Raw genomic sequence first — 54,892 nt, 5'->3', positions numbered from 1 at the left:
TCTGTCGGGTTGCTTCATTTATGTATTAATCAAGCGCCGACCGCTTCGCAGCGATGTTAAAATCCTGCTCTATGGCGGGCTGGCTGCTACCGTCCTTTTCTGTCTTATAATGGCGACTATCGCAGTGCCGCCAGCTTAAAGCAGACTGCCGCAAACCCACCCCTTTTCGTCATCCCAGCGAGGGCTGGGATCTCGGGAGATAGCGCGCGACATGGCCTGAGACCCCAGCCTGCGCTGGGGTGACGATGGGGGGCCTTGGCGTGAGGAGGGGCGGACTTCCGCAAACCAACCCCATCCCTGCCGCTCAAGTCTCGGCGATAACCCTCGCCTCCCGCACCACCAGCACCGGCACTCCATCCCGTACCGGAAAAGCCAGCCCCGCTGCCTCGGAAACCAGTTCGCCCCGTTCCGCATCCCAGCGCAGCGGCGTGCGCGTCACCGGACATGCCAGCTTGGCAAGCAGCGCCGGATCGAGCCCCTGCGTCATTGCATCGTCGCTCCGCCGTCGCGCTCGATCCGGCCGACAATCTGCATCAACTGGATGATCCGGTCGGCTCGCTCGCTCAGATTGTCCGCCTCCAGCAGGGTCTGCTTGGCCGCCGGATCGAACGGCGCGATCTGCGCGATCCCGTTCACCAGCGCCATGTCATCGAGCCGCGACACCGCCGTCCAGTCCACCACATAGCCCAATGCTTCGGCAAAGCGCCGCGATTCCTGCTCCAGCGCCGCCCGCTCGACCGCGGAAAGGATTTCATCCTCCCCGATCGGCTCTACATCCGCCTCGATCTGGCGAAAGGCGGTGGGCACGTCCAGTTCGCGCACCACGCGGAACCGCGCCAGCCCCTTGAGCAGGATGTTATACCGCCCGCCCTCCAGCGCCTCGATATGGGTGATATGGCCCAGACACCCCATATCGAACAGCGGGGGCTTGATGCTTTCTTCACGCGGCTGGATCATGCCGATGCGCCGGTCGCGGGCCATGGCGTCATGGATCATCGCCTGATAGCGCGGTTCGAAAATATGCAGCGGCAATTCCATGCCCGGCAACAGCAGCGCGCCGGTCAAAGGAAAGATCGAGACGCGCGCCATCGCCGCCCCCCGCGATCAGGAAAAGAGAATCTGGGACAGCTTGCGCCGCTGCGCCGCGACCCACGGATCTTCCAGCCCCGTCGCCTCGAACAGTTTCAGCAATTGCGCCCGCGCCGCACCGTCGTTCCACGCCCGGTCGCGCCGCACCAGTTCCAGCAGTTCTTCCGCCGCCCGGTCACGCTCGCCATTGGCCATCAACCCGCCCGCCAGTTCGAAACGCGCGTCATGATCGTCGGGATTGGCGGCCACTTTTGCCTCGATGCCGGAAAGGTCCGATACGGGCTTGGCATCGCGCTTCAGGGCGATGGCCGCACGGGCGCGCTCCACCGCTTGATCCTTCGCCAGCTCGGCGGGCAGCGCCGCGAGCACGGCCTCCGCCTCGTCCAACTGCCCCAGTGCCACCAGCGCCCGCGCCTGCCCCGAAGCCGCTTCGGCATTGTCCGGCACCATTTCGGCAATCTGCTGAAACACGGACAAGGCGCGCTCCGCCTCGCCGCCCGCCAGCACGTCCTCGCCCATGGCGATCAGCGGTGCGATTTCCTGCAACTGCGCCTTCTCATCGGATTCGATGGGAAGCTGAGCAAGAAGCTGGTCGAGATATTGCTTGAGCTGTCCCTCCGTACGCGCCTGACTGAGATCGGCGACCGGCTGGCCCTGGAACACGGCATAGACGGTCGGGATCGACTGGACCCGGAACTGGGCGGCGATGAACTTGTCCTCATCGACGTTGATCTTGACCAGCTTCACGCCCTTGGCCGCATAATCGGCGCAGACCTTCTCGATCACGGGGGCAAGCTGCTTGCAGGGGCCGCACCATTCGGCCCAGAAATCGACGATCACCAGACTGGTGCGCGACGGATCCACCACGTCGCGGCGGAAAGTTTCCACCGATGCCTTGTCGGCCTCGCTCAGTCCAAGGGTCGCCACGTCATAATCTCCTGCTGCCGATGCGGTTGCTGACCGCTTCCATACAGCGCCTTATGTGGGTCGTCACCCCATAGGAACAAGGGAGATAAGCGAGACCTAGAAAGTGTAGCCGACGCCGATCGCGCCGATCCACTGGTTCTTCGAACCGGCTATGGCGACGATGGGCGAATCCGCATAATCGCCCAGAATGCGCGAGTAGCTGCCCGCCGCGAAGATCGCCCAGCCATGGCGCAGGTCGCCCGACAGCGACTTGCCGCCCGCCAGGCTGAAATTGACTTTCTTGAAGCCCGCGCCATTGCCTGCGCGACTATAGACCGGCAGACCCGAGGCGACCGATCCCGCCGCATCGACGTCATAATAATAGCGGCCATATTTCTTGCCGACATAATCGGCCGACACACCCAGCCCGACAAAGGCGGTCTGCGACAGCGGCGTCATATATTCCACGGCCGGCGTGACCACATAGCTGCCATGCGCGCCCGCGACATCCTTGGTCACCGCCACGCGCGCCGACAGATTGTCATAGGCGCTGGTGATGACCCCGGTCTTGCCGATGCCGACGAAGCCGCCGACCTCCACCGCCACGTCGCGCTTGCCCAGCAGCCGGACGGCATCATCCTTGATATTTTTCAGGCTCGACCGGTCGAAGCGGGCCGCCACCACCGGTCCCAGTTCGAAGTCCACGCCCTGGGGATCGGTATTGGGAATGGCGTCGACATACAGCGCCGCTCCGCGCGTCCAGAACGCGAAATCCTTCACCTTGCCGCGAAATTGCGGGACAGGCAGGACGCGATAATCGTCCGACCCTTCGTAGCTTGGCACGGCGGCCACACCCACGCCCACTGTCAAGTTGCTGCGATCTTCCTGCTGCGCGAACGCCGAAGACGCAAGGGAAAGAGCCGTGGCGGCAAGCCCGGCAAACAGATAATGGCGATGACGCATGGCAACCCTGTATGTCGAACAATCTCGAACACCAGAATGTTTCGACAGGGTTACTTGTTCCCGAACAGCGATGTCAGGAGAAATATTGGGCGGTCATGCCGCCGGCCAGGGATCAGGTGCGCGGTCTTGCCTGCCGATAGCTGCCGAGCATCCGCACCCATTTGGTGTGGAACTCCAGTTCCGCCAGCGCCCGGTCGACCGCCGGATCGCCCGGCATTCCCTCTATGTCGCAATAGAATTCGGTCGCGGCAAAGCTGGCGCCCCGCTGATAGCTTTCCAGCTTGGTCATGTTGACGCCGTTGGTCGCAAAGCCGCCCATCGCCTTGTACAGCGCGGCGGGGATATTCTTCACCTCGAACAGGAAAGTGGTCATGACCGGCCCGACGCCCGCAACCGGCACCTTCGGTTCGCGGGCCAGCACCAGGAAGCGCGTCATATTGTCGTCGCTGTCCTCGATATTCTCCGCCACCAGCCGCAGGCCGTACAGTTCCGCCGCCAAATAGGGCGCAATCGCCCCCTCGCCCGCCACCTTCGTCTCCGCCACCAGCGCCGCCGCGCCCGCCGTATCGGCATAGCTGACCGGCTGAATGCCGCGCTCACGCAGATAATGACGGCATTGGCCCAGCGCCTGCGGATGGCTGACCGCGCTTTTCACGGCGGCAGTGTCGGGCGCCATCAGGCAATGCCGGATGCGCAGGAAATATTCGTCGATGATGTGCAGCCCGGATTCGGGCAGCAGGAAATGCATGTCGGCGACCCGCCCGTGCAGGCTGTTCTCGATCGGGATGATCGCCCGCGCGGCTTCGCCATTGCGCACCGCATCGATCGCATCCTCGAACGCGAAACAGGGCAAAGGCTGGCAATCCGGCGCATATCCCAGCGCGGCGAGATGCGAATTGGCGCCCGGCGCGCCCTGAAAGGCGACGGCGCGGGCCGGATCTGCGGCGGCCTTCGCGGCCATTTCCGCGACCAGGACGCGGGCGGGGGCGGGATAGTTTTCCATGGATGAAAAGCGCGCTTATTCACTCCATCGCGCCCGCGCAAGCATCGATGGACATCCAACCCCGCGAAAAGCAGGCCACTTCCCGTCATTCCAACGCTTGCGCGTTCGCGTTTGCGCCATTATGGCATCCGACCGAGAGGGGCCGCGAACACAAGCGCCCAGAACAGATCCAGGGGAATCCGAGCGAATGGGCGATCGTTTCAATACCGCTGCTGGTTGGGCTTTGTTCGCGGGTATCGTCGCGCTGGGTGGCGCGATCGTCAGCTCCAAATTCTTCCACGAAGAACGGCCCGAGAAGATGGGCTATGCCATTGAAGGCGTCGAAGCGGAAGGCGCCGGCGGCGCGGCGGCCGGACCCGGCCTCAACACCCTGCTCGCCAGCGCGGACGTCGCGGCGGGCGAGAAGGTGTTCGCCAAGTGCGCCGCCTGCCACACCGTCAATCAAGGCGGCGCCAACGGCATCGGCCCCAATCTCTACGCCACGGTCGGCGAAGGCGTCGGCCAGGGCAAGGGCGGCTTCGCCTTCTCCGACGCGCTCAAGAGCAAGGGCGGCAACTGGACCTTCGAGGCGCTGGATCACTGGCTGACCTCGCCGCGTGAATTCGCGCCCGGCACCAAGATGACCTTTGCGGGCCTCGGCAATCCGGCGGATCGCGCGAACCTGATCGCCTGGCTGAACACGCAGGGCTCGAACCTGCCGCTGCCCGCCGCCGACGCGGCCCCGGCCGCAGGCGGCGACAATGCCGCAGCGGCCAACGCCTCCGCCAACGCGGCAGAGGCCCCCGCGACGAACGCCGCCACCGGCAAATAAGCCCTGCCCTGAGAGGTCAGGAGACTTTATCCCCTCCCTTCCACGGGAGGGGTCAGGATGGGGCTGGCCGTGCGCCCCGCCCCCGACCCCGCCCGCCCCCAGACCCTGCCCAACCCCCAGACCCTGAAGGCGAAGGGAGGATGCCAAAGGTCCTTTCCGGCCGCAAACCGCCGACGCGCCCGTTTTACTCGGCACTCTTCCCACCCTTCTGAAATCCCGTTAAGTCCCGGCTATGGCTTCCAATCCCGCGCCGATTGCCCGTTCCCTTTTCGTCTTTTCGATCTTCTATGGCGGCATGGTCTGCATTGCGGGCGTGCTGGGCAACAAGCAGGTGACGCTGGGGCCGCTCTCCGCCATCGGGCCGATGTTCGGCTTGGGGCCGCTGGCGGTGGAGGCGGGCATCTTCGCCTTCCTGCTGTTGGTGACGATTTCCAGCGCCGTTGCCGAACTGCACGGGCGCTCCATCGCCACCCGGCTGGTGCAGGTGGGTTTCCTGCCGCTGATCGCCTCGATCCTGCTGTCGATCGTCGTGCTGTCCGTTCCCGCGGCGCATGACATGGACCCGGCGCGACGCTTTCGCGCTGATGATGGGGGGCACGCCACGCATCTGGCTGGGCGGGATCATCGCCTATGGCATTTCGCAGACGCTGAACGTGACCCTGTTCGCGATGCTCAAGGGGCGGGAGGGACGCCGCCTGCTCTGGCTGCGCGCGGCGGTCGCCAGCATGTTGTCGCAGGTCGCGGACACGCTTCTCTTTGTTTCCATTGCCTTTTACGGCATATTCCCGATCGGCGGACTGCTGTTGGGGCAGATGCTGGCCAAGGTCGCGCTGTCGGCCATATTCGTGCCGCCGGTCCTCTATGCGCTGGTGGCGCTGGGGCGGCGGTTGGATCGTTAGCTTGCGGTAGCGCATCTTTGGCCTTATGCGCCCGCGCATGAACAGCAAGCACGCCCCGGATCCGGCCCTTCTCGCCAAGGCTGAAACCCTCGTCGAAGCGCTGCCCTATATGCAGCGATATGCGGGCAAGACCTTCGTGGTGAAATATGGCGGCCATGCCATGGGCGATCCCGAGGCGGCACGCGATTTCGCGGAAGATGTGGTGCTGATGAAAGCGGTCGGCATCAATGTCGTCGTCGTCCATGGCGGTGGGCCGCAGATCGGCGCGATGCTGAAGAAGCTGGGCGTCGAATCGCAGTTCATCGGCGGCCTGCGCGTCACCGACAAGGAAACCGCGCAGATCGCCGAAATGGTGCTGGCCGGCTCCATCAACAAGGAAATCGTCGGCTGGATCGCGGGCGCGGGCGGCCGCGCGGTCGGCATTTCGGGCAAGGACGGTGGCCTGGTCCTGTGCGAAAAGGTGCTGGGCAAGCGCGAGGCAGACCCCAATTCGGGGATTGAGCGCAATGTCGATCTGGGTTTCGTCGGCGATCCGGTGAAGGTCGACCGCAGCATCCTCGACACGCTGTCGCGCGACGGCATCATTCCGGTGGTCGCGCCAGTGGGGATCGGCGCGGACGGCCACACCTATAATGTCAATGCCGACACCATGGCGGGCGCGATCGCGGCGGAACTCGGGGCGTCGCGCTTCTTCCTGCTGACGGATGTCGCGGGCGTGCTGGACAAGCAGGGGCAGTTGCTGACCGACCTCGACCCCGAAGCGATCAAGGGGCTGGAAGTCGATGGCACGATCAGCGGCGGCATGATCCCGAAGCTGGAAACCTGCGTGCGTGCGGTGGAAGGCGGGGTGGACGCCGCCGTCATCCTCGACGGGCGGGTGCCGCATGCGATGCTGCTGGAAATCTTCACCGACCGGGGTGCGGGTACTTTAGTGCGCCGGTGATCAGCCCATTTTGAGCAGGACTGCCGGATCGGCCCAGTGGAAACGCTGTTCCGGCAATGTCCTGCCGTCGGGGCCGGGCTTGGCGGTATTTTCGACGACCAGCCCGCCGCGATGGGCATAGAAACCGCGCGCGGCGTGATTGTCGGCATAGCACCAGAGATAGAGACCGGCTTGCGGGAAGTGTTGGAGTGCCCAACGCGCCGCTTCGGCCAGCAAGGCGCTGCCCAACCCCTTACCCCTGGCAGCGGGCAGGGCGTGGAGATTGTCGACCAAGGTTCCCCAGCGGGGATGGTCGGCGCCGATCAGGCAGGTGAAGCCGATCGGCCAAGCGCCCTCTTCCGCGATGATGATCCGTTGCGTGGGGGACGGCGCGGTCAGGCGCTGCGTCCAGTGGGCCAGCCGTTCCGCCTCTATGCCGCCGGCGAGATAGGCGGGGTCCATGAAATGGGCATAGGCGCTGCGCCAGCTTTCCACATGACAGGCGGCGATCAGCGGAGCGTCTCCAGGGGTGGCGTCGCGAAAGTTCATGGAGGCAGGCTATAGCGGCGGAGGCGGGAGAATCCATGCTCTTGGCCGAACAAGCCCTGCATTTGGTGGAATAATCCGGTTGGCCGCTTGTCCAGCGCCACTCCTCTCGGCTAGAGCAAATCCCAATCAATTCGGAGACTGCATGGCCTACGCCCTCTATCAGATCATCGTCATCCTGCTCGATGTGCTGTGGTGGATCATCATCATCCAGGCCGTCATGAGCTGGCTGATCGCCTTCAATGTCGTCAATCTTTCCAATGATTTCGTGCGCACCGTGATGGTCGCGCTGGATCGGATGACGGCGCCGATCTACAATCCGATCCGCCGGATATTGCCCGATCTGGGCGCGCTCGACCTGTCGCCGATGGTTGTGCTGCTGGGCATCCTCATCATCCGTCAGGCCATATTGCCGCCGCTGTTCGGGCTGGTGTGACGGTCTGGAGCCGGGACGGAGACGATCTGCTGCTGTCCGTCCGGCTGACGCCGGGCGCGACGAAGGAAGAGGTCGGCGGCGTCTGGACGGACGAAAAGGGTGCCATATGGCTGAGCGCGCGGGTGCGCGCCGTGCCGGAAAAGGGCAAGGCCAATGCGGCGCTGATCGCGCTGCTGGGCAAATGGCTGGATTGGCCGCGCAGCGCGATTTCGCTGGAATCGGGCGACACCAACCGGTTAAAACGACTGCGGATCAAGGGCGGGGGTGAAGCGTTGGCACTGGAGCATTTCCAAGTCAGATGGGATCATCTGGCGACTCGGGACATGCGGTAACGCCAAAGTGCCCGGCTTTCCGCCATTATCAAGGAACAGGGTGAAGCATCATGACCATCGGCAAGATCATTGACGGCAAGGCGTATGCCGAGACGCTCCGCGGCAAGGTCGCGGACGGCGTCACCGCCTTCATCGAAAAGACCGGGCGCAAGCCGGGGCTGGCCGTGGTGCTGGTGGGCGAGGACCCCGCGAGTTCGGTCTATGTCCGCAACAAGGGCAAGATGACCGTGGCCGTGGGCATGGAAAGCATGGAGTTCAAACTGCCCGCGGGAATCGGGGAGGAGGAACTGCTCGATCTGGTCGAGGAACTGAATGCGGATGAACGGGTGGACGGGATTCTCGTCCAGTTGCCGCTGCCTGCCCATATCAATGAGGCTTCGGTGATCGGCGCCATCAGTCCCGCCAAGGATGTCGACGGTTTCCATGTCGTCAATTCCGGCCTGCTGGCGACGGGTCAAGAGGCGCTGGTGCCCTGCACGCCGCTGGGCTGCATCATGCTGCTGAAGGATGAGCTGGGCGACCTGTCCGGCATGGAGGCCGTTGTCGTGGGCCGTTCCAACATCGTGGGCAAGCCGATGGCGCAATTGCTGCTGGCGGAGAACTGCACCGTCACCCTCGCGCACAGCCGCACGCGGGACCTGGCCTCCGTCGTGCATCGCGCCGACATCGTGGTCGCGGCGGTGGGCCGGGCCGAGATGGTGAAGGGCGAATGGATCAAGCCCGGCGCCACGGTGATCGATGTCGGCATCAACCGGGTCACCGATACCGAGGACGGCAAGAGCCGGATCGTCGGCGACGTCGCAACGGCGGAGGCCCTGGCCCATGTCCGCGCCATCACCCCGGTTCCGGGCGGGGTCGGGCCGATGACCATTGCCGTGCTGCTGCGCAACACGCTGGTGGCGGCGCGCGCCCGGGCGGGACTGGCAAAGCCGGAGGGGGTGTGAAGGCGCGCGCGGCGTTTCTTGTCCTGACCTTGCTGGCATTGGCGGGCGCGCGCCCGCCCATGCGCTATCAGCCCGACCCCAGCTCCGTCCTTGCTGCCGAAATGGCCTTCAACCGGCTGGCACAGGATAAGGGGCAATGGACCGCCTTCCGCGAAACGGCGGCGGAAGACGCAGTGATGTTCGTGCCGCAACGCGTGCTGGCGAAACAATGGCTGAAGGGCCGCGCCGATCCGCCGGCCGCCGTGACATGGACGCCTTCCACCATCTATGCGTCCTGCGACGGCAATCTGGCGGCCAGCACCGGCAACTGGAAGCGGCCGGATGGATCTGTCGGCTATTTCACCACCATCTGGCGGCGCGACAAGAAGGGCGCCTGGAAATGGATCATGGACCATGGCGACACGCTCGCCGCCGCCCGTGAAGCACCGGAATATCTGATCGGCAAAGTCGCGACCTGCAAGCGCGCCCATGGCGGCGAGGCGCCCCGCCCGGCCGGCAAGCCAGGAAAGGAGGCCATGCCCCCCGCGCCGAAGGACGACAGCCTGACCTGGACCGCCGACATAGCGACCGATGGCAGCCGCCGCGTGACCGTGCGCATGTGGAACGGCAGCGATTATGAAACCGTGATCGACGACAGGGTGGCGGCGGGCGCATGATGGAATTGTTCATATCGGCCTTCGTCACCTTGTTCGTGGTGATCGATCCGCCGGGCTGCGCGCCGATCTATGCCAGCCTGACAACGGGCGCGAGCCAGGCGCAGCGGCGCAGCATGGCGATCCGCGCCGTGGGCATCGCGGCGGCCATCCTCCTGCTGTTCGCCCTTTGGGGCAAGCAGTTGCTGGGCGTGCTCGGGATCGAACTGGACAGCTTCCGCATCGCGGGCGGGATCATGCTGTTCATGATCGCCATGGACATGGTGTTCGAAAAACGCACCCAGCGGCGCGAAGACCGGGCGCAGAAGATCGCGGAAACGCCCGAGGTCGAGGATGTGTCGGTCTTTCCCATGGCGATGCCGATGATCGCCGGGCCGGGATCGATCGCCACGGTCATGCTGCTGATGTCGCGGGCCGAAGGGCTGGGCGAGCGCATGGTGGTGATCGGCGCGGTGGTCGTGACGCTGGCGCTGATGCTGGGATCGCTCCTGGCGGCGGGACCGATCATGGCGTTGCTCGGCGCCAAGATCGAGGCAGTGATTACCCGCTTGCTGGGGGTGTTGCTGGCGGCGCTGGCCGCGCAGTTCGTGATCGACGGGCTGAAGGCCAGTTTCTGAACGAAACGGCGCGCCCGTTGGGAGCGCGCCGTTCCTGCAAGGGTCAGCTGCGAACGTCGGCTTCCGTCACCGGCGCGATCTTGATTTCGACCCGGCGGTTGGACGCCTTGCCTTCCGCCGTGGCGTTGGAGGCAATCGGCTGGGTTTCACCGAAGCCGCGCGTGGCGATACGCGCCGACTGGACGCCGTGGGTCGTCAGATAATCGCCCACCGCCCGGGCACGCCGTTCGGAAAGCGCCTGGTTATAGGCATCCGTGCCGTCGCTGTCGGTATGGCCATATACGTCGATATAGGTTTTGGGATATTGCGCCAGCACCGATGAGACATCGTTCAGCGTCGGCTGAAATTGCGTCTGCACGGCGGAACTGTCGGTGGCGAAGGTGATGCCCGACGGCATGCGCAGCACCAGATTGTCGCCGTCGCGGATCACGTCCACGCCGCTGCCCGCGGTTTCTTCCCGCAATTTCCGTTCCTGCGCGTCCATATAGGCGCCGATGCCCGCGCCCGCGACCGCTCCGATGCCCGCGCCCAATATCTTTTCGGTGCGATCATGCCGCCCGCCGACAAGATCGCCGAGCAGATAACCGCCCAGCGCGCCGCCAATACCACCGATGGCGGCCTTCGAAATGGTGCGGTTACCGGTATTGGGGTCAGTCGTGCAGGCCGTGGTAGCCAGCATGGCGGCCAGACCCGCCGCGCCGATGATGCGATGAAAATTCCGCATGAATTTCAGTTCCCTTTTTCTCGTGCACCCGAACGGGACGGATGCACCCCTAATGGTCGAGACGCGCAATTTGTTCCACCAGCGAACTGAACCGGGGCTGATGGAACGGTTGTGAAATTGTAAGAATCAAGGTTATAGATGGCCGCTGACCACCATGGCCAATATCCCCCCGCACGCTCCCACGCCCTTTCCCTGGGTCGACCTCGTCATCATCCTGGCGCTTGTCGCGCTGAATGGCGTCTTCGCCATGTCGGAGCTGGCGATCGTCTCCGCCCGCAAGCCGCGCCTCCAGGCGATGGAGAAAGCGGGACGGCGCGGTGCGCGCTCTGCGCTGGCGGCAGCGAGCGATCCGGGCAAGTTCCTTTCTACCGTGCAGATCGGCATCACCCTGATCGGCATCGTCGCGGGCGCCTATTCGGGGGCCAGTCTGGGCGGGCCGACCGGCGAGCGGCTGGCGATGCTGGGCCTGTCGCCCAGCGTCGCGCAACATGCCGGCTTTGCGCTGGTGATCGGGCTTACCACCTATGCTTCGCTGATTGTCGGTGAGCTGGTGCCCAAACAGTTCGCCCTGCGCGCACCAGAACCGATTGCCGTGCTGGTGGCGGGACCGATGCTGTGGCTGGCGAAGGTGACCGCGCCCATTGTCTGGGTCTTGGACGGGTCGAGCGCGCTGATCTTCCGCCTGATGGGCCTGACCCGCGAATCCGAGAGTCAGGTGACGGCGGAGGAACTGCACCTGATCGTGGCCGAGGCGAGCAGGTCCGGCGTGATCGAGGAAAGCGAGCGCGCGATCATTTCGGGCGTTGTCCGTCTGGCCGACCGCCCGGTACGCGAAGTCATGACCCAGCGGATGGACGTCGACTGGATCGACATCCATGCCGATGAGGAAGCGATCCGCGCCAAGCTGCTCGATACGCCGCACACCCGGCTGCCGGTGGGCCGGGGGACGGTGGAGGACATTATCGGCGTCGTGCAGGCGCGCGACATCATGACCGCGCTGTTCCGCGGCGAAGGGCTCGATCTGGAAGTGCTGATGCGCAAGGTCGAGGTCGTGCCCGATCAGGTCGACGCGATGGACGCGCTGGAAGTGCTGCGCCGTGCCGAGGTGCCGATGGTCATGGTCCATGACGAATATGGCCATTTCGAAGGCATTGCGACGCCCGCCGACCTGCTGTCCGCCATTGCCGGTCATTTCGTGTCGGACCTCGACAGCGAGGACGAACCGGATCTGGTCGAGCGGGAGGATGGCAGCCTGCTGGTGTCGGGCCAGATGCCGGTCGACCTGCTGGCGGAGCGCATCGGCATCGACCTGCCCGAGGATCGCGATTATGCGACCGTGGCGGGCCACGCCCTCTGGCTGATGAAGCGCTTGCCCGAAGTGGGCGACTATATCGAGGATCAGGGCTGGCGGTTCGAGATTGTCGATATGGACGGCCGCAAGATCGACAAGCTGCTGGTCGCGGCGCGCTGACCGTCATGGCCGGCGCGGCGCTGGATGCGGTCGAAGGGCTGGTCAGGCAGGCGCTGGCAGGATGCGACGGGCTGTTGGCGATCGGGCTGTGCGGGGCGCAGGGCAGCGGCAAATCGACGCTGGCGGCCGGGCTGCGGCAACGGCTGGCGCGCGACGGGGTGCCGGTGGCGATCCTGTCCCTCGACGATCTCTATCTGACGCGGGCGGAGCGGGAGGCGCTGGGCCGCTCGATCCATCCGCTGCTGCGCACGCGCGGGGTGCCGGGGACGCATGACGTGGCGCTGGGGCTGCGGGTGATCGACGCGCTGGAACGGGGCGAGGCGGCCTTATTGCCCCGCTTCGACAAGGCGGCGGACGACCGCCTGCCCGAGAATTGGTGGGATCGGGCGGCGGCGGGGACGCGGCTGCTGTTGCTGGAGGGCTGGTGCGTCGGGGCACGGCCGCAGGCGGAGGCGGCGCTGATGCAGCCGGTCAATGCGCTGGAACGGGAGGAGGATGCGCAAGGCGTCTGGCGCGCTTTCGTCAATCGGGCGCTGGCCGGGGACTATCAGGCGCTGTTCGGGCGGCTCGACCGGCTGGCGATGCTGGCGGCACCGGGCTTCGAGCTTGTCGGGCGCTGGCGGACGCAGCAGGAACGGGAACTGCGCCGCCATGCGGGAGGCGGCATGTCGGATGCCGAAGTGGCGCGCTTCATCCAGCATTATGAACGGCTGACCCGCCACATGCTGGATGAAATGCCGGGCCGGGCGGATCTGGTGATCGCGCTGGACGAAGAGCGGCGGGTGTTAGGCGTTCGGAGCAAATAGGGCGTCTTTCGACCTTTTCTGGACGTTGGCGGCGGATCAACAGCTTCCCAATAGCGGCCATGCTGAAATCTGATAAAATGGCGGCATGCTGCGTCCACCATTCGCTACCACAGCTATCTCATTTGGTCTTGCGGCATGCGGAACCCCACAAGCCGTTACGCAAACTGAAATTAAAGAATACATGGGATTAGAAATCTGTCGCACCGCAGAGGTGCACGATCTGACTACTCCCGAAGAGCGCAATACGACGCCCGGATTTTCTTATCATATCAAATTGCAGTTCGATCCGGAGTGCGCTGATCAGTTCAAGCGCCAACTACAGCGCATTTCACCAGTCGAGTGCGCTATGGAACGTGTGCAGGTGACAGGCTGCTGGATACAAGACGCCAAACCACAAAGCGGAAAGCATACCTCGGTCGCGGTCCACCCCCTTGGGGCAACCTCTTTCGATGTCCGCTTTTCTTCTTAGGAAGAATGAAGCTGACAGTCCCCAATCCACCCCTTTTCGTCATCCCAGCGAAGGCTGGGATCTCGGGAGATAGCGCGCGACATGGCCTGAGACCCCAGCCTGCGCTGGGGTGACGATGGGGGGTCTTGGCGTGACGGAGGGTCGGGCGTCAGCCATCCACCCATCCTCACCAGGCGAGCCGGTACTTCACACCCATGGCCTGCGCCAGTTGCCGCTGCCGTCGCTCGACCGCTTCGCCGAACAGATCGACGTCCGCCCCGCGCAACCGCAGTTCGAGGACATCGCCCTCCATCTCCAGCCGCGACGCCAGCAGCGGCCCTTCGACACCGCCCGACAGTCGCTGCCCCAGGCGGATCGCCAGCCCCCAGAGCATCGCCCGCTTCAGCGCCTCGGGCGGGGCCAGCCGCTCTATGCCCGCCGGCGTCGACACCCCGCCGCCGAAATTGCTGTGCAGCGCCTGCGCCAGCATCGCCCGTTCGGCAGCCGTGATGCCCACCCAATTGCTGTGGAGCGCGATCTCGACGCCGCGTTCGGACCGGAAATCGGGATTGGCCCGCCATCCCACATCGGCCAGCAGGCAGGCCGCGCGGCGAATCCGCCGCCAGGCGCCGCCATCCTCCAGGAACAGGGGTGCGATCCAGCGTTCGATCATATCGCCATGGCCGGAGAAGCGCGCCTGCGCCTCCCCCTCCGCCTCGGCGGCGACCAGCAGCGGGTCGTGCCGCTGGATGTCGGGCGGCAAATCCCCGAACAACAGCCCCTCGCGCAGGCCATAGGCCGACACCACCAGACCGCTGGACTTCAACTGCCGCACGATGACGGACAGCAGCGCGGCGGCATCGGGCAAGGTCGGCACGCGCGATCCGGTGATCTGGGGAATGTCCTTGAAACGCGCCTTGTCGACATGGGAAATCACGCGCGTCAGTTGCTCGGCCCGCCGCGCGGGCATTTCATATTGATGCACCACCGGCAGCGGAAAATGGGTCAGTTCCATGTCGAACCGCGCCAGCGCGCGCCAGGACCCGCCGACCATGTAGAAGGGCAGGTCCGGCTGTGCCCGCCAACCGGCCTTGTCCAGCATCTTCCTGACCTGCCGCTCCAGCATGCCCGGCCCTTTGGCGCGGATCTGCGGCAGGCGCAGCACCCCCAGCGGCAGGGAAATCGTCTCATGCACCGCGCCATCGCGCACGCGGGCCAGTTCCAGGCTGCCACCGCCCAGATCGCCGACAATGCCGTCCGCGCCCGGAATGCCCGACAGCACGCCATGGCCCGCCGCCATCGCCTCCTGCCCGCCGGACAGCAGCTTGACGGTCAGCCCCATGGCGGCGGCGCGTTCGATGAACTCCGCGCCATTATCGGCGTCGCGCACGGCGGCGGTGGCGACGCAGCGCACCTCCTCCACCTCCATTTCACGGCAGAGATGGGCGAAACGTCCGGCGGCGCGCAGGCCGCGCTCCATCGCGTCCGGTTCGATCCGGCCGGTCTTTCCCAGCGCGGCGCCCAGCCCCGCCATCACCTTTTCATTGAAGAGGATGAAGGGAATGCGGCGCGGCCCGTCATAGACGACCAGACGCACGCTGTTGGAGCCGATGTCGATGATCGCCGTCCGCGCCCGCGCATGTTCTGGCGAGGTCGCCATCGTTTCCGCGATGGCCCGAACCTGGCTGAGCATGGAATTCATGAGGCTCAGACCCGTCCGCGCAGGCGCAAGGTCGGGATCGCCTCGCTGTCCAGCGCCGCGCCCCGGCCCGACAGCGAGGGGTTTGTCATGAAATAGCGGTGCAGGTTGAACGGCCGGTCGGTCGCCTCCACCCGGTGATAGTGGCCGTTGGCGTCCAAATTCCAGCTTTGTTCGGTGTCGATGAGGTTGGCGACCATGACCTGATCCAATATCTGATCGTGGACGGTCGGATTCTCGACCGGAGCCAGAAACTCCACGCGCCGGTCGAAATTGCGCGGCATCCAGTCGGCCGAGCTGATATAGACCTTCGCGCCGTTGTTGGGCAGCGCCTTGCCATTGCCGAACACGGTGATGCGGCTGTGCTCCAGAAAACGGCCGACGACCGATTTCACCCGGATATTTTCCGACATGCCGGGCACGCCCGGCCGCAGGCAGCATATGCCGCGCACGATGAGGTCGATCTGCACGCCGGCATTGCTGGCGGCATACAGTTTTTCCATGATCGCCGGATCGACCAGCGAGTTCATCTTCGCCCAGATCGTGCCTGGCCGCCCGGCGCGGACATGCTCAATCTCCATGTCGATCAGTTCGCACAGCCTGTTGCGCAGGTCGCGCGGGCTCATCACCAGCTTTTCCAGCCGCTGCGGCTCGACATAGCCGGTGATGTAGTTGAACAGCGCCGCCGCGTCCCGGCCATAGGAGGGGTCGGCGGTGAAGAAGCTCAAATCGGTATAGATACGCGCGGTGATAGGGTGATAATTGCCCGTGCCGAAATGGCAGTAGGTGCGGAACGCCCCCCCTTCCCGCCGGACGACCATCGACACCTTGGCGTGGGTCTTCCAATCGATGAAGCCATAGACCACCTGCACGCCCGCGCGTTCCAGCGCGTCGGCCCACATCAGATTCTGCTCCTCGTCGAAGCGGGCCTTGAGTTCGACCACGGCGGTCACCGACTTGCCTGCCTCCGCCGCGTCGATCAGCGCGCGGATGATCGCGGACTGCTTGCCCGCGCGGTAGAGCGTCTGCTTGATCGCCACCACATCGGGGTCGGACGCCGCCTGCTTCAGGAAGGACACCACCACGTCGAAGGCTTCATAGGGATGGTGGACGACAATATCCTTCGCCCGGATCGCCGCGAAACAGTCGCCGCCATATTCACGGATGCGCTCGGGGAAGCGGGGCGCGTAAGGCTCGAACTTCAGGTCGGGCCGATCTTCCTCCACAATCCCGCTGAGGTCGCCGATGCCGACAAAACCCTCGACCTCCGCGATGATCGCCTCATGGCCCTGGAGCATGTCTTGCAACATCTCCTCGACCGGCTCGGGAATGCGCTCCTCTATCTCCATGCGGATCACGCGGCCGCGGCGGCGACGCTTGATGGCGCTGCGGAAATAGCGGACCAGATCCTCCGCCTCTTCCTCGATTTCGATATCGCTGTCGCGGATGATGCGGAACACGCCGCTGTTGCGCACCCGGTATCCGGGGAAGAGATCGGCGGAAAAGCGCCGGATCACCGCCTCCAGCGCCATATAGCGCGCAATGTCCCCCGGCATCCGCACGAAACGCGCCAGCGACGACGGCAGCATCACCAGTTCGCGAATCGACTCCTTGTCCGACAGCCGCTCCAGGTCGAAGACGATCGACAGCCCCTGATTGGGAATGAAGGGGAAGGGATGCGCCGGGTCCAGCGCCTGCGGCGTCAGGATCGGAAAGATCTGACCGAGGAAATGCTCGCGCAGCCAATTTTCCTGCGACGCCTCCAGCGCGCTCGACGGGCCGATCACCTCGATCCCGACCTTCGCCAGTTCGCTGTGCAGCGCCCCCCAGACCTTTTGCTGCGCGCCCATCAGCCGCGCCGTTTCCTCGGTAATGGCGGCCAGCTGCTGCACCGGGGTCAGCCCATCGGCCGAACGCAGGTCGACATCCTGCAACTGCTGCCCCTTCAGGCCCGCCACCCGCACGGAAAAAAATTCGTCCAGATTGGCGCCCGAAATGGACAGGAAGCGCAGCCGTTCGAGCAGCGGATGGGCGCGATTCATCGCCTCCTCCAACACGCGCTGGTTGAACGTCAGCCAGGACAACTCCCGGTTGAAATAGCGGTCGCTGGGCAGGGTCAGGCTGGAGGAAGGGTCAGCTTCGGCCACGTCTCTCTCACAGGTCAGACTGAATGGTCAGTCAGGGGACTATAGGCAAAAATCCTGCGCCTTGCAGGGCCTCTTTCGCCATAGCGACAGAAATCTTACGTCCGGATGACAGGGCGGCCTCATCCAGCAACCGCGTCACCGCCGCGATCGTCGCATAGCTGCGCTCGATCCGGCGCAGCAGCCAGTCGGGCAGGTCGGCGGCATAATTCGCCCCTGCGCAAGCGAGCGACCGTTCGATCAGCGCCTGGGCCAGTGCTTCATCCGGCTGCTCCAGCGCGACATGCGGCGCGGCGGCCAGGCGGGACCGCAGGTCGGGCAAGGCGATCGGCCACCGCTCGGGCGCGTCGCGACCGATCAACAGCAACGGCCGCCGCGCCGTTTGGGCTTCATTCCAGGCGTTGAACAGCATCTGTTCGTCCCGGTCCTGCGCATCGTCGATCACTGCCCCGCCGCTCATCGCGACGAAATGGCGGCCCAGCGTCGAACGCCCGGACAGAGGCGGCCCGCTGAGCACGCTGATCGCCAGCGGCCAGTGCTGCCAATTTTCCAGATGGCGGACGGCGATGCGGTTGGCGTCGCTGACCAGGAATGCGTCACCCGTCCCCTGGGCGCCTGCACCGGTTGGCCGCTCGAACGGCAGGCTGATCTGTCTCATTGCGCCGGGGCGGCCCCCGGCGCGGCAGCCTGCCGCCTGATACGCAGCGTATTGCCCGACACGGCCACGCCATAGCCCCGCGACTGGAGCGCCGCCTTCAGCGCGTCGATCGTGCCGTCGAAGCTCACCTGCATGACGGAGGTGCCGCCCAGCGCCAGGCTGCTGGTCGCTGCCGAACGCACGCCGGGGATGGAGCGCAACGCCGCCTCGCCCTGCGTCACCGAACCAACATCGGGGGTGTCGAACTGGATCGCGAAGCTGCCGGTCGTCGCGACAGGCGTGGGCGCAGTCAGTTCCTCGACCGGCTGCTCCGTCGCATTTTCGATATCCAGCACATCGGGATTGACCGGCTCCTCGATGACGAGCGAGGGATCCGGCCGCAGGCGGCCATCGTTCAGCGCCTGGGTATAGAGCTGGTCGATCCGCTGCGCCGCCTGATCCATCATCTGCGGAATCGCGCTCTCATTGGAGGCGCGGAGCGAGAAGCTGCCGATCAGGCTGTCATCCGGGCCGTAGCGAGCCGTGAAGGTGCCGGTGACGGGACCCCCGGGATATTGGCGGTCGAGCCGGGCGATGGGAATCACCACGTCCGCCGCGCCATATTGGTCGAGCAGCACCCGCCACCACAACCGCCCGCGCCGCCCGGCCTGTCCGGCATTCAGCAGGATCGGATCGGCAATCGAACCGGCCACGCGGACATAATCGATGGCGCTGTCGCCGGTCCGGAACCGCGCCCACGCCTTCTGCCATTCGTTGATGCGCTCATAGGAAACCGCCGAGCCGCCATCCCACATCACCGGGATCACCAGCAAGGGCGGCGAATGGACGATATTGCTGCCGGTCACGCCCAGCAATTGCCCGGTGCGCGCGCGGTCGAACATGACGCCCAGCGTCGCGACGTAGCGCGTGGGGCCGACCTGCTCATATTCGATCTCGATGCCGGAAACCATGCCCTCCAGCTGCGAATCGGACAGGCCCGGCGCACCGGCGCCGCCATGGGTCCGCGCCCACAGCATCTGCCACGCCCTGCGCTGCGCCAGCCGCCACCCCGCCTGACGCGCGCTGGCCGCATCCTTGGCGAAAATGTCGACCTTGACGTGACTCACCTGAAAATCGCCGCCGCTGGCGATGGGCGGCACGCCGCGTTCCCCCTCCATCTGCGCGAACAGCGCGGCGGCGGCGAGACCGAGCGCGATCGCGCCCAGAATCTGGAGCGGTCGCGCCAGCACTCGAAAATGCGCGCGAATCAGGTTCAGAGGCCGAAAGGAAAGGCCGCGAAGGACAATAGGCAGGCTCACGCGCGTCCTTTTGGCGGGATTTGGCCCCTCTGCCAAGCGGCAACCCATTTCCCGTTCCGTTTTCCTTCCTATTGTTCTAGGGCGCTGGGCCATGAGCGACACCGAATCCTACAGCTACGCCAAGGCTGGCGTCGATATCGCCGCCGGCAATGCGCTGGTCCGCGCCATCGCCCCACTTGCCAAGGCCACCCGCCGTCCCGGCGCCAATGCCGAACTGGGCGGCTTTGGCGGCTTCTTCGACCTGAAGGCCGCTGGCTATGACGACCCGCTGCTGGTCGCGGCCAATGACGGCGTCGGCACCAAGCTGAAGCTGGCCATCGACCACAATGCCCATGACGGCGTGGGCATCGACCTCGTCGCCATGTGTGCCAACGACCTGATCGTGCAGGGCGCCGAGCCGCTGTTCTTCCTTGACTATTATGCCACCGGCAAGCTGGAGAGCGGCGTTGCCGAGCGCGTGATCGCGGGCATCGCCGAAGGCTGCAAGCAGGCCGGTTGCGCGCTGATCGGCGGCGAAACCGCCGAAATGCCGGGCATGTATGCGGCGGGCGACTATGACCTTGCTGGCTTCTGCGTCGGCGCGGTGGAACGCAGCCAGGCGCTGACCGGCAATAAGGTGAAGGCTGGCGACGTGCTGCTCGGCCTCGCCTCCTCCGGCGTCCATTCCAACGGTTTCTCGCTGGTGCGCCGACTCGCCGCCGACAAGGGCTGGAAACTCGACCGACCGGCGATCTTCGACAATGAAGTGCTGCTGATCGACGCGCTGATGGCGCCGACGCGCATCTATGTGAAGTCGCTGCTGCCGCTGGTTCGTGACGGCAAGATCAACGCGCTCGCCCATATCACTGGCGGTGGCTTGCTGGAGAATATCCCGCGCGTGCTGCCTGAAGGCACCCATGCAGTGGTCGACGCCGATGGCTGGGAACAGCCGCGCCTGATGGCGTTCCTCCAGGCGCAGGGTCATATCGAGCCGGAGGAAATGGCCCGCACCTTCAACTGCGGCGTCGGCATGGTGCTGGCGGTGGACGCGGATGTCGCGGACGCCGTGACCGCTGAACTGGAAGCGGCCGGCGAAACCGTGGTCCGCGTGGGGCTGGTCGAAGCGGGCGAGAAGGGCTGCACGGTCAAGGGCTCCCAGGAAACATGGAGCGCCAAGGCCGACTGGACCGCCACCCATCTGGGGTAATCCAATGCCAAAAGCCAAGGTCGGCGTTTTGATTTCCGGGCGCGGCTCGAACATGGCGGCGTTGCTCTATGCCGCCAAGCATCCGTCCTGCCCCTATGAGATCGTGCTGGTCGCCGCCAACGATCCCGAAGCGGCGGGCCTGACGCTGGCCGCCGCCGAGGGCGTGCCGATCTTCGGCCAGAGCCACAAGGGCATGAAGCGCGCCGAGTTCGACCAGATCATCGACGCGGAACTGCGCAAGGCAGGCGCGCACTATGTCGCGCTGGCCGGTTATATGCGCCTGCTCTCGCCGGAATTCGTGAGCGGCTGGGAAGGCCGAATGCTCAACATCCATCCCAGCCTGCTGCCCAAATATAAGGGCCTCGACACCCATCAGAAGGCGCTCGACGCGGGTGACAGCCATGCGGGCTGCTCGGTCCATATCGTCACCGCCGAACTGGATGACGGTCCGGTGCTGGGTCAGACCGAGGTCGCGATCCTGCCCGGCGACACCGCCGACAGCCTGGCCGCGCGCATCCTGATGGCGGAACATCAGCTCTATTCCCGCACTCTCGCGGATTTCGTCACCCGCGAGCGCCAGCCCGAATGGCTGCTCAACAAGGTCCGCGAACGCGCCCTCGCCCTGCCGCAGGCCGATGAGGTGACATCGCACGGCATGCCCTGCTTCGGCATCGAGAAGGGCAAGAAATTCGCCTATTTCACGCAGGATCATCATGGCGACGGCATCATCGCCATCCTTGTGAAAACCACCGCGCCCGAAGAACAGGCGATGCTGATCGAGAGCGACCCGGCCCGCTATTATCGCCCCGCCTATTTCGGCGATGGCTGGGTCGGCATCCGGCTCGACCTGGGCGACACCGACTGGGACCAGATCAACGACCGGCTGCACCGTAGCTGGCGCGAGGTCGCGCCGCGCAAATTGCTCGGATTGATGGACATAGCCGACGAATTTTAACCGCGCCCTTTCCTTTCCCGTGGCCCAACCCCATTACAGGCAGCCATGACCGACACTTCCCAAGCCGCGATCGAGATCACCAACCTCACCAAGGTCTATAAGGGCGGCAAGCGCGCGCTCGACAATATCAACCTCACCATTCCGCGCGGCCAGATTTACGGCCTGCTCGGCCCCAATGGCGCGGGCAAGTCGACCACGATCAACATCCTCGCGGGCCTGGTGAACAAGACCAGCGGCACGGCGAAAATCTGGGGCTTCGACATCGACCAGAACCCCCGCAACGCCAAGAACAGCATCGGCATCGTGCCGCAGGAGATCGTCTTCGATCCCTTCTTCACGCCGTTCGAGACGCTGGAGAATCAGGCGGGCTATTATGGCGTGCCGAAGGAACGCCGCCGCTCGATGGAATTGCTGCGCGCGGTGCATCTGGAGGACAAGGCCGATGCCTATGCCCGGACCCTGTCGGGCGGCATGAAGCGCCGCCTGCTGGTGGCGAAGGCCATGGTGCACTCGCCGCCGATCCTGGTGCTGGACGAGCCGACCGCCGGGGTCGACGTGCAGCTTCGCCAGCAATTGTGGGCCTATGTCCGCGAACTCAACCGCCAGGGCGTGACCATCGTGCTGACGACGCACTATCTCGAAGAAGCCGAGGAACTGTGCGACCGCATCGGCATCATCAACCATGGCCGGGTGATCACCGACAAGCCCACCCGCGAACTCATCGCCATGGCACAGGAAAAGGTGGTGCAGGTGACGGTCGACCGCGACATCGTCACGCCGCCCGCCGACCCCAGCTTCGAGAAGATCGAACTGTCGGACGAGCGCACGCTGACCATCACCTATATGAAGAACCGCGCCAATGCCGGGCAGGTGTTGAGCGCGGTGCAAGCGAGCGGGCTGTCCATCGTCGACGTGGTGACTCGCGACCCGGACCTGGAGGATGTGTTCCTCAACCTGACAGCCGCCGCCTAGCCATGCTCTCCGCCCGGAGATAGGGTCAAAGCCCGAAAAGAAGAGATGTGAATGTCCACCATCACCCATGACGTCGTCATCATCGGCTCCGGCGCGGCGGGGCTGACAGCCGCCATCAACCTCGCGCAGGATCGCAAGGTCGTGGTGCTCGCCAAGGGCGCGCTCGACGGCGGTTCCACCAACTGGGCGCAGGGTGGCATTGCCGCCGTACTCGACGCCGGTGACAGTTTCGAGGCGCATGTCGAGGATACGATGGTTGCGGGCGCGGGCCTCAACAATCGGGAGACGGTGGAGTTCGTCGTCTCCGAAGCACCCGCCGCGATCGAGCGGCTGGCGGCCCTGGGCGTCCCCTTCAATCCCAATGAAGCGGGCGGGGGCGAGGAATTCGGCGAGCGCTGGCACCTGACGCGCGAGGGTGGCCACAGCCACCGCCGCATCGTCCATGTCGACGACGCCACCGGCCATGCGGTGCAGGTCGCGCTGCTGAAGGCGGCGCGGGCCAATCCGAACATCACCCTGCTGGAGGATATGGTCGCCATCGACCTGATCACCGGCCGCCATGGCGAGAAATATTCGGGCGAAGGCCATGTCTGGGGCGTCTACGCCTTCAACAAGCAGACCAAGCATGTCGACGCGATCCTGGGCCGCGCGACGATCCTCTGCACCGGCGGCGCAGGCCGTACCTATCTGTTCTCGACCGCGCCGCGCGGCGCGACCGGCGACGGCATCGCCATGGCCTGGCGCGCGGGCTGCCGCGTCTCCAACATGGAGATGAACCAGTTCCACCCGACCTGCCTCTACAATCTGGAGGTCAAGAACTTCCTCATCACCGAAGCCGTGCGCGGCGAAGGCGGCCATCTGAAGCTGCCCCCCGGCGTTCCCGGCGGCGGCGAGCGCTTCATGCCCCGATTCGATCCGCGCGGCGAACTCGCGCCGCGCGACATCGTCGCCCGCGCCATCGACCATGAGATCAAGCGGCTCGGGCTCGACTATGTCCATCTCGACATCAGCCACAAGCCGCCTGAATTCGTGCGCCAGCACTTCCCGACCATCTACGCCCGGCTGCTGGACCTGGACATCGACATCACCAAGGAGCCGATTCCGGTCGTCCCGGCGCAGCATTACACCTGCGGCGGCGTGGTCATCGACCTCGACGGACGGACCGATCTGCCCGGCCTCTATGCGGCGGGCGAAGTCACTGAAAGCGGGCTACACGGCGCCAATCGCCTGGCCTCCAATTCGCTGCTGGAATGCTTCGTCTTCGGCGAGGCGGCGGCGAAGCATATCCGCGCCCATTGGGATGATCTGCCCGCGCCCCCGGCGGTTCGCCCATGGGACGAAAGCCGCGTCACCAATTCGGACGAAGAGGTCATCGTCCAGCATAACTGGAAGGAAATCCGCCGCTTCATGTGGGACTATGTGGGCATCGTCCGCACCACCAAGCGGCTGGAGCGCGCCCAGCACCGCATCGACCTGCTGGCGAAGGAAGTGGACGAATATTACGGCCATTTCCGCGTGACCCCGGACCTCATCGAACTGCGCAACCTGCTGGAGGTCGCGCGCCTCGTGGTCCGATCCGCGCTGCATCGCAAGGAAAGCCGGGGGCTGCACTACACGCTCGACTATCCCGACATGCTGCCGGAGGCCGTCGACACGGTGCTGGCGCCCTGACGGTGTGCCGCCTTCTCCGAGGCAGCAGATGATTCCATCTGCTGCGACAACGCGCCGCGCCGGAACCGGCGTCAAATGGCTTTCAGAAAATCGCCAAGCGCCGCGTTGAAGCGCGCCGGCTGGTCATCCATGACCATATGCCCGCTCGGGCCGATGGGCAGCAGCTTCACGCCCCGCTTGCCTGCATAGGCGGCGCGGAAGGTGCGGCTGATCGCCTGAGCCTGCGCGGGGTCGGCGCCTACGGCATAGACCACCTCCATCGGCGCGGTCAGGCGCGGCAATTGCGGGCCCAGATCGACATTGGCGAGGTCCCGCAACGCATTGGCGATGACATCGGGATCGCTGCCCTGCGCGCCCGGCATCCGGGCGAGCATGCCCGCCAGATAGCTGCGTCCCGCCTTGGTCCCGGTGAAATAATCGCCCAGCTGATCGGCCAGAAAGCCCATGCCGCTCGCCGTGCCGCCGACCATCGCCGCCCCTTCGGGCAGCATGTCCACCACCATCAACCGACCCGCCAGCCCCTTGAACCCCAGCATCATCGCCAGTGTCCCGCCCATGCTGTGGCCGACAATCGCCGGACGAACCAGCCCCGCCGCGCCGATATAGCGGGCGATCTCATCCGCGACCGGCTGCACCACCGGCCCGTTGGCATTGGCGTCCGCCGCCAACCCGGCAAAGCCCCGCACGTGCACCAGATGCCAGCGATAGCCGGGAATCGCGCCGATCACGCCGTCCCACAGCTTGGGCCCGCTCGCCAGACCGGCGATCAACACGACGTCGCGCCCCGCACCCCGTGCGCTGACCGCGATGCGGCGGGAGGCAAAGGGCGCCGCCCAGACTGCCGGCGCCAAGGCGCCGCTCGCCAGCAAGGCCGCCGCGCCCTGCATCATCCTGCGTCGGTTCATCCTGTTCGTCATGGCCGCCCTCTTGCAGCGCCCTGCCTGAACCGCAACTGAGTTAAACTATCCGCCGTTCAGCCTCCTTACATCCCATTTGTGGAATCGTTCGTCGCATGATTCTTGTCACCCATCGTCCAACTGAACCCTAATGACCGCGGAGAGTGCGGGGATTTTGATGAAGATTTCGAATGGGGGGCGCAATTGGCGTCCGAATGGCGGCTCGGCTCGTCTTATCGTGTTGATGGCGGCGCTTTCGGCCTGCGTCAGCGCGCCGCAGCAACCCTATGCGCGCGCGACCCAGCCGCCCAGGCCAACCACGGCGACCTATCCGATCAAGCCGGTCGCCAATCCGCCCAAATCCTTCCAGGCGCTGAATGTCGATCAGCGCGAAACGCCACCGCCCGCGCTGGTCGCCGTGGTCCGCAATCTGGGCCAGAGCTTCCATGGCAAGGTCGGCATCGCCGTCCGCCGGGTGGGCAGCGACTGGACCGTCGCCTGGAACGGCAACAGCCTGTTCCCGCAGCAGAGCGTGTCGAAGCTCTGGGTATCGATGACCTTCCTTGACGCGGTCGACCGGGGCAAGATCCGCCTCAGCGACAGCACCACGATCACGAGGAAGGACCTGACCCTTTTCCATCAGCCGAGCGCCGCGATGGTCGGCGCCAATGGCTGGACCACCACCTATTCCGACCTGATGCGCCGCGCCATGACGCAGAGCGACAATACCGCCAACGACACGCTGCTGCGCGCGGTGGGCGGGCCGGAAGCGGTCCGCGGCTATCTGGCGCGGCGCTTCATCAAGGACATCCGCTTCGGTCCGGGCGAACGCCTGTTGCAATCGGCGACGGCGGGTCTCGACTGGCGGCAGGATTATTCCATCGGCCGCAACTTCTACGCCGCCCGCGCCAAGCTGCCCCTGTCGGTACGGGAAAAGGCGCTCGACAATTATCTCGCCAGCCCGCCGGACGGCGCGGCGCCCTCCTCCATCGTGGAGGCGCTGGCCAAGCTCAAGCAGAACGACATGCTGTCGCCCGCGTCGAGCCAGCTCCTGATGTCGATCATGAGCGAAGCCAAGACCGGGCCGCAGCGGATCAAGGGTGGCGTCCCGGCGGGTTGGCACTATCTGCACAAGACCGGCACGGGCCAGGAACTGGGCGCGCGGTCGACCGGCTTCAACGATATCGGCATCATGACCGCGCCCGATGGCACCAGCTATGCGGTCGCGGTGATGATCGGCAGCACGACCGAGTCGATCCCGACACGGTGGCAATTGATGCAGGCCGTGGCGAAGGCGGTCGCGGCGAACCACGAAGCGCGGTAACCAAAAGGGGCAGGTAGTCCTGCGAAGGCAGGAAGCCGGTTCTGCCCTTTGAATATCGCAAGACCGCCGGAACTGGGCTCCTGACTTCGCAGGAGCCCATCATTCCTCGATCTCAATCCAGATTCGGCCGCAACCAGCGCTCCGCCGTATCCAGATCGACCCCGCGCCGCTGCGCATAATCCTCCAGCTGATCGCGCCCGACCCGCGCCACGCCGAAATATTCGGCCTGCGGGTGCCCGAAATAAAAGCCGCTGACCGCCGCCGTCGGCAGCATCGCGAAGCTCTCCGTCAGCGTGATCCCGGTCGCATGATGCGCGTCGAGCATATCGAACAGCAAGGGCTTCAGACTGTGCTCCGGACAGGCCGGATAGCCGGGCGCCGGGCGGATGCCGCGATATTGCTCCTTGATCAGCGCCTCGTTGGTCAGTTGCTCACCCTCGGCATAGCCCCAGAGCGCGGTGCGGACATAATGATGCAGCCGCTCGGCAAAGGCTTCGGCCAGACGATCCGCCAGCGCTTTCAGAAGAATGTCCGAATAGTCGTCGATGGCATTCTTGAAGCGGGCCAGATGCGGTTCGATGCCATGGATCGACACGGCGAAGCCACCCATCCAGTCGCCATCATGGCTGATGAAATCGGCCAGGCACATATTCGCCCGCCCCTCGCGCTTGGCGATCTGCTGGCGCAGCATCGGCAGCGTGAAATGCTTCTCATCCTCGACGTGGACGATGATGTCATCGCCCTCGCGACGGCAGGGCCACAGGCCGCACACGCCCCGCGCGGTCAGCCATTTCTCATTGATGATGCGATCCAGCATCGCCTGCGCATCGTTGAACAGGCTGGTCGCGCTCTCGCCGACGACCTCATCCTCGAGGATCGCGGGATAATTGCCCGCCAGCTCCCAGGCGCGGAAGAAGGGCGTCCAGTCGATATAGTGGCGCAGGTCCTTCAGATCCCAGTCCGGGAAGCGATGGACGCCGGGCAGGCGCGGCTTGCCGGGTTTCAGACTCTCGTCGATCTCGAACGCATTGTCGCGCGCCTGCTCGATGGTGAGAAGCTGGCTCTGCCCCTTGCCCTCGCGCGTGGTGCGGACATGGGCGTAATCGTCCTTGGTTTTCTGGACGAAATCGCTCTTCTGCGTCTCCGACACCAGCGCCGTCGCCACGCCCACCGCCCGGCTGGCGTCCAGCACATGCACGACCGGTCCGGTATAGGCCGGATCGATCCGCAGCGCCGTATGCACCTTGGACGTCGTCGCGCCGCCGATCAGCAGCGGCATGGTCATGCCGGCGCGCTGCATTTCCACCGCCACCGTCACCATCTCGTCCAGCGAAGGCGTGATGAGGCCGGAAAGGCCGATCATGTCGGCGTCATGATCGTTCGCGGCCTTGATGATGTCCTGCCAGGGCACCATCACGCCCATGTCGACCACTTCGAAGCCGTTGCACTGGAGCACGACGCCGACGATGTTCTTGCCAATGTCATGGACGTCGCCCTTGACCGTCGCCATGATGATCTTGCCCTTGCCCTTGGCGCCGGGCTCTTTCGAAGCCTCGATGAAGGGCAGCAGATGCGCGACTGCCTTCTTCATGACGCGGGCGGATTTGACGACCTGCGGCAGGAACATCTTGCCCGCGCCGAACAGGTCGCCCACGACATTCATGCCGTCCATCAGCGGCCCTTCGATCACCTCGATCGGCCGGGCGGCGGCGAGGCGGGCTTCCTCCGTATCCTCGACCACATACATGTCGATGCCCTTGACCAACGCATGTTCCAGCCGCTTGGCGACCGGCCAGCCGCGCCATTCCTGCGCCGCCTTTTCCGCCGCCGCCTCCTTGCCCTTGAAGCTATCCGCCAGCGCGACCAGCCGCTCTCCCGCGTCGGGATCGCTGTTCAGCAGCACATCCTCGCACGCCTGGCGCAGCGCGGGATCGATGGCGTCATAGACGTCCAACTGGCCCGCATTGACGATCGCCATGTCCAGCCCCGCCGGAATGGCGTGGTAGAGGAAGACCGAGTGCATCGCCCGCCGCACCGGTTCATTGCCACGGAAGGAGAAGGAGAAGTTCGACAGCCCGCCCGAAATATGGACATGCGGGCAGCGCTTCTTGATCTCGCGGCACGCCTCGATGAAGTCGACGCCGTAATTATTATGCTCCTCGATCCCCGTCGCCACGGCGAAGATATTGGGGTCGAAGATGATATCCTCCGGCGGAAAGCCGATGGTCATCAGCAGCTTGTAGGCGCGCTCGCAAATCTCGACCTTGCGATCCCTGGTGTCGGCCTGCCCGGTTTCGTCGAACGCCATGACGACCACCGCCGCGCCATAGGCCATGCAAAGCCGCGCATGATGCAGAAAGGCTTCCTCGCCCTCCTTCATGCTGATCGAGTTGACCACGGGCTTGCCCGAAACGCATTTCAGCCCGGCCTCGATCACTTCCCATTTGGAAGAGTCGATCATCACCGGAACGCGGGAAATATCCGGCTCCGATGTCATGAGCTTGAGGAAGGTCGTCATCGCCTCGACCGCGTCGAGCAGGCCTTCGTCCATGTTGACGTCGACGATCTGCGCGCCATTCTCCACCTGATCGCGGGCGATGTCGATGGCCGCGGCATAGTCGCCCGCCATGATCAGCTTCTTGAACTTGGCCGAACCGGTGACGTTGGTGCGCTCACCGATATTGACGAAGGTGGCGGTGGATTGCGTGGTCATCTTATATACTCGTCACCCCAGCGAAAGCCCGGGTCTCCTGTTTTGAAGCGCGCCTCGGAAGGCACGAGATCCCAGCCGTGCTGGGATGACGTTACTATGTTAGGCCGCGATATGCATCGGCTCGAGGCCCGCGAGCCGCGTCACCACCGGCAGTTCCGGCACCTGACGCGGCTTGTGCCCCGCCAGCGCCTTTGCCACCGCGCCGATATGCGCAGGCGTGGTGCCGCAACAGCCGCCGACCATATTGACCAGGCCCTCGTCTACCCACTGGCGGATCAGGCTCGCGGTCGTCTCCGGCAACTCATCATATTGTCCCAACTCATTGGGCAAGCCCGCATTGGGATAGGCCAGGATCAGCGTATCGGCATTCTTGGCGAGTTCGCTCAGATAAGGCCGCAGCAAATCGGCGCCAAAGGCGCAGTTCACCCCGATGGTCAGCGGCTTCAAATGGCGCAGCGAATACCAGAAGGCATTGATCGTATGCCCCGACAGGTTGCGCCCGGACATATCGGTGATGGTGAAGCTCAGCATCAGCGGCACAGGCCGCCCCGCCGCCGCCTCGGCCTCACGCGCCGCCATGCCCGCCGCCTTGGCGTTGAGCGTGTCGAAGCAGGTCTCGACCAGCAGGAAGTCGACCCCGCCCTCGATCAGCGCGTCGCACTGTTCCCGATAGTCGGCCTTCAGCGTATCATAATCGACCTCGCGGAACGCCGGGTCGTTGACATCGGGCGAAATCGACAAGGTCTTGTTCGTCGGCCCGATCGAGCCCGCCACGAAACGCGGCCGCCCATCCTTCGCCGTCGCCTTCTCGCAGGCCGCGCGCGCCAGCTTTGCGGCGGCGATGTTGATCTCCCGCACCAGATGCTCGCAGCCATAGTCCGCCATGGCGATCTTGGTGGAGGAGAAGGTGTTCGTCTCGATCATGTCCGCGCCGGCGTCGAGATAGGCGGTATGGATGCCCTCGACGATATCCGGCCGGGTCAGGCAAAGCAGGTCGTTATTGCCCTTCTGATCCTTCGCCAGATCGAGATTGCCGCGATAATCCGCCTCGTTCAGCCCATGCTTCTGGATCGACGTGCCGTAGCCGCCGTCGAAAATCATGATCTTCTCCGCCGCAACAGCGCGGAAACGTTCCTCGGCGCTCATGCCGTCTTCTCCAATTGGGGCCTGCACCCAAGCAGGTGGCAGATCGCATAGCTCAGTTCCGCCCGGTTGAGCGTATAGAAATGGAAGTCGCGCACCCCGCCCGCATAGAGCTTGCGGCACAGTTCCGCCGCCAGCGTCGCGGACACGAGTTGCCGTGCGGCGGGCAGGTCGTCCAGCCCCTCGAACAGCTTGCCCATCCAGCTGGGCACATCCGTGTTGCACATGGCCGACATGCGCTGGACCGCCGCGAAATTGCTGACCGGCATGATGCCCGGAATGATGTCCGCATCGATCCCCGCCGCCGCCACCGTATCGCGGAAACGGAAAAACCTATCCGGCTCGAAGAAGAATTGGGTGATCGCTCGGCTGGCGCCGGCGTCCAGCTTGCGCTTGAGATTGTCGATGTCGCTCTGCGCGCTCGCCGCATCGGGATGCGTCTCGGGATAGGCCGCCACCGAAATCTCGAACGGATGGCGCTTGCGCAAGCCCTCGACCAGTTCCGCCGCGCCCTTGTAGCCGTCGGGATGCGGTTCGAACTTCGCGCCCATTTCCGGCGGATCGCCGCGCAGCGCCACGATATGCCGCACGCCCGCTTCCCAATAGGCGTCGACCACCTCGTCAATCTCGGCCTTGCTCGCCGCCACGCAGGTCAGGTGCGCCGCCGCCGACAGCGGCGTTTCCTTCGCGATCCGCGCCACCGTATTGTGCGTCCGCTCCCGCGTCGAACCGCCCGCTCCATAGGTCACCGACACGAATTTGGGGCCAAGCGGCGTCAGCGTCTGAATCGCGGACCAGAGCTGCTCCTCCATCTTCTCCGTCTTGGGCGGGAAAAATTCGAAGCTGACGTTCAGGTCGCCCGCCAGATCGGCGTAGAGCGGCGCATCCAGCGCCCGCCGGGCCTCTTCGACGGAGGGGAAGGAAAGGGTCATGCGGAAAGTCGTCCTTCAATGGGCAAGACACGGACGCCCCGACGGCGCCCCAGCCATAATTGTACCGTCAGTTCCTGACCGGGCAGCACCTCCACCCGCTCCAGTTCCAGGCCCGCATCCGCGAACCAGTTTTCGATCTGCTCGTCGGAAAAGCCCAGCCGCGCATGTTGGTCACGCAATCTGAGTTCTTCCCGTTCATGCGCCGCGAAATCCGCGATCAGCACCCGGCCTCCGGATGCCGTGACCCGCGCCGCCTCGGCAATCACCGCCTCGGGCGCCTGCGCATAGTGCAATACCTGATGCAGCACCACCGTGTCGACGCTACCCGGTTCCAGCGGCAGCGCGGCGAAATCGCCGAGCACCAGCGCATATTTGTCGCCCGCATCATGCGGCAGCTTGGCGCGGGCCAGGCGCAACATATCGGGACTGCGATCCAGCGCCGTCACCTGATCCGCGACGGGCCCGAACAATTCGATCATCCGCCCCGTGCCGGTGCCGATGTCCAGCAGATGCCCGATCGGTTCCGCCGCCAGCAGCGCCGTCATCGCGCTTTCCACATCGCCCTCCGGCACATGGAGCGACCGGATCGCGTCCCACAGTTCGGCATGTTCGGCAAAATAACTTTCCGCCGCCTGCGCCCGATCCGCGCGCACCGCCGCCAGCCGGGCAAGGTCGGCCTTCTGCCACAGATCCTCGCTCTCGGACGGCGCAAGCTGATCGAAAAGCACCCAGAAAGGCGCGATTTCCGTCCTTTTACCCAGCCGCAGGAAAACCCAATTGCCTTCCTTGCGCCGCTCGACCAGACCGGCTTCGGCAAGGATGCGGACATGGCGCGACACGCGCGGCTGGCTCTGCCCGACGACCTGCGCGATCTCACCCACGGCCAGTTCCATGGCGCGCAGCAGATAGATGATGCGCAGCCGCGTCGGGTCGCCCAATGCCCGGAAAATGTCGAGTGCCACGCTCATGAAAGGATCATATAAAGAAATCTTTATATGCGTCAATGGTCGTCCGGTTCGGGCGCTTACGGGCCCTTCGGTCCCCGAATCACGGGCTTAACGTATGATTGGGATTGCCATGAGTCGCCCAAAGCATTACGAATCGCGGCGCAGACGCAATGGGGGGTGAACTTTTCTCCGAGAGTGGTCTGCACGTTTTTTATTCTCAGAGAGGGGTTAGCCCATGTCCAAGTCGATTGCTCTTTCGCTCGTTCTCGCCGCCTCGCTCGGCCTTGCCGCTTGCTCGGGTCATGCCGACAACGCCGCCAATGCCGCTGCGAACGCTGCCGACAACGCTTCGAATGCTGCCGACAACGCCATGAACGCCGCGATGAACGCTGCCAGCAACGCCAGCAACGCTGCTTCGAACGCGACCAACGCCGCGTCGAACGCCGCCGCGAACGCGATGTAATTCCCGCCTCAAGGGAATGTTTGGAAGGGGCCGCGCCGGCAACGGCGCGGCCCTTTTCCTATGCACGCGACAAAAAGAAAGGGCCGCCCCGATGGAGCGGCCCTCGTCTTGCCACCCGGCAAAGCCGTTGGATCAGCAATCCCGGTCGATCGCGCGGCCGGCCAGCGCACCCACGCCCGCCCCGATGATGGCGCCCGTGGTGCCATCGCCCCGACGACCGTAGCGCCCACTGCCCTTGCCGACTTCATTACCCAGCAGGCCGCCGGCGATTGCACCGATGATGGTGCCGCCCGTGCCATTGTCCCGGCAGCGATAGCCGCCGCGATACCCCCGATAGCCGCGATAATTGCCATCGAGATAATAGCCGCCACCGCCCCGATAATAGCCATCGCGATAGCCGCGATAACCCCGGTCGCCGCGATAATAGTCGCCGCGCTGATAATGGCGGCCCCAACCGCCGTCGGCCATGGCCGGCGTGGTGGTGACGGCAAAGGAAGCAGCCCCCATAGCCAGCGCCGCTCCCAGATTGATCAAGAATTTGGTCTTCATGGCGTTGCTCCTCAATATGCCATTCGATCTTCGGCGCACCTTCCCGAGCGGGGACCTCGCCATCGATTGAAGCCCTTTTGCCCGATTCGCGTTGAGCCGAGCCTGAATGGCGATGACAGCCATTGTTCAGCTAAGTCGCCAGCGCGCCAGTATCGCTCTTTTCGGGACAGGAAGCCAATCGTCTAAAGGGCTGCACCGCGCCCTATATTCCCCTATGAGCAGGGACGATGCGCCGAATCCTGATCGTCCTGCTGCTTGCGATTTTGCTTCTGCCGGCGCCGCACAAGAGCAAGCCCGAACTGTTCGGCCCCGGCCCGTTGTTGGTGAGGGCGCGCGCGCTTCCGCTCAGTTCCGCCGATCCGGGGCTTCGCCATCTGGGCCGCCTGACCTATCTGGGCGGGTGGCAGCTCAGCAGCCCCCACCATGGCTTTGGCGGCATCTCCTCCCTGCTGGCGGAACCGGACGGACAGATATTGGCGCTCAGCGATTCCGGAACGCTGATGGGCTTCCACATCGGCCCGGGCAAACCAGCCCGCCATGCCTTCATCGCGCCGCTGCCCATTCGCCCGAAGGACCGGGAGAAGCCCTGGTGGGCCTGGGATTCGGAGAGCCTGACTCATGATCCGGCAACGGATCGCTATTGGGTCGGCTTCGAACTGCAACAGAAAATCTGCCGCTATGCACCCGGTTTTGCACGGGTCGAGGCTTGCCGGGTCTGGCCGGAGATTGAGGCATGGCCCGAAACCGGCTCGATCGAATCGCTCGCCCGCCTGCCCGACGGGCGTTTTCTGACGATTGCGGAAATGGGCATGACCGCCGACGGCAGCCACGACACGCTGCTCTTCTCCGACGATCCGACGGAAAGCGGCACGCCCGCCCCGATCCACCTGCGTTATGTGCCGCCGCGCGGCTATCGTCCGACCGATGCGGTGGCACTGGACGACCGGCGCCTGCTGGTCCTGAACCGACGCCTGACGGTGCAGCAACTGTTCACAGCGACGCTGGCGATCGTCGAACTGCCGGAAAGGCCGCACCCCGACGACCGGCTGAAGGCGCAAATGCTCATCCGGCTCGCGCCGCCGTTATTGGCCGATAATTTCGAAGGCCTGACCCTCAGCCGGGAAGGCGGGCGCCGGATCGTCTGGATCGCATCCGACGACAATCACGAATTTTTCCAGCGCAGCCTGCTCCTGAAATTCGCGCTCGATTAGAGCTTAGGCAAGCCACGCCGCCATTCGTGACAGGCACGCAAAAAAGCGGCCCGTCACCGGACCGCTCCCGTGCGAACGAATCGAAAGCAATCAGGCTGCGACGGCAGCCTTCTTCTTCACGATATCGCGCTTCAGGCGGCGAGCCTTCAGCGACAGCTTTTCGTCGTTGGTCTTCAGCAGCCAGTTGTCCAGGCCGCCATTATGCTCGACCGAACGCAGACCATGGGTCGACACGCGCAGCTTCACGGTCGTTTCCAGCGCTTCGGAGATCAGCGACACGTTCTGCAAGTTGGGCAGGAACACACGCTTGGTCTTGTTATTGGCGTGGGAAACATTGTGACCCACCTGGCGGCCCTTGCCGGTCAGCTCGCAAATGCGCGACATAGTCAATCAACCTTGTAATTCGGGTTCGTTCGGAAAGCGGCGCCGATAACGGGATTCCCGGCGCACGTCAACCCGCACAGAGCCTTTCGGGGCCGCAACCCTTTCCGACTCATGCGCGTTGAGGTCCCCATAGAGCATTTTCAAGCTGGCTGGAAACAGCCCGTTTCAAAATGCGTGCAATGACGACGCCGCACAGGAGATGGAAATGCGATTCATTGGTGGCCTGCTGCTGATCGTGCTGCTGGTGCTGGCCGGTGCCATCGCCACCGGCTTCATCGACCTTCAGAAAACCCAGGAAGGGCGCTTGCCGGAAGTCGCGGTCAAGGGCGGCCAGCTCCCCAAATATGAAGCCAATGTGGCCAAGGTCGAGGTCGGCAAACGCAAGGAAACGGTGGAGGTGCCCACGGTGGACGTGAAAAAGCCCTGATTCTTGTCCTCCCGCTGCGCGATCCTGTATGGACGAAGCCATGGCTTCGCCCTTTCCCCTGCCCGATCCCATGCGCCGCGCGCTGGACCTTGCCCGCGCCGCGCAGGCAGCGGATGAGGTCCCTATCGGCGCAGTGGTCACGCTGGACGGTCAGATCATCGGCGAGGGCGAGAATCGCAACCGCCGCGACAAGGATCCGACCGCCCATGCCGAAATGGTCGCGATCCGCGCCGCCGCCGCATATCTTGGAGACTTCCGCCTGACCGGCTGCGACCTCTGGGTAACGCTGGAGCCGTGTCCGATGTGCGCGGGCGCCATTTCCCACGCCCGCATCGCCCGGCTCTATTATGCTGCGTCAGACCCCAAGGGCGGCGCCATCGAGCAGGGGCCGCGCCTCTTCACCCAGCCGCAATGCCTGCACCGGCCCGAAGTCTATGGCGATCTGGCCGAAGCAGAGGCGTCAGCGCTGCTCCGCGACTTTTTCCTGGCCCGACGCTGAATAATCGATGCGATAGAGCGTGTAGGGCAGGGTCAGCCCCGTCTTCAGCGCTACAGGCCTCAACCAGTTCGGCACCTCGCCCCGCATCAGCCCCGCATAAAAGCCCTTGGGGCTGCGCGCCTGATAAATCGTGCCTTCGGGGAAGCCAGGGCAGACCAGCAAATAGGTCGCATGATGCTTTGCCGCGATGGGCCGGAAATCCTCCGCCGGGCCGTCATAGGCGTGGTGCATGTCCAGGATCACTGCCCCATTGCGATGATAGGGACCCGCCACGGCGCTGTGATGCGTTACCGCGATCAGGCGCGGCCCCAGGTCGACCATGGTGAAGATCGTGGCTGCGGGTAGTTGATCCAGCACCTGCAACGCGGGAAGCGTCCGGCAACGGCCATTGGCCTTGTCGATGGCCGCCCGCCTTGTCTTGACCGCCGTCTTCTGCGGCTTGGGCTGGATACCGGTGGCCTTGGCCCAGAGTTGGTTGATCTGCGGATAGAGTGGCGTTGCAAAGGCAACCACCGCCAGCAGCGCCACCCCGACCAGCGCCAGCCCACGCACCAGCGGCCGCCCCGCGCCGACCATGCAGAGCAGGCGGTACGCGGCCCAGGCCGCGGGCGGGATCGCCAGCAGTTGCGCCGCCGGCCCTGCCCGAAGCTGCCAGAACAGCAGAGCGGTCGAAAATAGCATCATCAGGCCTACGGTGGCCCAGGCCCAGAGCCGGTCGGCATCCCGCCGCGAATCCCACAGCGCCCAGATCAGGCCGATCACGCCCGCCGCCGGGATCGCCATCAACGGCACGATCAGGCTCCAGGACTGCACGGTGATAGGCTTGGCCTCCCGGATATTGGCGAGCCAAAGCTTCTGGAGCTCCGGCGAGATCTGATAGGCCCCGGACAGGCATTGCGGCCAGTTCAACCAGGCAAAGGCCGCCACGCAGGCACCGACGACAATGCCGGTGCCCAGCCGCGCCGGCCAACTTCTGAGCGGCAGCAGCGCCAACAGCACCATCCCGGCCGAGGCTGCCGCGAAGATCGCCACCCAGATGGGCGAGATCGCATCGCACACCATCTGCCGGTTGGCATAGCTGGCGAAAATCACGAAGGAGAGCGACGTCGCCCCTGTGAGGCTGAGCGCATAGGGCAGCATCCGCCGCGCAGCCCCCTCCTTGAACACCCAACGCAGCGCGATCAGCGCCCCGCCTGCCGCCAGATAGACGATCATTTCCATGCCGATGGCGATGGACAGCGCGCTGCTGACCCCCGCGACAATGCCGCCGCGCAGCCAGTTGCGATCGATCAGCCCCGCCAGCATCAAAACGGTGAAGGCAAGCTGCCAGCCATGATGGTCGATGCGCATCGGCATGAACATGCTGACGCCCATCTGCGCGGCGAGGGGCGCGACCGCCGCCAGGAACCAGCTATTCCCCCCGGCCAGCCGACGGGCGATGAAACCCAGCCCCAGCATCAGCGGCAGCAACGGGATCATCGGCGCGATAGCGCAGGCCAGCCGGTCCGCCAGCCCCTGATCGACAAAGGCGCGGAAGAACAGCATCAGCCCCGCAATCGGCAGGTCGACCAGCCGCGACCAGTGGATATTGAACCCGGCGGGCGGATCGAGCCGATATTGCCGCAGATCGTACCAACCCTGTCCGGCCAGCCAGTCCTTCACCTGCACATAGCGGATATTGTCGTCGGTATCGCTGAGCGTCAGCCAGTGAATCTGCGGCCATCGCATGGCGATCAGCCCCACCATGACCGACATCCACAGCAGGACCGTCAGCCATTTCCAGTTACGCGATCCATAAACGGACATTTCGGCCGCGAAGGCAGCGACGCGGGCACGCAGGGCAGACCGGCTTTGCATGTTCATGGCCCGTGGATTAGAGGCTCCGCACCAAAGCGCAACGGGGCGGCATGAAAATCCTCCAAATCCTCACAGCGGAAAAGCAGGCCCTGTTCTGGCAGATCGTCCGTTACGGCGTCACCGGCCTGTTCGTGACGGCATGCCAGGCCGCCATCTATTGGACGCTGGCCGCCCCGATCGGGCTGCACCCGCAGATCGCCAATGGCATCGGCTATCTCGCGGCGGTGCTGATCGGCTATGTCACCCATAGCGCCTTCACCTTCCGCGGCCATGGCAGCCGCGACAATCAGACCGCGCGCGGCATTCGCTTCGTGGCGGTGTCGCTGGTCAGCTATGCGCTGAACGCGCTCTGGGTGTGGCTCTGCGTCACCCATATGCAATGGCCGGAATGGTCGCCCATCCCGGCCATGATCTTCGTAACGCCGGCCGTGGTGTTCGGCCTCAACCGTCAATGGGTGTTTCGATAGACGTCAGTGGACGAACCGCGCCACCACGTCGCGATAGGATCGGCTGACCTTCACCTGCGCGCCGGATTCCAGCACCAGGAAACATTCGCCGTTGGTATGCGGCTTCACCTGACGCACCTGGCTGAGGTTCACGATGGTCGAGCGATGCACCCGCTGGAAATTGCGCGGATCGAGCCGCTTTTCCAGATCCTTCATCGTCTCGCGCAGGATCAGCGAATTGTCGGCGGTGTAAATGCACATATAGTCGCCCGCCGCGTCGATCCGCTCGATCGAATCCACATCCACGCGGAAAATCTGCCCGCGATCCTTGATATTGATGAGCTTTTCGAAGCGATTCGCCGCTGGCGCATCCTCATCGGCCGCGCTGAATTCATTCATCGCGTCCGGCGCGACTTCCGCCAGCACCTCGCGCAGCTTTTCGGCTTCCTGCACCTGCTTCTTTTCCGACAGGCGCTGGCGCACCCGGTCGAGCGCGTCGGCCAGCCGCCCTTCCTCGACCGGCTTCATGAGGTAATCCACCGCCTGCGCTTCGAAAGCGCGGATCGCATGGTCGCTATAGGCGGTGCAGAAGATGAAAAGCGGCGGCTCCACCTCCATCAGCCCCTGGACGACGGAAAATCCGTCGAAACCGGGCATCTGAATGTCAAGGAACACAAGGTCGGGCTTATGCGTCTTGATGGCGCGGATCGCTTCACGGCCGTTGGAACAGGTTTCTACGATTTCGACATCCTCATGCGCTTCCAGACGCAGCTTAAGGCCCTGAATAGCCAGGCTTTCGTCGTCGACGAGGATTGTTCTGATGGTCATGCGGCCACTCTCGATGGTTCATCCAAATTCAGCGGCATTTCGATCGTGACCGAAAAACCGCCTGGCGTGGAACGCGTTTCGAAGCTCTGTCGTTCCCCGAACGCCTGAATCAGCCGGTCGCGGATATTCGCCAGGCCAACGCCCGTTCCTTCGCTGATCAGATTGTTCGGGCGCGTGAACCCCTCATTCAATCCCGGACCCGTATCGGATACGATGATCCGGACGTTTTCACCGGCAGGCTGCGCCGTGATAGAGATTTCCGCGCCCTCCTCCTTGGGCGTCACCGCATATTTGATGGCGTTTTCGACCAGCGGCTGGAGCAGCAGGGAAGGCAAACGCGACTGCGCCACCGCCGGATCGATGTTGAAAACCGGTCGCAAGCGGTCCTCGAACCGCATCTTCTCGATCTCCAGATAGAGCTTCAGCGTCTCGATCTCCTGCTCGATGGTCACCTGCGCGGTCGGCTCGTTGATCAGAGTATAGCGCAAAAAGGAGGACAGGCGCGAGAGCATTGCATTGGCCCGGTCGGTCTGTTTCAGCAGCACCAGCGTCGAGATCGAGTTCAGCGTATTGAACAGGAAATGCGGATTGAGCTGATAGCGCAGCATGGCCAGTTGCGCGCTCGACGCCTGATTCTCCAGCCGCAGAAGCTGGTCCGCCTGCTCCTCCACCGTCAGATAAAAATTGATCGCATAATAAAGCGCCGACCATGCCCCCAGCAGCGTCATGGAAAGATAGAAGGCGCCCAGGAACAGCTGCACCCCCGCCGTATCGCTGCCCCGATTCTGGGTGGAGAACACCCAGGCGTCGATGAACGCCACCAGCCCCGCCGCGCTCACCACGGTCAGGATCGACACGCCCCAGGTGACGATCGGCCGCTGCTTTAGCAGCAAGCGAAACACCACCGCGATCAGCAGCGTCACCGAATAGCCCGACACGGTGGAGATGACCACGGGGATCAGGCTGGAAAGCGGCTGCCCATTGGCAATGGTGGACGATCCGCGCAACAGGAAGGCTCCGGCCCACCCCACCGACTGGAGATTCCAGAACGCACGGTTCTTGTCCGCGAAAAAGGGCTGGGGCTGGAAGCGATGGACCGACATTGCCGCCAGACTAGAGCATCGCGCAAAAAAGTGGGAACCGCTTTTTTGCAAAAAGCAAAGCCGCGGCCGCTCCGGTCAGGCCGCCTTCACCGTTTCGGGCGGCGGCGCGGCCGCCACGGGCGTTTCCTCATCGACGCACAGCCAGACAAGGTCGCTCAGTTCCAGCACCCGGCCGTCATGGGCCTGGACCGTCATCTTGCGGATCGGCTGGCGGTCCCGCCCATCCGCCAGGACCTGACAGGCGATCGGGCCACAGCCCCATTTCTCGCCCCATTGGCGCAAGGCGATCATGGCCGGCGCCAGATCCTGCCCCTTTTCGGTCAGGCGATATTCGACCTTGCGCCGGTCGCACTGCATCGGCTGGCGCACCATGATGCCGTTTTCCACAAGCCGCGCGAGCCGGTTGGCCAGAATGTTGCGGGCGATGCCAAGGGTCGACTGGAACTCCTCGAAATGGCGGATGCCCGACAGGGCCCCCCGCAAGATCAGGAACGACCAGCGTTCACCCATAGCCTCCAGCGCGCTGGGTAGCGCGCATTGTTCCAGATCCTGCGCCAGATTATATGTCATCGTCTTCGCTTGATAGCTCAAAGCCACCGGCGTTGCAAAAGTGCAGCGTCATTGTGTCTAAATGGGATTTTTTTGTTGCACGGCAAGGCCCATCGCGGACAATCGCACACGATGTTACGCCAGTATGAACTTGTCGAACGGGTGAAACGCTACGATCCGGATGCGGACGAAGCGATGATCAACCGCGCCTATGTCTTTTCGGTCCAGAAACATGGTTCGCAAAAGCGCGCCAGCGGCGACCCCTATTTCAGCCATCCGATTGAAGTTGCCGGCATTTTGACCGACTTCAATCTGGACGACCAGACCATCGTGACCGCGCTGCTGCACGACACGATCGAGGACACGCTCGTCACCTATGAGGAGATTGAGCACGCCTTCGGCAAGGACGTCGCCAAGATGGTCGACGGCGTCACCAAGCTCAGCAAGATCGAGGCCATGTCCGAAAATGAGCGGGCGGCGGAGAATTTGCGCAAATTTCTGCTCGCCATGTCGGACGACATCCGCGTTCTGCTGGTGAAGTTGGCCGACCGGCTGCACAATATGCGCACGCTGCACTTCATCAAGAATGAGCAGAAGCGCCGCCGCATCGCCAGGGAGACGATGGACATCTATGCCCCGCTGGCGGAGCGGATCGGCATGTACGACTTCATGCGCGAGATGCAGTTGCTCGCCTTCCGCGAACTCGAACCGGAAGCCTATGACAGCATCACCAAACGGTTGGAGCATCTGAAGGAAGGCGGCCATGACAAGGTCGACCGCATCGGCGCAGAACTGCAATTGCTGCTGGGCGGCAAGGGGCTGTCGGTCACGGTGTCGGGCCGTGAAAAGCATCCCTATTCCATCTGGAAGAAGATGCAGGAACGCCATATCAGCTTCGAACAGCTGACCGACGTCATGGCGTTCCGCGTCATCACCGAGACGACGGAGGATTGCTACCGCGCGCTGGGCATCATCCATCAGACATACAAAATGGTGCCGGGCCGGTTCAAGGACTATATCTCCACGCCCAAGCGCAATGGCTATCGCTCGCTGCACACCACCGTCATCCACCAGGACAATGCCCGGATCGAAGTGCAGATCCGCAGCCGCGACATGCATCATGACGCCGAACTCGGCCTTGCCGCGCACTGGGCCTACAAGCAGAAGGGCGACGCCGGCGACCATCAGGCCGCCTGGCTGCGCGACCTCGTCGAAATCCTGGAACAGAGCCAGGATGCCGATGAACTGCTCGAACATACCCGCATGGCGATGTATCAGGACCGCATCTTCGCCTTCTCCCCGAAGGGCGAACTGCACCAGTTGCCCAAGGGTTCGACGCCCGTCGACTTCGCCTATGCGGTGCACACCTCGCTCGGCAACCAGACCGTCGGCGCGAAGGTCAACGGCCGGGTCGTGCCGTTGCGCACCCCGCTGGAAAATGGCGATCAGGTCGAGATTCTGAAATCCGAAGGGCAGGAACCGCAGCCCGGCTGGCTGACCTTCGCCATCACCGGCAAGGCCCGCGCCGCGATTCGCCGCTATATCCGCCAGAAGCAGCGCGGCGAGGAAGTGGCGCTGGGCGAAAAGCTCTATGACGAAATCATCGGCCGCTTCTCCCCCGAACTGGCGAGCGAATTGGGCGACAAGGCGCTGAAGGCCGCCTTGAAGCGACTCAGGCTGGAGGATCGCGGCTCGCTGATGGTGGCCATCGCCACCCACCGCCTGCTCGATTCGGAAGTGATGGAAGCGCTGATCCCCGGCTCGACCAGCGCCGAAGGCATGGAGGAGGCGCATCCGCGCCAGCACGCCCCGGTCTCGATCCGCGGCCTGACGCCGGGCATTGCCTATAATCTGGGCGATTGCTGCCACCCCGTCCCCGGCGACCGCATTGTCGGCGTCCGCCGCACCGGCGAGCCGATCGAGGTCCACACCATCGACTGCCGCTCGCTGGAGGCGGGACAGGACGACGACTGGGTGGATTTGAGCTGGGACAGCAAGTCGAAGGGCGGCACCGCGCGGCTCCAGGTGATCGTCAAGAACCAGCCGGGCGCGCTGGCCGCGGTCACCAACGTGTTCGGCGCGACCAAGGCGAACATTCTGAACCTGCAACTGGTGAACCGGGAAGGCCCCTTTCACACCGACATCATCGACCTGGAAGTGGCGGACGCCCAGCATCTGAACCGCATCCTCTCCGCGCTGCGCGGGCTGGACACGGTGGTGCAGGCGGATCGTGTGTAACGGATTCATATCCGTTGCTTTCCTCCGCCGTCCGTTGTAGGGGCGCCCGCAGCAGATCCCTTCGGGGGTCTTCCGTCCGAGACAGTTGGTGAAGGGAATTGGCCCTTCTTAATTTCCAACCTAGACGGGGAAAAGTTCTTTACCGGCCGGGCTTTATGCCTGCCCGGGTCTGCCTGTTCCCATGTGGATGCGGGCCAGTCGATCTCTCCCCTTCGGACTCAATGCCCCGCGATTCGTCGCGGGTTTTTGCCGTTCGTTCGGATTTTCCGGACGGACATGAAGTGGAGAATGGCATGGATCGTAATCAGAAAGCTGAGGTCGTTTCCGCGCTGAACGCACATCTGGCAGAGGTCGGCGTGGTCGTCGTGACCCGCAACCTCGGCATGACGGTCGCCCAGTCGACCCAATTGCGTCAGAAGATGCGCGAAGCCGGTGGCACCTACAAGGTTACGAAGAACCGCCTCGCCAAGATCGCCCTTGAAGGCACCAGCTACACCGGCATCAGCGACCTGCTGACCGGCCCGGTTGGCCTCGCCTCCTCGGCCGATCCGGTCGCAGCCGCCAAGGTTGCGGTCGATTTCGCCAAGACCAACGACAAGCTTGAGATCGTTGGCGGCGCGATGGGCGATGTGATGCTGAACGCGGAGGGCGTCAAGGCGCTCGCCTCGATGCCGTCGCTGGATGAACTGCGTGCGAAGATCGTTGGGCTGCTCGTTGCACCCGCGACCAAGCTCGCGACCGTCACCCAGGCACCGGCTGCCCAGCTCGCACGGGTCTTCAACGCCTATGCGGAAAAGAACGCGGCCTAAGGGTCACGCTTTTTCCGAAAGTACGTTTTCAACGCAATTTTTAGGGAATGATTTAACATGGCAGATATCAATGCTCTGGTCGACCAGCTGTCGGCCCTGACCGTCCTCGAAGCCGCTGAGCTGTCGAAGGCCCTGGAAGAAAAGTGGGGCGTTTCGGCCGCCGCTGCTGTCGCTGTCGCTGGCCCCGCCGCTGGCGCCCCGGCCGCTGCCGCTGCTGAAGAGCAGACCGAATTCGACGTGATCCTGACCGGCGACGGTGGCAAGAAGATCAACGTCATCAAGGAAGTCCGCGGCATCACCGGCCTGGGCCTGACCGAAGCCAAGGCGCTCGTCGAAGGCGCGCCGAAGGCCGTCAAGGAAGGCGTCAGCAAGGACGAAGCCGAAAAGATCAAGAAGCAGCTGGAAGAAGCCGGCGCGACCGTCGAACTCAAGTAAGTTCGGGTTGGGTCCCGCGCAAGCGGGACCATGCTTCCCGGTTTCGACCGGAGAAAATCAGGGCGGCACCTTCGGGTGTCGCCCTTTTTCTTTGGCGATTATGTAGATTACAAACCTACTCCGCTGCACGTTGCTTTTGAAGGCCTTCGAGGAGTTCAGCGGCGTGCTTCACTTGTTCGCCTCGGTGATTGAGAAATAATCTGCATCCATCGAAAGGGATGACAGATATGTGCGCTAGTCGCGCTTTTTGCAGTTTCATTCCGAATGACTGGGCTTCAGCGTAGGATACTCCCGCCTTTTCAGCGATTACCCGATATAGCCGCCCGCGTTTATCCACGAAATTACCTAGTATCCTGCGCTCTGTCGAGGTCAAGGTCAGCACAAAGTCCGCCACTTCTTCGTCGCGAAGCGGAGGGATGGTCACTCTGGCTTCTCCTCAACCGGCCTGTGCTTCACGACCTTCGCCAGCCTCTCCTTGAAGTGCTGTTCGTCGTCATCCGCCTCTAGCTCGCGGGCGGCTTCCTTGAACTTGTCGAGTTGACTTTTGTCCTTCTGCGTCATGCCTGGCCTTCTCGATTGAACAGATTTTCGCCGTCGATCATGCTCGGCTTGCAGATTTCCAAAAGACTACCATCGGCCCGATTCACCACAAGGCCGAGCAGGTCGCTTCCATCGTAGGTGTGCATCTGATCGACGTTCCAGTGTATTGCTGTAGCCAAGTGAATCGCATCGCTCGGTTTCTTTAATTTTTGCTCGGACCGCAGCAGGGATTTCGCTAACTTTGCAATGTCCAGATCAACTTGGACGACCTGAACAAAATCCTGCTCAAACATATTGTTAATTGCGGCGTCATATTCTGGTAGCAGGCCGACCTTCTTGTCTTCGCATTTGGCCTTATATACCTCTGCAATACAGAAGGCGCTTGCCCATATTTCTAATTCGCCATGTTCAGCCTTCCGCCAAACAAGCTCTAAGTCTGCCGCTTTCCCATCTTCACCGTTCAGGAGGCCGAGCCACGCGCAAGCATCCCAATAGACCTTCTTGCGATCAGTCATCAGAATGCCCCCACAGATCATCTAGATGTTCGGTAGGATTTTTCCCTTCAAGAAGATCAAATGACCTTAAGGCTTTCAAATCCACTCGTTTTGGCAAAATGTCCTCAAGGTTGACTGCGCTAATGCGGCTAACTTCTCCGCCCTTGTCGTAGTATATCCGCCCTTTGACGCGCACACGCTTTCCAGACCAAGCATCAGTCCAACTGTGCGTTGGCCCCTCCTTGCTGGCTAGTTCGTCGGACAATATGCAAGGAATGATCTTACCAGACAATCTTACCTTGATGTAGATTGCAGGCCTTCCGTGATACGTGTCAGTGCGGGCTACATGCGCGTCAAGGCTTCCCCATTCAGATCGGCTGCGGTCTTCCGCTTCGGCGCTAGCCTCCGCCCGTTCTATGGCTTGCAAACTGGCCCGCGCAGTCTTTTCAACCAAAACTGCCATCGGGGCGTCATCATCAAACCCAAATGCGGTGCGCCCGATACCGTTCAGATTGCGCTTGAGTAGCGATTTAGCGACCACCGATTTGCTTTTGAGCCAAGGAGCTACCTCACCATCGCGTAGCGCGCTAAGGTCCCGCGCAAACCTCTGCTTGCCCCGATAAACAAGTGGCGCAACGATCACCTCAGGATCGGGGGAATAAGCCACAGCCGTCACCGTCGCAGGGGAATTTTTAGAAAGCCGCTCTAGTCGCCATTTGATTTTTTCCCCGCCAGCCTCTTGCGCCACGGCTGCGGTGAGCAATTCAAACGCGTCCTTGAACTGGTCAAGCGTGTCCATCACCGTGAGAGGGCCATCCTCTCCGATATTGGATTCCACAGTGACCGTGACGCGTTCGGTAGTCATTATTCACTCCCAAGCTAGGCTAGCATGGCAACCAAGGCTTGTGAATCAGCTAATTTTCTTCGACTTTCCGCACCTATGCGGCTTCGTGCGCCAGCGAGACCTGACCCGGCCTCCAGCCCGATTATCAGGCGACTGCGAAGTTAGATGCTGTATAGGTCAGTCGCTTACCGACTATGCCCTTGAGGCCTTCCACGGCGCGCTGGCGGTCGTTCACGCCATTGGCAACGCGGTTGTTATAGCGGAACTCAAATTCAGCCAGATAGCGGTGTAGGTGCTGCTCGCCGCAATGCTGATACACGCCCTTCATGCCGCGCTTGAAGATCGAGAAATAGCCTTCCACGGTGTTGCTGTGAATGGTGCGGTCGGCAAGATCGACATACTGGCCCTTGCCATGGCTGGTGGTGCCATGGCTGATGAAATGATCCTTGATCGAACGATAGCCGCTATGTTCGTCGGTCATGATGCGCGTTTCGCGAGCGACGTTCTCCAGAACGATCGGCATCAGGGTTTCAGCCTTCACGTCATCAATGACCATCGTGCGGGCCTTGCCGGTTTCACGATCCACCAGCGCCAGAACCTTCATCTTGTGGTGGAAAGCGCGCTTCTTCTCAACGCCCTTCAACTTGCCGATGAAAGTTTCGTCCACTTCAACGATGCCGCCGTTACCGCCGAAAGGGGCAAGGTCGCCCGAACGCATGGCTTCGCGGATACGGTGGGCCAGAAACCACGCGCTCTTATACTGGACTTCCAGAACGCGGCTAAGCTGGTGGGCGCTGATGCCCTTCTTGCTCGAAACGATCAGGTGAACGGCTTGAAGCATCTTGTAGAGCGGCATGCGGGCATGCTCGAACACGGTGCCGACCTTGACCGTGAACTGCTTGCGGCACTCACCGCATTTCTTGAGGCCGTGGCGGATCGCGCCTTCCGGGTTCTTTACGCTCTTGGAGCCGCGAACGTTCGACAGGTCATAGACGCGACCGCCAACGACGCCACAGTGCGGGCAGGTCACGCCGTCCGCCCAAATGACGCTTTCCAGATACTCGAAAGCCTTGGCTTCGTCGTGGAAATGGGGCTGCGAAAGAACGGACATGACGGCTTAACTCCTTGCCGTCATTACTACCTTTTAAAGTGGGTTTGTAAAGTGCATAATCGCCTTTTCTTTGGCATAGCGGAAAGACGCCATGAACGTGCGGGCTGTGGAAGGGCTGCGCTATTCCGCCGCCAGCGCATAGCCCGAGCGCGGCAATTCCTGCGCCAGCGCATCGACGACCGCCGCCACGACCCGCCGCATCCGATCCAGCCCCTCCCCCGGATGCTCCAGCGCGGCGTCGAGATAGAGGCTGCGGTCAAACTCCAGTTGCAGGGCATAAAGGCCATGGTCCGGCCGGCCATGCCGCTCGATCATATGGCCGCCGGCATAGGGGTGGTTCTGCGCCGCGACCACGCCATGGGATGCCGCGACATCCGCCGCCAGCGTCATCAGCCGGGCCGATGCGCTGCGCCCGAATCGGTCGCCGAGCACCAACCCCGGCGGAGCCTGTCCCGCGGCCGGCGGCGGCAAGGGCGGCATGGAATGCAGGTCGATCAGGATCGCATGGCCATGCATATCCCGCGCCGCCCGCATCGTCCGCGCCAGCACGGCATGATAGGGCCGATGGACACGCTCGATCCGCCGCTGCACCTCGCCCCAGCCCAGCGGACGCAACCACAATTCATGCGCACCGGGCAAACGCCGCGGGATCAGCCCCAGCCCGCCGCGCAGCTTCGCGCTGCTATGCAGGGCCGCGTCGCGCGGCAGGCCTGTTACCATGCCGGGATCGAGCTCTCGCTCATGACGGTTGAGATCGATCATCGCCCGCGGCGCCCGCGCGATCAGCACGCTATGGCCGCGCTCGATCAGCGGATGGGCCAGCAGATCGGCCCAGCGGTCCTCCAGCCGCCAAAGCATCTCGGGCCGGACCCGCGCCTCGGCCAGCAGGGACTCGTCATAATCGCGCCCGGCATGGGGCACCGAAATGACGACCGGACCGGTCGGCGTTTCCGGCCCGAAAAGATCGTAAGCGGCGCAGGATTCGACCGGAATGGATGGCGCGCTGAAATTCAAACCAGGCCCTTTCACACGCCGCCGTCCAAAAATGGTTACTCGGCTGGATAATATTTACGCTTGTCGCATATAAGGACCCCACATGCCATCCGCGAAGGGCGGCAATCATGGGGTCGGCCGTAACGGGCCTGGGGCGAGACAAGCAGGGCAATGGTTCGAATATTGCTAGCCGAAGATGATGACAGCATGCGCGCCTATCTGGCCCGCGCCCTGGAACGGTCCGGCTATGAGGTCGTGGCCGTCGCCACCGGGGCACAGGCGGTGCCGCATATCGAAAGCGATCGTTTCGACCTGCTGCTGACCGATATCGTCATGCCGGAAATGGACGGCATCGAACTGGCCCAGCATGCCGCCGCCGTGGCGCCCGACATGCGGATCATGTTCATCACCGGCTTTGCCGCCGTCACGCTGAAGGCCGGCAAGGCGGTGCCGCAGGCAAAGGTTCTGTCCAAGCCCTTCCACCTGCGCGAACTGGTGCTGGAGGTCGAGCGGATGTTCGGCAGCGAGAGCCTGACCGGCCTCAACTGACCACCTCCTCCATGTCCGGCAAGGGCGGCAACGGCCTGCCCGCCATGGCGGCCGCCAGCCGCTCGCGGTCCAGCCCTTTTTCCCAGGCGGACACGACGATGGTCGCCACCGCATTGCCGACGAAATTGGTAAGGCTGCGGCATTCGCTCATGAAACGGTCGACGCCCAGGATCAGCGCCATGCCCGCCACCGGCACGGTCGGCACGATGGACAGCGTCGCCGCCAGAGTGATGAAACCCGCCCCGGTCACGCCCGCCGCCCCCTTGCTCGACAGCATCGCGACCAGCAGCAGCAGCAATTGCTGCTCCAGGCTCAGATGCACATTGGTCGCCTGCGCGATGAACAGCGCCGCCAGCGTCATATAGATATTGGTGCCGTCCAGGTTGAAGCTGTAGCCGGTCGGCACGACCAGCCCGACCACTGATTTGCGGCATCCCGCGCGCTCCATCTTCTCGATCAGGCTCGGCAAGGCCGCCTCCGAGGACGAGGTGCCCAGGACCAGCAGCAATTCCGCCTTCAGATAGCGGATCAGATGCAGGATGTTGAAGCCTACCACCCAGGCCACAGCGCCCAGCACGACCAGCACGAACAGCAGCGAGGTAAGATAGAAGGTCGCGACCAGTTCCGCCAGATTGGCCAACGTTCCCAGCCCATATTGGCCGATGGTGAATGCCATCGCGCCGAAGGCCCCGACCGGCGCGGCCTTCATCAGCAGCGACACCAGCTTGAAAATTGCATGGCTGGCCGATTCGAGCACCGCCATCAGCGGCTCCGCCTTTTCCCCGATCATGGTCAGCGCGATGCCGAACAGGATCGCGACGAACAGCACCTGAAGGATATTATGCCCATCCGCCACGGCGGAGATCAGCGTGCCGGGAATGATGTCCATCAGGAAGCCGGTCAGGCTGCTCTCATGCGCCTGCTGCTGATATTGGACGACCTTGCCCGCATCCAGCGTCGCGGGATCGATGTTCAGCCCCGCGCCCGGATGGACGGCATTGGCGACGATCAGGCCCAGAACCAGCGCCAGGGTGGAAAAGGTCAGGAAATAGGCAAAGGCCTTCGCCGCCACGCGGCCGATGGCGCCCAGTTCCTTCATCCCCGCCACACCGGTAACGATGGTCAGGAAGATGACCGGCGCGATGATCATCTTGACCAGCTTGATGAACGCTTCGCCCAACGGCTGCAACGCCACGCCCGCTTCCGGGAAGAAGTGCCCGATCGCCACGCCCAGCGCGATGGCGATCAACACCTGAACATAGAGCTGGCGGTAGATCGGCGGACGCGCGGGAGCCTGATCGGACGGCAGTGTCGATGGCAACATGGATTCCGGCGTCCCCTTTTCGCTCCGCAGCATATGGGCTGCCAGCCGCCTGTCCAGAAGAATAGCAAAAAGGTGAATTTCCCGCTTGCGCTCCCTGCCACCCCCCGCTATTGGCCGCCTCCACAGTGGGCGTGTAGCTCAGTGGTAGAGCACTGTGTTGACATCGCAGGGGTCGCAAGTTCAATCCTTGCCACGCCCACCATCGAAAACCCCGTAAAACCAACGGTTTTGCGGGGTTTTTGTTTGCCCGGAGCGGGTAGCGGGGCGGCCCCCTACCCCGGCATTTTCGGCAAATTTTGGGCAAATCACCCCCCTCTTTTGGCAAATTCTGGGCATGCGAATGCCGGGCCATCGCAGCCAATTCCCGAGTCGCACACGCTGCTGAAACCCCTTCAGGCGGAGGTAGGCGATGCCCCTTCGGCGGTGGCGAACAAGGCCGACAGTACAGCTTCGCAGATGCCGCCGAAGCTGGGCCGACCGGGCATTGTCACTGGCAGCCCATGCGCCGGCGCGAAGCGAAACAACTTCGGCTCAATCCAGGCTCGCGCGCCGCCGTCCCCTCACGGACGCACCCCGTCCTCTCCAGCGAAACTCTGGGCAGCACAATGCGCCAGAACTTCATGAAACAGGACGCGTCCTCGTCATGCATGCGAAAAAAATCCGCCCGGCATAGGCGCGCGATCAAATGCAAAGGAAACTAAGATGCTCTCCATCCGTACCCGTGGGAAACACGGCATCTACTACATCCGAGGCTCAGTCGGACTCGGCGAGAAGAAGATCATCGTCAAAGAGTTCAGCACAGGAACGAGCGACCGCGACGCTGCGGCCCATCTGATGGCTGAACATGAAACGAAGCTGCGACACCAGTTGATGTTCGGTCCGGCAGCCCTCGTCGCTCAAGGAACCATCGCTCAGGCCTTCGACAGCTATCTGTCAAAGGCGAAGCCCCCCTGCCCGTCCGACGTCCTGCGCATCGGCAAGCTCAACGGCCTGATCGGAGACTTCAGCCTGCGCGAGCCCAAGCAGGCCTGGGAGCATTTTCGCCGCGCCTATCTCACCGGCCATGACCCGGCTGGCCAGGACCGCTATCGCGCCGTGTTCCAGGCCGCCATCAACGTCCATCATGACCTGCATGACCTTCCTCCCCTGCGGATCAAGGCGATCCCGTTCAACAATGAACGGGTCCGCTTCCTCAGCAGGGAGGACCGCGACCGGCTGATGGCCGCCTATGCGCCGCACATACAGCCGATCATCACCATGCTTGCTTTCCACGGCCCGCGCATCCAAACGGCACTGCAAATCCCCTGGGGCGTCGAGGGCGTCGACATGCACGAAGCGTCGATCCGGCTCAACCACAGCAAGAATGCCGTCATCCGATCCGTGCCGATGCACCCTCGCGTCATGGACGTGCTACGTCCGATCTGGGAGAAGCGGGGGCAGCCGACAAAGGGGCATGTCTTCCTCAACCGGTTCGGCCAACCTTATCAGGATACGCGCCAGGCCAAGATCCCCGGCGGCAATCCGATCAAGAACCAGCACGCCACCGCCTGCCAGCGCGCGGGAATAGAGGATTTCACTGTGCATGACTGGCGCCATCATTGGGCGTCGCACTGCGTGATGGCGGGGATCGACCTCATCACCATCATGAACATGGGCGGCTGGAAATCGCTACGTATGGTCCAGCGCTATTCCAGTGTCAGCGTGGATCATATGCGAGCGGCAATCAACAAGCTGGACTGAAGCGGCGGTCTGGCGTGCAATGTGGAGCAGGCAACGAAGACCGGCTCCACATATTTTTCCTGAAACCGGCCAAAACATCGGCCAAATGATCGGCCAAAAGGACACCTCCCAAGCCTTGAGGCCAAGAGATAGAGCCAATTGCTTTGATACCAAGAGCGGCCAGATGATTGCTGAACAGCCTGATGAAAGCCCCATCCTGCGGAGATTGGCATTCTTTATCTCCGCGCAAAATGCGGAGATAAAATCTTTCACGTGCGGAAAAAGCATGTCATATTATCCGCATTAGGTGCGGAGAATATGGCGACATACATTTACCAACGGGACGGCTGGCCCCAGTTCCACTGGCTACAAGATGAGCTTGTCGATCAGCTCGCCGCCGTCAGCCGTCACCAGGGACGGCTGATTGGTCGGATGGAAGCACTCGGGCTGCATCTGCGGGCTGAAGCGGTGTTAGAAACGCTCACCGAGGAAGTCACCAAGTCGAGCGACATCGAGGGCGAGACGCTCGACCGCGAGCAGGTTCGCTCGTCGCTCGCCCGGCGGCTCGGTATGGATGCCGCTGGCCTCAAGACACCTGACCGGCACGTCGAAGGCGTTGTTGAGATGATGCTCGACGCCACGCAGAACTACGCGGCGCCGCTGACAGCTGAACGCCTATTTGGCTGGCATGCTGCGCTGTTCCCTACTGGACGCAGCGGTATGAGCCGCATTGTTGTCGGTACTTGGCGCATCGAGGAAACAGGTCCGATGCAGGTCATCTCCGGTCCCTTCGGTAGGGAAAAAGTGCATTACGAAGCGCCGACCTTCGACCGGCTCGACGGCGAGATGGCCGTCTTCCTCGAGTGGTTTGAGAATGGACCGGCGATCGATCCCGTGTTGAAGGCCGCGATCGCGCATTTGTGGTTCGTCACCATCCACCCGTTCGACGACGGCAACGGCCGCATTGCACGTGCCATTGCCGACATGGCGCTGGCGCGGTCGGAAAACAGTCCGCAACGCTTTTACAGCATGTCGGCCCAAATCAGGACTGAGCGCAAAGCCTATTACGATATCCTGGAAAAGACTCAGAAGGGCGACATGGACATCACCGGCTGGCTGCGCTGGTTTCTGGCTTGCCTCGACCATGCTTTCGACGGCGCGGAAGTCGTCTTGGAGAACGTCATCAGGAAGGCGCGCTTCTGGGAAGCGCTTGCCGGCGAAAAGCTGAACCACCGCCAGCAGACGATGCTCAATCGCTTGCTCGATGGCTTCGAAGGAAAGCTCACCTCCTCCAAATGGGCGGTCATCATGAAGACTTCACAGGATACTGCCTCACGCGACATCAATGATCTGGTTGCGCGCGACATCCTGCGGAAGGACGAAGCTGGCGGACGCAGTACAAGTTATTCGCTAGCCGAAATCGCCGCATGACCCGTTCGAGCGAAATTAAGCAGAAGAGGTAGCGATACAGGTATTTCTATAGATCATGATTTGCGTGATTTGTGATTTATAGAAGTATGGCTATCGATCACGAATCTGGTCGTGGCCGCCTTGCGGTGATGCCGACAGCCTGTCATCCGACCGTCGAGAGATAGGTCGACGGAGCGCGTTGCGCAGCCTCGCTTTCTATCCGGTGTGTTTCGGCATGCAAATGGTGCCCACCTGACTCGGTGATCGGCGCCTAATCGGGGACCACCCCCGGGTCATCTATTGTCGCAGCTAATTGAGGCGGGCGACGAGGCGGAGGATGACGACGGTGGAGACAATAGGTCGGATCAGGCGTGCGTATTTCGTGCAAAAGCAGTCGGTGCGGGAGATCGCCCGGCGGCTGCATGTTTCGAGGAAGACGGTCAGGAAGGCTATCGAGGCTGAAGACGGCAAGTTCAGCTACGATCGGGTGGTTCAGCCGAAGCCCAAGCTCGGCGGCCACATTGCCGAGCTCGAGCGGTTACTGGCGGAGAACGAGCGCAAGCCCCGGCGCGAACGGCTGACGTTGATCCGGCTGTTCGAGGCGTTGCGGGCACAGGGATATGAAGGCGGCTACGACGCGGTTCGCCGCCATGCCCGTTGCTGGCAGCGCGAGGAAGCGGGGCGGACCGCGACCGCGTTCGTGCCGCTGAGCTTCGAGCCGGGCGAGGCTTACCAGTTCGATTGGAGCCACGAGGTCGTGGTGCTGGCGGGCGCGACGACGACCGTGAAGGTTGCGCATGTCCGGCTGTGCCATAGTCGGAAGTTCTTCGTGCGCGCCTATCCGCGCGAGACGCAGGAGATGGTGTTCGACGCCCATGCCCGAGCCTTCGCCTTCTTCGGCGGCGTCTGCACGCGCGGGATTTACGACAACATGACCACCGCGGTGGATGCGGTGTTCCTGGGCAAGGAACGCAAATTCAACCGCCGGTTCCTGCAGATGTGCAACCATTACCTGGTCGAACCTGTTGCGTGTACGCCGGCGGCGGGATGGGAGAAGGGGCAGGTTGAGAACCAGGTCGGCGTGGTGCGCGAGCGCTTCTTCACGCCGCGGCTGCGCTTTGCCAGCTACGAGGAGTTGAACGCCTGGCTTCTCGACCGTTGTCTGGAACATACCAACGCCCATCGACATCCCGAGCTGCGTGACCGCACCATCGCCGACGTGTTCGAGGACGAGAAGCCGACGCTGATGCGCATGCCGACCGTCCCGTTCGACGGCTTCCACGCTGTCACCGCCACGGTCTCCAAGACGCTGCTCGTGCGGTTTGATTACAACAAATACTCGGTGGCGGCACGCGCGCTCGGCCGTCCGGTCGAGGTCCACGCCTATGCCGACCGCATCATCATCCGCCAGGGCGACGATATTGTCGCCGATCATGATCGGCGCTTCGGCCGTGAACAGACGGCCTACGACCCCTGGCACTATGTGCCGGTTCTCGCGAAGAAGCCGGGCGCGCTCAGGAACGGGGCGCCGTTCAAACAGCTTGCGCTGCCGCCAGCGCTGGAGCGCTTGCGCGGCAAGTTGAAGGGGAGTGACGACGGCGATCGCCAGATGGTGAAGATCCTGACGGCGGCAATGGTCGATGGCCTCGATGCGCTGGAAGCCGCCGCCGCCGAAGCGTTGGCCCAGGGGGTCACGAGCGCCGATGTCGTGCTCAACATCCTGGCCCGGTCCCGATCGGCGCCGATGGAGCCCAGCATCGCCACGCCCGAGCATCTACAGCTCAAGATCGAGCCGGTCGCCGATGCTGGCCGGTACGATCGCCTTCTGCCGGTGCGGAGGGCAGCGTGATGATGGAGCGCCACGAGATCATCGGCTTGATGACGGAACTCAAGCTCGCCGGCATGCGCCACGCTTATGATGAGGTCATCACTGACGCCCTCAAACGCCAGCATCCCATCCAGCACGTCGTTGGCGACCTGAGGTGGCCTCGCCTTCTTGGAC

The 54,892-nt window shown here is 63.5% G+C and carries 57 protein-coding genes, 1 tRNA gene and 1 pseudogene (1 of these 59 cut by a window edge); 30 read left to right on the top strand and 29 right to left on the bottom strand.

Annotated elements, in window-relative coordinates:
- A protein-coding gene (locus tag F7P65_RS10085) for a hypothetical protein (RefSeq protein ID WP_150291621.1) crosses the window boundary here: on the top strand, window positions 1-139 show its 3' end. Its footprint begins 425 nt before the window's first position; only the last 139 of its 564 coding nucleotides appear in the window; the start codon falls outside the window, past its left edge; it ends in the stop codon at window positions 137-139.
- Between the two features lie 165 nt (window positions 140-304).
- On the opposite strand, the gene F7P65_RS10080 is transcribed toward F7P65_RS10085, so the two are convergent.
- The 5 genes from F7P65_RS10080 to F7P65_RS10060 all read right to left on the bottom strand — a co-directional run bounded on the left by F7P65_RS10080 (window position 305) and on the right by F7P65_RS10060 (window position 3,961).
- Window positions 305-487, bottom strand: coding sequence for a Trm112 family protein (locus F7P65_RS10080; RefSeq protein ID WP_150291620.1), 183 nt, complete (start codon window positions 485-487; stop codon window positions 305-307).
- Window positions 484-1,089 carry an LON peptidase substrate-binding domain-containing protein gene (locus F7P65_RS10075; protein ID WP_150291619.1) on the bottom strand — a complete coding sequence of 202 codons (606 nt, stop codon included), beginning with the start codon at window positions 1,087-1,089 and terminating at the stop codon, window positions 484-486. The genes F7P65_RS10080 and F7P65_RS10075 overlap by 4 nt, the downstream gene beginning before the upstream one ends.
- Window positions 1,090-1,104: 15 nt before the next feature.
- Window positions 1,105-2,016: a tetratricopeptide repeat protein gene (locus tag F7P65_RS10070; protein ID WP_150291618.1), complete on the bottom strand. Its 912-nt coding sequence runs from the start codon at window positions 2,014-2,016 to the stop codon at window positions 1,105-1,107.
- Window positions 2,017-2,112: 96 nt separating this feature from the next.
- Entirely contained in the window at window positions 2,113-2,958 is an 846-nt protein-coding gene (locus F7P65_RS10065) for a MipA/OmpV family protein (RefSeq protein WP_150291617.1), read from the bottom strand.
- 112 nt (window positions 2,959-3,070) lie between these two features.
- Window positions 3,071-3,961: a prephenate dehydratase gene (locus tag F7P65_RS10060; RefSeq protein ID WP_150291616.1), complete on the bottom strand. Its 891-nt coding sequence runs from the start codon at window positions 3,959-3,961 to the stop codon at window positions 3,071-3,073.
- 187 nt (window positions 3,962-4,148) lie between these two features.
- Between F7P65_RS10060 and F7P65_RS10055 the strand changes: the two genes are divergently transcribed.
- The 3 genes and pseudogenes from F7P65_RS10055 to argB all read left to right on the top strand — a co-directional run bounded on the left by F7P65_RS10055 (window position 4,149) and on the right by argB (window position 6,614).
- Complete coding sequence (locus F7P65_RS10055; RefSeq protein ID WP_150291615.1) at window positions 4,149-4,772, top strand: c-type cytochrome; 624 nt, start codon at window positions 4,149-4,151, stop codon at window positions 4,770-4,772.
- Between the two features lie 232 nt (window positions 4,773-5,004).
- Window positions 5,005-5,671, top strand: a pseudogene (locus F7P65_RS10050) (queuosine precursor transporter).
- A 25-nt stretch (window positions 5,672-5,696) separates the two neighbouring features.
- Window positions 5,697-6,614 carry an acetylglutamate kinase gene (argB, locus tag F7P65_RS10045; protein WP_150291614.1) on the top strand — a complete coding sequence of 306 codons (918 nt, stop codon included), beginning with the start codon at window positions 5,697-5,699 and terminating at the stop codon, window positions 6,612-6,614.
- On the opposite strand, the gene F7P65_RS10040 is transcribed toward argB, so the two are convergent.
- A complete protein-coding gene (locus tag F7P65_RS10040) occupies window positions 6,615-7,142 on the bottom strand; it encodes a GNAT family N-acetyltransferase (protein WP_150291613.1) in 528 nt (175 codons plus the stop codon).
- Between the two features lie 142 nt (window positions 7,143-7,284).
- On the opposite strand from F7P65_RS10040, the gene F7P65_RS10035 reads away from it, so the two are divergent.
- Genes F7P65_RS10035 through F7P65_RS10015 form a run of 5 tightly spaced genes read left to right on the top strand, consistent with a single transcriptional unit; the run spans window position 7,285 to window position 10,121 of the window.
- Window positions 7,285-7,575, top strand: a complete 291-nt coding sequence (locus F7P65_RS10035) for a YggT family protein (protein ID WP_150291612.1) — start codon at window positions 7,285-7,287, stop codon at window positions 7,573-7,575.
- Window positions 7,572-7,907 carry a DUF167 domain-containing protein gene (locus F7P65_RS10030; protein WP_150291611.1) on the top strand — a complete coding sequence of 112 codons (336 nt, stop codon included), beginning with the start codon at window positions 7,572-7,574 and terminating at the stop codon, window positions 7,905-7,907. Before F7P65_RS10035 ends, F7P65_RS10030 begins: the two co-directional genes overlap by 4 nt.
- A 50-nt stretch (window positions 7,908-7,957) precedes the next feature.
- Window positions 7,958-8,851: a bifunctional methylenetetrahydrofolate dehydrogenase/methenyltetrahydrofolate cyclohydrolase FolD gene (gene folD / locus F7P65_RS10025; protein WP_150291610.1), complete on the top strand. Its 894-nt coding sequence runs from the start codon at window positions 7,958-7,960 to the stop codon at window positions 8,849-8,851.
- A complete protein-coding gene (locus F7P65_RS10020; RefSeq protein WP_150291609.1) occupies window positions 8,848-9,507 on the top strand; it encodes a YybH family protein in 660 nt (219 codons plus the stop codon). Before folD ends, F7P65_RS10020 begins: the two co-directional genes overlap by 4 nt.
- Entirely contained in the window at window positions 9,504-10,121 is a 618-nt protein-coding gene (locus F7P65_RS10015) for a MarC family protein (protein ID WP_150291608.1), read from the top strand. Before F7P65_RS10020 ends, F7P65_RS10015 begins: the two co-directional genes overlap by 4 nt.
- Window positions 10,122-10,164: 43 nt before the next feature.
- Here F7P65_RS10015 and F7P65_RS10010 read toward each other — a convergent pair whose 3' ends face one another.
- Window positions 10,165-10,845: a YiaD family glycine zipper/OmpA-like lipoprotein gene (locus F7P65_RS10010; protein WP_150291607.1), complete on the bottom strand. Its 681-nt coding sequence runs from the start codon at window positions 10,843-10,845 to the stop codon at window positions 10,165-10,167.
- Between the two features lie 154 nt (window positions 10,846-10,999).
- Between F7P65_RS10010 and F7P65_RS10005 the strand changes: the two genes are divergently transcribed.
- The 3 genes from F7P65_RS10005 (at window position 11,000) to F7P65_RS09995 (ending at window position 13,591) form a co-directional block, all read left to right on the top strand.
- Complete coding sequence (locus F7P65_RS10005; RefSeq protein ID WP_150291606.1) at window positions 11,000-12,316, top strand: hemolysin family protein; 1,317 nt, start codon at window positions 11,000-11,002, stop codon at window positions 12,314-12,316.
- A gap of 5 nt (window positions 12,317-12,321) precedes the next feature.
- Window positions 12,322-13,122 (top strand): kinase, encoded by an 801-nt coding sequence (locus F7P65_RS10000; protein ID WP_150291605.1) that lies wholly within the window; start codon window positions 12,322-12,324, stop codon window positions 13,120-13,122.
- A gap of 85 nt (window positions 13,123-13,207) precedes the next feature.
- Window positions 13,208-13,591 (top strand): hypothetical protein, encoded by a 384-nt coding sequence (locus tag F7P65_RS09995; RefSeq protein ID WP_150291604.1) that lies wholly within the window; start codon window positions 13,208-13,210, stop codon window positions 13,589-13,591.
- A 166-nt stretch (window positions 13,592-13,757) separates the two neighbouring features.
- On the opposite strand, the gene F7P65_RS09990 is transcribed toward F7P65_RS09995, so the two are convergent.
- From F7P65_RS09990 to F7P65_RS09975, 4 genes are read right to left on the bottom strand one after another with little or no spacing between them, the layout of a single operon-like run.
- The gene (locus F7P65_RS09990; RefSeq protein ID WP_150291603.1) at window positions 13,758-15,272 is read right to left on the bottom strand and encodes a Ppx/GppA family phosphatase; all 1,515 of its coding nucleotides are present in this window, start codon (window positions 15,270-15,272) and stop codon (window positions 13,758-13,760) included.
- Window positions 15,273-15,277: 5 nt separating this feature from the next.
- Entirely contained in the window at window positions 15,278-17,416 is a 2,139-nt protein-coding gene (locus F7P65_RS09985) for an RNA degradosome polyphosphate kinase (RefSeq protein WP_150291602.1), read from the bottom strand.
- A 31-nt stretch (window positions 17,417-17,447) separates the two neighbouring features.
- Entirely contained in the window at window positions 17,448-18,071 is a 624-nt protein-coding gene (locus F7P65_RS09980) for a P-loop NTPase family protein (RefSeq protein ID WP_150291601.1), read from the bottom strand.
- Window positions 18,068-19,369 carry a heavy-metal-associated domain-containing protein gene (locus F7P65_RS09975; protein WP_240334258.1) on the bottom strand — a complete coding sequence of 434 codons (1,302 nt, stop codon included), beginning with the start codon at window positions 19,367-19,369 and terminating at the stop codon, window positions 18,068-18,070. Before F7P65_RS09975 ends, F7P65_RS09980 begins: the two co-directional genes overlap by 4 nt.
- Window positions 19,370-19,460: 91 nt before the next feature.
- On the opposite strand from F7P65_RS09975, the gene purM reads away from it, so the two are divergent.
- The 4 genes from purM to nadB are packed head-to-tail and all read left to right on the top strand — an operon-like array spanning window position 19,461 to window position 24,153.
- Window positions 19,461-20,555, top strand: a complete 1,095-nt coding sequence (gene purM, locus F7P65_RS09970; protein ID WP_150291600.1) for a phosphoribosylformylglycinamidine cyclo-ligase — start codon at window positions 19,461-19,463, stop codon at window positions 20,553-20,555.
- A gap of 4 nt (window positions 20,556-20,559) precedes the next feature.
- Complete coding sequence (gene purN, locus F7P65_RS09965) at window positions 20,560-21,510, top strand: phosphoribosylglycinamide formyltransferase (RefSeq protein WP_150291599.1); 951 nt, start codon at window positions 20,560-20,562, stop codon at window positions 21,508-21,510.
- Window positions 21,511-21,555: 45 nt separating this feature from the next.
- Window positions 21,556-22,482: an ABC transporter ATP-binding protein gene (locus F7P65_RS09960; RefSeq protein ID WP_150291598.1), complete on the top strand. Its 927-nt coding sequence runs from the start codon at window positions 21,556-21,558 to the stop codon at window positions 22,480-22,482.
- Window positions 22,483-22,533: 51 nt separating this feature from the next.
- A complete protein-coding gene (nadB, locus tag F7P65_RS09955) occupies window positions 22,534-24,153 on the top strand; it encodes an L-aspartate oxidase (RefSeq protein ID WP_150291597.1) in 1,620 nt (539 codons plus the stop codon).
- Between the two features lie 71 nt (window positions 24,154-24,224).
- On the opposite strand, the gene F7P65_RS09950 is transcribed toward nadB, so the two are convergent.
- The gene (locus F7P65_RS09950) at window positions 24,225-25,070 is read right to left on the bottom strand and encodes an alpha/beta fold hydrolase (RefSeq protein WP_150291596.1); all 846 of its coding nucleotides are present in this window, start codon (window positions 25,068-25,070) and stop codon (window positions 24,225-24,227) included.
- A 157-nt stretch (window positions 25,071-25,227) separates the two neighbouring features.
- Between F7P65_RS09950 and F7P65_RS09945 the strand changes: the two genes are divergently transcribed.
- Window positions 25,228-26,373, top strand: coding sequence for a serine hydrolase (locus F7P65_RS09945; protein WP_205452016.1), 1,146 nt, complete (start codon window positions 25,228-25,230; stop codon window positions 26,371-26,373).
- Window positions 26,374-26,485: 112 nt separating this feature from the next.
- Here the strand turns inward: F7P65_RS09945 and metH are convergent, their stop codons facing one another.
- The 4 genes from metH to F7P65_RS09925 all read right to left on the bottom strand — a co-directional run bounded on the left by metH (window position 26,486) and on the right by F7P65_RS09925 (window position 32,129).
- The gene (gene metH, locus F7P65_RS09940; RefSeq protein ID WP_150291594.1) at window positions 26,486-29,086 is read right to left on the bottom strand and encodes a methionine synthase; all 2,601 of its coding nucleotides are present in this window, start codon (window positions 29,084-29,086) and stop codon (window positions 26,486-26,488) included.
- Between the two features lie 99 nt (window positions 29,087-29,185).
- A complete protein-coding gene (locus tag F7P65_RS09935) occupies window positions 29,186-30,232 on the bottom strand; it encodes a homocysteine S-methyltransferase family protein (RefSeq protein ID WP_150291593.1) in 1,047 nt (348 codons plus the stop codon).
- Window positions 30,229-31,161, bottom strand: a complete 933-nt coding sequence (gene metF / locus F7P65_RS09930; RefSeq protein WP_150291592.1) for a methylenetetrahydrofolate reductase — start codon at window positions 31,159-31,161, stop codon at window positions 30,229-30,231. The genes F7P65_RS09935 and metF overlap by 4 nt, the downstream gene beginning before the upstream one ends.
- Complete coding sequence (locus tag F7P65_RS09925) at window positions 31,158-32,129, bottom strand: ArsR/SmtB family transcription factor (RefSeq protein WP_150291591.1); 972 nt, start codon at window positions 32,127-32,129, stop codon at window positions 31,158-31,160. The genes metF and F7P65_RS09925 overlap by 4 nt, the downstream gene beginning before the upstream one ends.
- 214 nt (window positions 32,130-32,343) lie before the next feature.
- Here F7P65_RS09925 and F7P65_RS09920 point away from each other — a divergent pair, with 214 nt between their 5' ends.
- Complete coding sequence (locus F7P65_RS09920) at window positions 32,344-32,571, top strand: circumsporozoite protein (RefSeq protein ID WP_150291590.1); 228 nt, start codon at window positions 32,344-32,346, stop codon at window positions 32,569-32,571.
- A gap of 132 nt (window positions 32,572-32,703) precedes the next feature.
- On the opposite strand, the gene F7P65_RS09915 is transcribed toward F7P65_RS09920, so the two are convergent.
- On the bottom strand, window positions 32,704-33,120 hold the full coding sequence (locus F7P65_RS09915; protein ID WP_150291589.1) for a glycine zipper 2TM domain-containing protein: 417 nt from the start codon (window positions 33,118-33,120) through the stop codon (window positions 32,704-32,706).
- A gap of 227 nt (window positions 33,121-33,347) precedes the next feature.
- Here F7P65_RS09915 and F7P65_RS09910 point away from each other — a divergent pair, with 227 nt between their 5' ends.
- Window positions 33,348-34,331 carry an esterase-like activity of phytase family protein gene (locus F7P65_RS09910; protein WP_150291588.1) on the top strand — a complete coding sequence of 328 codons (984 nt, stop codon included), beginning with the start codon at window positions 33,348-33,350 and terminating at the stop codon, window positions 34,329-34,331.
- 90 nt (window positions 34,332-34,421) lie between these two features.
- Here F7P65_RS09910 and rpmB read toward each other — a convergent pair whose 3' ends face one another.
- Window positions 34,422-34,715: a 50S ribosomal protein L28 gene (gene rpmB / locus F7P65_RS09905; protein ID WP_150291587.1), complete on the bottom strand. Its 294-nt coding sequence runs from the start codon at window positions 34,713-34,715 to the stop codon at window positions 34,422-34,424.
- 205 nt (window positions 34,716-34,920) lie between these two features.
- Between rpmB and F7P65_RS09900 the strand changes: the two genes are divergently transcribed.
- On the top strand, window positions 34,921-35,142 hold the full coding sequence (locus tag F7P65_RS09900; RefSeq protein WP_150291586.1) for a hypothetical protein: 222 nt from the start codon (window positions 34,921-34,923) through the stop codon (window positions 35,140-35,142).
- A gap of 40 nt (window positions 35,143-35,182) precedes the next feature.
- Complete coding sequence (locus tag F7P65_RS09895; RefSeq protein WP_150291585.1) at window positions 35,183-35,641, top strand: nucleoside deaminase; 459 nt, start codon at window positions 35,183-35,185, stop codon at window positions 35,639-35,641.
- Here the strand turns inward: F7P65_RS09895 and F7P65_RS09890 are convergent.
- The gene (locus F7P65_RS09890; protein WP_150291584.1) at window positions 35,603-37,504 is read right to left on the bottom strand and encodes a hypothetical protein; all 1,902 of its coding nucleotides are present in this window, start codon (window positions 37,502-37,504) and stop codon (window positions 35,603-35,605) included. The genes F7P65_RS09895 and F7P65_RS09890 overlap by 39 nt on opposite strands.
- A gap of 44 nt (window positions 37,505-37,548) precedes the next feature.
- Between F7P65_RS09890 and F7P65_RS09885 the strand changes: the two genes are divergently transcribed.
- A complete protein-coding gene (locus F7P65_RS09885; protein WP_150291583.1) occupies window positions 37,549-37,965 on the top strand; it encodes a GtrA family protein in 417 nt (138 codons plus the stop codon).
- 3 nt (window positions 37,966-37,968) lie between these two features.
- Here F7P65_RS09885 and F7P65_RS09880 read toward each other — a convergent pair whose 3' ends face one another.
- From F7P65_RS09880 to F7P65_RS09870, 3 genes are all read right to left on the bottom strand, one after another.
- A complete protein-coding gene (locus F7P65_RS09880; RefSeq protein ID WP_150291582.1) occupies window positions 37,969-38,772 on the bottom strand; it encodes a LytR/AlgR family response regulator transcription factor in 804 nt (267 codons plus the stop codon).
- Window positions 38,769-39,875 carry a sensor histidine kinase gene (locus F7P65_RS09875; RefSeq protein ID WP_150291581.1) on the bottom strand — a complete coding sequence of 369 codons (1,107 nt, stop codon included), beginning with the start codon at window positions 39,873-39,875 and terminating at the stop codon, window positions 38,769-38,771. Before F7P65_RS09875 ends, F7P65_RS09880 begins: the two co-directional genes overlap by 4 nt.
- A gap of 75 nt (window positions 39,876-39,950) precedes the next feature.
- Window positions 39,951-40,445 (bottom strand): winged helix-turn-helix transcriptional regulator, encoded by a 495-nt coding sequence (locus F7P65_RS09870; protein WP_150291714.1) that lies wholly within the window; start codon window positions 40,443-40,445, stop codon window positions 39,951-39,953.
- 111 nt (window positions 40,446-40,556) lie between these two features.
- On the opposite strand from F7P65_RS09870, the gene F7P65_RS09865 reads away from it, so the two are divergent.
- The 3 genes from F7P65_RS09865 (at window position 40,557) to rplL (ending at window position 43,906) form a co-directional block, all read left to right on the top strand.
- Complete coding sequence (locus F7P65_RS09865; RefSeq protein ID WP_150291580.1) at window positions 40,557-42,662, top strand: RelA/SpoT family protein; 2,106 nt, start codon at window positions 40,557-40,559, stop codon at window positions 42,660-42,662.
- A gap of 293 nt (window positions 42,663-42,955) precedes the next feature.
- Window positions 42,956-43,471 carry a 50S ribosomal protein L10 gene (gene rplJ, locus F7P65_RS09860; protein WP_150291579.1) on the top strand — a complete coding sequence of 172 codons (516 nt, stop codon included), beginning with the start codon at window positions 42,956-42,958 and terminating at the stop codon, window positions 43,469-43,471.
- A 57-nt stretch (window positions 43,472-43,528) separates the two neighbouring features.
- Entirely contained in the window at window positions 43,529-43,906 is a 378-nt protein-coding gene (gene rplL, locus F7P65_RS09855; protein WP_150291578.1) for a 50S ribosomal protein L7/L12, read from the top strand.
- Window positions 43,907-44,021: 115 nt separating this feature from the next.
- On the opposite strand, the gene F7P65_RS09850 is transcribed toward rplL, so the two are convergent.
- From F7P65_RS09850 to F7P65_RS09830, 6 genes are all read right to left on the bottom strand, one after another.
- Window positions 44,022-44,330, bottom strand: a complete 309-nt coding sequence (locus F7P65_RS09850) for a hypothetical protein (RefSeq protein ID WP_150291577.1) — start codon at window positions 44,328-44,330, stop codon at window positions 44,022-44,024.
- Window positions 44,327-44,467: a hypothetical protein gene (locus F7P65_RS21995; protein ID WP_162854591.1), complete on the bottom strand. Its 141-nt coding sequence runs from the start codon at window positions 44,465-44,467 to the stop codon at window positions 44,327-44,329. Before F7P65_RS21995 ends, F7P65_RS09850 begins: the two co-directional genes overlap by 4 nt.
- A complete protein-coding gene (locus F7P65_RS09845) occupies window positions 44,464-44,961 on the bottom strand; it encodes a type II toxin-antitoxin system VapC family toxin (RefSeq protein ID WP_162854590.1) in 498 nt (165 codons plus the stop codon). The genes F7P65_RS21995 and F7P65_RS09845 overlap by 4 nt, the downstream gene beginning before the upstream one ends.
- Window positions 44,954-45,805 (bottom strand): hypothetical protein, encoded by an 852-nt coding sequence (locus F7P65_RS09840; protein WP_150291575.1) that lies wholly within the window; start codon window positions 45,803-45,805, stop codon window positions 44,954-44,956. Before F7P65_RS09840 ends, F7P65_RS09845 begins: the two co-directional genes overlap by 8 nt.
- Before the next feature lie 124 nt (window positions 45,806-45,929).
- A complete protein-coding gene (locus F7P65_RS09835; protein ID WP_150291574.1) occupies window positions 45,930-46,895 on the bottom strand; it encodes an IS1595 family transposase in 966 nt (321 codons plus the stop codon).
- Between the two features lie 120 nt (window positions 46,896-47,015).
- Window positions 47,016-47,909 (bottom strand): N-formylglutamate amidohydrolase, encoded by an 894-nt coding sequence (locus F7P65_RS09830; RefSeq protein ID WP_150291573.1) that lies wholly within the window; start codon window positions 47,907-47,909, stop codon window positions 47,016-47,018.
- A gap of 150 nt (window positions 47,910-48,059) precedes the next feature.
- On the opposite strand from F7P65_RS09830, the gene cpdR reads away from it, so the two are divergent.
- Window positions 48,060-48,437, top strand: coding sequence for a cell cycle two-component system response regulator CpdR (gene cpdR / locus F7P65_RS09825; protein ID WP_150291572.1), 378 nt, complete (start codon window positions 48,060-48,062; stop codon window positions 48,435-48,437).
- On the opposite strand, the gene F7P65_RS09820 is transcribed toward cpdR, so the two are convergent.
- Window positions 48,430-49,761 carry a dicarboxylate/amino acid:cation symporter gene (locus tag F7P65_RS09820; protein ID WP_150291571.1) on the bottom strand — a complete coding sequence of 444 codons (1,332 nt, stop codon included), beginning with the start codon at window positions 49,759-49,761 and terminating at the stop codon, window positions 48,430-48,432. The two genes, cpdR and F7P65_RS09820, sit on opposite strands and share 8 nt — an antisense overlap.
- Before the next feature lie 127 nt (window positions 49,762-49,888).
- Between F7P65_RS09820 and F7P65_RS09815 the strand changes: the two genes are divergently transcribed.
- The 4 genes from F7P65_RS09815 to istA all read left to right on the top strand — a co-directional run bounded on the left by F7P65_RS09815 (window position 49,889) and on the right by istA (window position 54,739).
- Window positions 49,889-49,963: transfer RNA gene (locus tag F7P65_RS09815), tRNA-Val, on the top strand.
- A 500-nt stretch (window positions 49,964-50,463) separates the two neighbouring features.
- On the top strand, window positions 50,464-51,501 hold the full coding sequence (locus F7P65_RS09810; RefSeq protein ID WP_150291570.1) for a tyrosine-type recombinase/integrase: 1,038 nt from the start codon (window positions 50,464-50,466) through the stop codon (window positions 51,499-51,501).
- Between the two features lie 297 nt (window positions 51,502-51,798).
- Entirely contained in the window at window positions 51,799-52,911 is a 1,113-nt protein-coding gene (locus F7P65_RS09805) for a Fic family protein (RefSeq protein WP_150291569.1), read from the top strand.
- A 316-nt stretch (window positions 52,912-53,227) separates the two neighbouring features.
- Window positions 53,228-54,739 (top strand): IS21 family transposase, encoded by a 1,512-nt coding sequence (gene istA, locus F7P65_RS09800; RefSeq protein WP_150291568.1) that lies wholly within the window; start codon window positions 53,228-53,230, stop codon window positions 54,737-54,739.
- Window positions 54,740-54,892: the final 153 nt, after the last annotated feature.

Source organism: Sphingobium estronivorans, from assembly GCF_008692605.1.
GTDB lineage: Bacteria > Pseudomonadota > Alphaproteobacteria > Sphingomonadales > Sphingomonadaceae > Sphingobium > Sphingobium estronivorans.
The sequence above is the reverse complement of the archived record's forward strand: the minus strand, read 5'-3'. Positions and strand labels throughout refer to the sequence as shown.

Excerpts from the sequence above, each read along its gene's own strand:
- F7P65_RS10080 (WP_150291620.1), bottom strand. The coding sequence starts at position 487 with ATGACGCAGGGGCTCGATCCGGCGCTGCTTGCCAAGCTGGCATGTCCG.
- F7P65_RS10075 (WP_150291619.1), bottom strand. The coding sequence starts at position 1,089 with ATGGCGCGCGTCTCGATCTTTCCTTTGACCGGCGCGCTGCTGTTGCCG.
- F7P65_RS10065 (WP_150291617.1), bottom strand. The coding sequence starts at position 2,958 with ATGCGTCATCGCCATTATCTGTTTGCCGGGCTTGCCGCCACGGCTCTT.
- F7P65_RS10060 (WP_150291616.1), bottom strand. The coding sequence starts at position 3,961 with ATGGAAAACTATCCCGCCCCCGCCCGCGTCCTGGTCGCGGAAATGGCC.
- F7P65_RS10055 (WP_150291615.1), top strand. The coding sequence starts at position 4,149 with ATGGGCGATCGTTTCAATACCGCTGCTGGTTGGGCTTTGTTCGCGGGT.
- argB (WP_150291614.1), top strand. The coding sequence starts at position 5,697 with ATGCGCCCGCGCATGAACAGCAAGCACGCCCCGGATCCGGCCCTTCTC.
- F7P65_RS10040 (WP_150291613.1), bottom strand. The coding sequence starts at position 7,142 with ATGAACTTTCGCGACGCCACCCCTGGAGACGCTCCGCTGATCGCCGCC.
- F7P65_RS10035 (WP_150291612.1), top strand. The coding sequence starts at position 7,285 with ATGGCCTACGCCCTCTATCAGATCATCGTCATCCTGCTCGATGTGCTG.
- folD (WP_150291610.1), top strand. The coding sequence starts at position 7,958 with ATGACCATCGGCAAGATCATTGACGGCAAGGCGTATGCCGAGACGCTC.
- F7P65_RS10015 (WP_150291608.1), top strand. The coding sequence starts at position 9,504 with ATGATGGAATTGTTCATATCGGCCTTCGTCACCTTGTTCGTGGTGATC.
- F7P65_RS10010 (WP_150291607.1), bottom strand. The coding sequence starts at position 10,845 with ATGCGGAATTTTCATCGCATCATCGGCGCGGCGGGTCTGGCCGCCATG.
- F7P65_RS10005 (WP_150291606.1), top strand. The coding sequence starts at position 11,000 with ATGGCCAATATCCCCCCGCACGCTCCCACGCCCTTTCCCTGGGTCGAC.
- F7P65_RS10000 (WP_150291605.1), top strand. The coding sequence starts at position 12,322 with ATGGCCGGCGCGGCGCTGGATGCGGTCGAAGGGCTGGTCAGGCAGGCG.
- F7P65_RS09995 (WP_150291604.1), top strand. The coding sequence starts at position 13,208 with ATGCTGCGTCCACCATTCGCTACCACAGCTATCTCATTTGGTCTTGCG.
- F7P65_RS09990 (WP_150291603.1), bottom strand. The coding sequence starts at position 15,272 with ATGAATTCCATGCTCAGCCAGGTTCGGGCCATCGCGGAAACGATGGCG.
- F7P65_RS09980 (WP_150291601.1), bottom strand. The coding sequence starts at position 18,071 with ATGAGACAGATCAGCCTGCCGTTCGAGCGGCCAACCGGTGCAGGCGCC.
- purM (WP_150291600.1), top strand. The coding sequence starts at position 19,461 with ATGAGCGACACCGAATCCTACAGCTACGCCAAGGCTGGCGTCGATATC.
- purN (WP_150291599.1), top strand. The coding sequence starts at position 20,560 with ATGCCAAAAGCCAAGGTCGGCGTTTTGATTTCCGGGCGCGGCTCGAAC.
- F7P65_RS09960 (WP_150291598.1), top strand. The coding sequence starts at position 21,556 with ATGACCGACACTTCCCAAGCCGCGATCGAGATCACCAACCTCACCAAG.
- nadB (WP_150291597.1), top strand. The coding sequence starts at position 22,534 with ATGTCCACCATCACCCATGACGTCGTCATCATCGGCTCCGGCGCGGCG.
- F7P65_RS09950 (WP_150291596.1), bottom strand. The coding sequence starts at position 25,070 with ATGACGAACAGGATGAACCGACGCAGGATGATGCAGGGCGCGGCGGCC.
- F7P65_RS09945 (WP_205452016.1), top strand. The coding sequence starts at position 25,228 with ATGAAGATTTCGAATGGGGGGCGCAATTGGCGTCCGAATGGCGGCTCG.
- metH (WP_150291594.1), bottom strand. The coding sequence starts at position 29,086 with ATGACCACGCAATCCACCGCCACCTTCGTCAATATCGGTGAGCGCACC.
- F7P65_RS09935 (WP_150291593.1), bottom strand. The coding sequence starts at position 30,232 with ATGAGCGCCGAGGAACGTTTCCGCGCTGTTGCGGCGGAGAAGATCATG.
- metF (WP_150291592.1), bottom strand. The coding sequence starts at position 31,161 with ATGACCCTTTCCTTCCCCTCCGTCGAAGAGGCCCGGCGGGCGCTGGAT.
- F7P65_RS09925 (WP_150291591.1), bottom strand. The coding sequence starts at position 32,129 with ATGAGCGTGGCACTCGACATTTTCCGGGCATTGGGCGACCCGACGCGG.
- F7P65_RS09920 (WP_150291590.1), top strand. The coding sequence starts at position 32,344 with ATGTCCAAGTCGATTGCTCTTTCGCTCGTTCTCGCCGCCTCGCTCGGC.
- F7P65_RS09915 (WP_150291589.1), bottom strand. The coding sequence starts at position 33,120 with ATGAAGACCAAATTCTTGATCAATCTGGGAGCGGCGCTGGCTATGGGG.
- F7P65_RS09910 (WP_150291588.1), top strand. The coding sequence starts at position 33,348 with ATGCGCCGAATCCTGATCGTCCTGCTGCTTGCGATTTTGCTTCTGCCG.
- rpmB (WP_150291587.1), bottom strand. The coding sequence starts at position 34,715 with ATGTCGCGCATTTGCGAGCTGACCGGCAAGGGCCGCCAGGTGGGTCAC.
- F7P65_RS09900 (WP_150291586.1), top strand. The coding sequence starts at position 34,921 with ATGCGATTCATTGGTGGCCTGCTGCTGATCGTGCTGCTGGTGCTGGCC.
- F7P65_RS09895 (WP_150291585.1), top strand. The coding sequence starts at position 35,183 with ATGGCTTCGCCCTTTCCCCTGCCCGATCCCATGCGCCGCGCGCTGGAC.
- F7P65_RS09890 (WP_150291584.1), bottom strand. The coding sequence starts at position 37,504 with ATGAACATGCAAAGCCGGTCTGCCCTGCGTGCCCGCGTCGCTGCCTTC.
- F7P65_RS09885 (WP_150291583.1), top strand. The coding sequence starts at position 37,549 with ATGAAAATCCTCCAAATCCTCACAGCGGAAAAGCAGGCCCTGTTCTGG.
- F7P65_RS09880 (WP_150291582.1), bottom strand. The coding sequence starts at position 38,772 with ATGACCATCAGAACAATCCTCGTCGACGACGAAAGCCTGGCTATTCAG.
- F7P65_RS09875 (WP_150291581.1), bottom strand. The coding sequence starts at position 39,875 with ATGTCGGTCCATCGCTTCCAGCCCCAGCCCTTTTTCGCGGACAAGAAC.
- F7P65_RS09870 (WP_150291714.1), bottom strand. The coding sequence starts at position 40,445 with ATGACATATAATCTGGCGCAGGATCTGGAACAATGCGCGCTACCCAGC.
- F7P65_RS09865 (WP_150291580.1), top strand. The coding sequence starts at position 40,557 with ATGTTACGCCAGTATGAACTTGTCGAACGGGTGAAACGCTACGATCCG.
- rplJ (WP_150291579.1), top strand. The coding sequence starts at position 42,956 with ATGGATCGTAATCAGAAAGCTGAGGTCGTTTCCGCGCTGAACGCACAT.
- rplL (WP_150291578.1), top strand. The coding sequence starts at position 43,529 with ATGGCAGATATCAATGCTCTGGTCGACCAGCTGTCGGCCCTGACCGTC.
- F7P65_RS21995 (WP_162854591.1), bottom strand. The coding sequence starts at position 44,467 with ATGACGCAGAAGGACAAAAGTCAACTCGACAAGTTCAAGGAAGCCGCC.
- F7P65_RS09845 (WP_162854590.1), bottom strand. The coding sequence starts at position 44,961 with ATGACTGATCGCAAGAAGGTCTATTGGGATGCTTGCGCGTGGCTCGGC.
- F7P65_RS09840 (WP_150291575.1), bottom strand. The coding sequence starts at position 45,805 with ATGACTACCGAACGCGTCACGGTCACTGTGGAATCCAATATCGGAGAG.
- F7P65_RS09835 (WP_150291574.1), bottom strand. The coding sequence starts at position 46,895 with ATGTCCGTTCTTTCGCAGCCCCATTTCCACGACGAAGCCAAGGCTTTC.
- cpdR (WP_150291572.1), top strand. The coding sequence starts at position 48,060 with ATGGTTCGAATATTGCTAGCCGAAGATGATGACAGCATGCGCGCCTAT.
- F7P65_RS09820 (WP_150291571.1), bottom strand. The coding sequence starts at position 49,761 with ATGTTGCCATCGACACTGCCGTCCGATCAGGCTCCCGCGCGTCCGCCG.
- F7P65_RS09810 (WP_150291570.1), top strand. The coding sequence starts at position 50,464 with ATGCTCTCCATCCGTACCCGTGGGAAACACGGCATCTACTACATCCGA.
- F7P65_RS09805 (WP_150291569.1), top strand. The coding sequence starts at position 51,799 with ATGGCGACATACATTTACCAACGGGACGGCTGGCCCCAGTTCCACTGG.
- istA (WP_150291568.1), top strand. The coding sequence starts at position 53,228 with ATGACGACGGTGGAGACAATAGGTCGGATCAGGCGTGCGTATTTCGTG.